The organism is Neobacillus sp. NPDC058068 (genome assembly GCF_042885335.1).
GTDB lineage: Bacteria > Bacillota > Bacilli > Bacillales > Cytobacillaceae > Neobacillus.
Map to the genome: position 1 here is coordinate 57672 of NZ_JBHVSI010000006.1, position 57267 is coordinate 114938.

Annotated in this window: 57 protein-coding genes (2 of these 57 running past the window's edge); 14 read left to right on the forward strand and 43 right to left on the reverse strand. The window is 45.0% G+C overall.

Translation table 11 applies throughout. The annotated features are described in order from the left end of the window. On the forward strand, positions 1-256 hold the 3' end of the coding sequence (locus tag ACFVSW_RS08755) for a DEAD/DEAH box helicase (protein ID WP_387314749.1). Its footprint begins 2822 nt before the window's first position; only the last 256 of its 3078 coding nucleotides appear in the window; its start codon lies beyond the left edge, outside the window; the stop codon is at positions 254-256. Positions 257-663: 407 nt separating this feature from the next. On the opposite strand, the gene ACFVSW_RS08760 is transcribed toward ACFVSW_RS08755, so the two are convergent. Then, complete coding sequence (locus tag ACFVSW_RS08760; protein WP_387314752.1) at positions 664-1800, reverse strand: 3D domain-containing protein; 1137 nt, start codon at positions 1798-1800, stop codon at positions 664-666. Between the two features lie 315 nt (positions 1801-2115). On the opposite strand from ACFVSW_RS08760, the gene ACFVSW_RS08765 reads away from it, so the two are divergent. Next, positions 2116-3102, forward strand: coding sequence for an NAD(P)-dependent alcohol dehydrogenase (locus ACFVSW_RS08765; RefSeq protein ID WP_387314753.1), 987 nt, complete (start codon positions 2116-2118; stop codon positions 3100-3102). A gap of 100 nt (positions 3103-3202) precedes the next feature. Here ACFVSW_RS08765 and ACFVSW_RS08770 read toward each other — a convergent pair whose 3' ends face one another. Further along, entirely contained in the window at positions 3203-3613 is a 411-nt protein-coding gene (locus ACFVSW_RS08770) for a hypothetical protein (RefSeq protein WP_387314755.1), read from the reverse strand. 455 nt (positions 3614-4068) lie between these two features. Between ACFVSW_RS08770 and ACFVSW_RS08775 the strand changes: the two genes are divergently transcribed. From ACFVSW_RS08775 to ACFVSW_RS08785, 3 genes are all read left to right on the forward strand, one after another. Then, positions 4069-4812, forward strand: coding sequence for a transporter substrate-binding domain-containing protein (locus tag ACFVSW_RS08775; protein WP_387315131.1), 744 nt, complete (start codon positions 4069-4071; stop codon positions 4810-4812). Between the two features lie 220 nt (positions 4813-5032). Further along, entirely contained in the window at positions 5033-5680 is a 648-nt protein-coding gene (locus tag ACFVSW_RS08780) for an amino acid ABC transporter permease (RefSeq protein ID WP_387314758.1), read from the forward strand. A gap of 39 nt (positions 5681-5719) precedes the next feature. Then, positions 5720-6457, forward strand: coding sequence for an amino acid ABC transporter ATP-binding protein (locus tag ACFVSW_RS08785; RefSeq protein WP_387314760.1), 738 nt, complete (start codon positions 5720-5722; stop codon positions 6455-6457). Positions 6458-6970: 513 nt separating this feature from the next. Here the strand turns inward: ACFVSW_RS08785 and ACFVSW_RS08790 are convergent. Next, positions 6971-7840: an RNA polymerase sigma-70 factor gene (locus ACFVSW_RS08790; RefSeq protein ID WP_387314762.1), complete on the reverse strand. Its 870-nt coding sequence runs from the start codon at positions 7838-7840 to the stop codon at positions 6971-6973. A 5-nt stretch (positions 7841-7845) separates the two neighbouring features. Then, the gene (locus ACFVSW_RS08795; protein WP_387314763.1) at positions 7846-9144 is read right to left on the reverse strand and encodes a phytoene desaturase family protein; all 1299 of its coding nucleotides are present in this window, start codon (positions 9142-9144) and stop codon (positions 7846-7848) included. Positions 9145-9464: 320 nt separating this feature from the next. Between ACFVSW_RS08795 and ACFVSW_RS08800 the strand changes: the two genes are divergently transcribed. Beyond that, a complete protein-coding gene (locus ACFVSW_RS08800; RefSeq protein ID WP_387314766.1) occupies positions 9465-9593 on the forward strand; it encodes a hypothetical protein in 129 nt (42 codons plus the stop codon). Positions 9594-9629: 36 nt separating this feature from the next. Here the strand turns inward: ACFVSW_RS08800 and ACFVSW_RS08805 are convergent, their stop codons facing one another. Next, positions 9630-9854, reverse strand: a complete 225-nt coding sequence (locus ACFVSW_RS08805; protein ID WP_387314768.1) for a hypothetical protein — start codon at positions 9852-9854, stop codon at positions 9630-9632. Beyond that, positions 9847-10215 (reverse strand): single-stranded DNA-binding protein, encoded by a 369-nt coding sequence (locus tag ACFVSW_RS08810; protein WP_387314770.1) that lies wholly within the window; start codon positions 10213-10215, stop codon positions 9847-9849. Before ACFVSW_RS08810 ends, ACFVSW_RS08805 begins: the two co-directional genes overlap by 8 nt. A 245-nt stretch (positions 10216-10460) precedes the next feature. On the opposite strand from ACFVSW_RS08810, the gene ACFVSW_RS08815 reads away from it, so the two are divergent. After that, entirely contained in the window at positions 10461-10892 is a 432-nt protein-coding gene (locus ACFVSW_RS08815; protein WP_387314772.1) for a YwpF-like family protein, read from the forward strand. 119 nt (positions 10893-11011) lie between these two features. On the opposite strand, the gene fabZ is transcribed toward ACFVSW_RS08815, so the two are convergent. From fabZ to spoIIID, 4 genes are all read right to left on the reverse strand, one after another. Further along, complete coding sequence (fabZ, locus tag ACFVSW_RS08820) at positions 11012-11446, reverse strand: 3-hydroxyacyl-ACP dehydratase FabZ (RefSeq protein ID WP_387314775.1); 435 nt, start codon at positions 11444-11446, stop codon at positions 11012-11014. 312 nt (positions 11447-11758) lie between these two features. Continuing rightward, on the reverse strand, positions 11759-12079 hold the full coding sequence (locus ACFVSW_RS08825) for a DNA-directed RNA polymerase subunit beta (RefSeq protein ID WP_387314778.1): 321 nt from the start codon (positions 12077-12079) through the stop codon (positions 11759-11761). Positions 12080-12450: 371 nt separating this feature from the next. After that, on the reverse strand, positions 12451-13452 hold the full coding sequence (gene mreB / locus ACFVSW_RS08830; RefSeq protein ID WP_387314780.1) for a rod shape-determining protein: 1002 nt from the start codon (positions 13450-13452) through the stop codon (positions 12451-12453). A gap of 320 nt (positions 13453-13772) precedes the next feature. After that, positions 13773-14045: a sporulation transcriptional regulator SpoIIID gene (gene spoIIID, locus ACFVSW_RS08835; RefSeq protein WP_199421232.1), complete on the reverse strand. Its 273-nt coding sequence runs from the start codon at positions 14043-14045 to the stop codon at positions 13773-13775. Positions 14046-14804: 759 nt separating this feature from the next. On the opposite strand from spoIIID, the gene ACFVSW_RS08840 reads away from it, so the two are divergent. Continuing rightward, positions 14805-15119 (forward strand): MGMT family protein, encoded by a 315-nt coding sequence (locus ACFVSW_RS08840; RefSeq protein ID WP_387314783.1) that lies wholly within the window; start codon positions 14805-14807, stop codon positions 15117-15119. Positions 15120-15254: 135 nt separating this feature from the next. Here ACFVSW_RS08840 and ACFVSW_RS08845 read toward each other — a convergent pair whose 3' ends face one another. From ACFVSW_RS08845 to ACFVSW_RS08875, 7 genes are all read right to left on the reverse strand, one after another. Beyond that, entirely contained in the window at positions 15255-17339 is a 2085-nt protein-coding gene (locus tag ACFVSW_RS08845) for a penicillin-binding transpeptidase domain-containing protein (RefSeq protein ID WP_387314785.1), read from the reverse strand. A gap of 213 nt (positions 17340-17552) precedes the next feature. Further along, positions 17553-18389: a stage II sporulation protein SpoIIQ gene (gene spoIIQ / locus ACFVSW_RS08850; protein WP_387314787.1), complete on the reverse strand. Its 837-nt coding sequence runs from the start codon at positions 18387-18389 to the stop codon at positions 17553-17555. Between the two features lie 463 nt (positions 18390-18852). Then, positions 18853-19899 (reverse strand): stage II sporulation protein D, encoded by a 1047-nt coding sequence (gene spoIID / locus ACFVSW_RS08855; protein WP_387314790.1) that lies wholly within the window; start codon positions 19897-19899, stop codon positions 18853-18855. Positions 19900-20215: 316 nt separating this feature from the next. Beyond that, a complete protein-coding gene (gene murA, locus ACFVSW_RS08860; RefSeq protein ID WP_387314792.1) occupies positions 20216-21526 on the reverse strand; it encodes a UDP-N-acetylglucosamine 1-carboxyvinyltransferase in 1311 nt (436 codons plus the stop codon). A 32-nt stretch (positions 21527-21558) separates the two neighbouring features. Beyond that, a complete protein-coding gene (locus ACFVSW_RS08865; RefSeq protein ID WP_387314795.1) occupies positions 21559-22350 on the reverse strand; it encodes a YwmB family TATA-box binding protein in 792 nt (263 codons plus the stop codon). Between the two features lie 204 nt (positions 22351-22554). Next, positions 22555-22791 carry a DUF1146 family protein gene (locus ACFVSW_RS08870; RefSeq protein WP_387314796.1) on the reverse strand — a complete coding sequence of 79 codons (237 nt, stop codon included), beginning with the start codon at positions 22789-22791 and terminating at the stop codon, positions 22555-22557. A 169-nt stretch (positions 22792-22960) separates the two neighbouring features. Beyond that, positions 22961-23287 (reverse strand): YflT domain-containing protein, encoded by a 327-nt coding sequence (locus ACFVSW_RS08875; RefSeq protein ID WP_387314798.1) that lies wholly within the window; start codon positions 23285-23287, stop codon positions 22961-22963. Between the two features lie 217 nt (positions 23288-23504). Here ACFVSW_RS08875 and ACFVSW_RS08880 point away from each other — a divergent pair, with 217 nt between their 5' ends. Both ACFVSW_RS08880 and ACFVSW_RS08885 read left to right on the forward strand, forming a co-directional pair. Then, positions 23505-23873 (forward strand): IDEAL domain-containing protein, encoded by a 369-nt coding sequence (locus tag ACFVSW_RS08880; RefSeq protein WP_387314800.1) that lies wholly within the window; start codon positions 23505-23507, stop codon positions 23871-23873. 72 nt (positions 23874-23945) lie between these two features. Further along, a complete protein-coding gene (locus tag ACFVSW_RS08885) occupies positions 23946-24200 on the forward strand; it encodes a GlsB/YeaQ/YmgE family stress response membrane protein (RefSeq protein ID WP_387314802.1) in 255 nt (84 codons plus the stop codon). Positions 24201-24268: 68 nt separating this feature from the next. Here the strand turns inward: ACFVSW_RS08885 and cls are convergent, their stop codons facing one another. The 3 genes from cls to ACFVSW_RS08900 all read right to left on the reverse strand — a co-directional run bounded on the left by cls (position 24269) and on the right by ACFVSW_RS08900 (position 29701). Next, positions 24269-25768: a cardiolipin synthase gene (gene cls, locus ACFVSW_RS08890; RefSeq protein ID WP_387314805.1), complete on the reverse strand. Its 1500-nt coding sequence runs from the start codon at positions 25766-25768 to the stop codon at positions 24269-24271. 169 nt (positions 25769-25937) lie between these two features. Next, positions 25938-26813 (reverse strand): CheR family methyltransferase, encoded by an 876-nt coding sequence (locus tag ACFVSW_RS08895; protein WP_387314807.1) that lies wholly within the window; start codon positions 26811-26813, stop codon positions 25938-25940. Continuing rightward, positions 26810-29701 carry a CHASE3 domain-containing protein gene (locus tag ACFVSW_RS08900; RefSeq protein WP_387314810.1) on the reverse strand — a complete coding sequence of 964 codons (2892 nt, stop codon included), beginning with the start codon at positions 29699-29701 and terminating at the stop codon, positions 26810-26812. Before ACFVSW_RS08900 ends, ACFVSW_RS08895 begins: the two co-directional genes overlap by 4 nt. A 297-nt stretch (positions 29702-29998) precedes the next feature. Between ACFVSW_RS08900 and ACFVSW_RS08905 the strand changes: the two genes are divergently transcribed. Next, a complete protein-coding gene (locus ACFVSW_RS08905) occupies positions 29999-30454 on the forward strand; it encodes a Dps family protein (RefSeq protein ID WP_387314812.1) in 456 nt (151 codons plus the stop codon). Between the two features lie 137 nt (positions 30455-30591). Here ACFVSW_RS08905 and ACFVSW_RS08910 read toward each other — a convergent pair whose 3' ends face one another. From ACFVSW_RS08910 to ACFVSW_RS08935, 6 genes are all read right to left on the reverse strand, one after another. Beyond that, a complete protein-coding gene (locus ACFVSW_RS08910; RefSeq protein ID WP_387315133.1) occupies positions 30592-31731 on the reverse strand; it encodes a PP2C family protein-serine/threonine phosphatase in 1140 nt (379 codons plus the stop codon). A gap of 44 nt (positions 31732-31775) precedes the next feature. Then, a complete protein-coding gene (sigB, locus tag ACFVSW_RS08915; RefSeq protein WP_387314815.1) occupies positions 31776-32564 on the reverse strand; it encodes an RNA polymerase sigma factor SigB in 789 nt (262 codons plus the stop codon). After that, complete coding sequence (rsbW, locus tag ACFVSW_RS08920; RefSeq protein ID WP_387314817.1) at positions 32530-33012, reverse strand: anti-sigma B factor RsbW; 483 nt, start codon at positions 33010-33012, stop codon at positions 32530-32532. Before rsbW ends, sigB begins: the two co-directional genes overlap by 35 nt. After that, the gene (locus ACFVSW_RS08925) at positions 33009-33341 is read right to left on the reverse strand and encodes an anti-sigma factor antagonist (protein WP_387314819.1); all 333 of its coding nucleotides are present in this window, start codon (positions 33339-33341) and stop codon (positions 33009-33011) included. Before ACFVSW_RS08925 ends, rsbW begins: the two co-directional genes overlap by 4 nt. A 383-nt stretch (positions 33342-33724) precedes the next feature. Next, positions 33725-34150, reverse strand: coding sequence for a hypothetical protein (locus tag ACFVSW_RS08930; RefSeq protein WP_387314821.1), 426 nt, complete (start codon positions 34148-34150; stop codon positions 33725-33727). 122 nt (positions 34151-34272) lie between these two features. Continuing rightward, positions 34273-35217 (reverse strand): magnesium transporter CorA family protein, encoded by a 945-nt coding sequence (locus ACFVSW_RS08935; protein WP_387314822.1) that lies wholly within the window; start codon positions 35215-35217, stop codon positions 34273-34275. 154 nt (positions 35218-35371) lie between these two features. Here ACFVSW_RS08935 and ACFVSW_RS08940 point away from each other — a divergent pair, with 154 nt between their 5' ends. Continuing rightward, positions 35372-35647: a hypothetical protein gene (locus tag ACFVSW_RS08940; RefSeq protein WP_387314824.1), complete on the forward strand. Its 276-nt coding sequence runs from the start codon at positions 35372-35374 to the stop codon at positions 35645-35647. Between the two features lie 695 nt (positions 35648-36342). Here ACFVSW_RS08940 and ACFVSW_RS08945 read toward each other — a convergent pair. Further along, on the reverse strand, positions 36343-37647 hold the full coding sequence (locus tag ACFVSW_RS08945) for a hemolysin family protein (RefSeq protein WP_387314827.1): 1305 nt from the start codon (positions 37645-37647) through the stop codon (positions 36343-36345). A 195-nt stretch (positions 37648-37842) separates the two neighbouring features. After that, positions 37843-39339 (reverse strand): mechanosensitive ion channel, encoded by a 1497-nt coding sequence (locus ACFVSW_RS08950; RefSeq protein WP_387314828.1) that lies wholly within the window; start codon positions 39337-39339, stop codon positions 37843-37845. A 395-nt stretch (positions 39340-39734) separates the two neighbouring features. Between ACFVSW_RS08950 and ACFVSW_RS08955 the strand changes: the two genes are divergently transcribed. After that, positions 39735-40019, forward strand: a complete 285-nt coding sequence (locus ACFVSW_RS08955) for a hypothetical protein (protein ID WP_387314829.1) — start codon at positions 39735-39737, stop codon at positions 40017-40019. Positions 40020-40082: 63 nt separating this feature from the next. Next, a complete protein-coding gene (locus ACFVSW_RS08960) occupies positions 40083-40271 on the forward strand; it encodes a CsbD family protein (RefSeq protein WP_387314832.1) in 189 nt (62 codons plus the stop codon). Between the two features lie 84 nt (positions 40272-40355). Here ACFVSW_RS08960 and nuoN read toward each other — a convergent pair whose 3' ends face one another. The 15 genes from nuoN to atpA all read right to left on the reverse strand — a co-directional run. Further along, on the reverse strand, positions 40356-41837 hold the full coding sequence (nuoN, locus tag ACFVSW_RS08965; protein WP_387314834.1) for an NADH-quinone oxidoreductase subunit NuoN: 1482 nt from the start codon (positions 41835-41837) through the stop codon (positions 40356-40358). A 6-nt stretch (positions 41838-41843) separates the two neighbouring features. Further along, entirely contained in the window at positions 41844-43355 is a 1512-nt protein-coding gene (locus ACFVSW_RS08970; protein WP_387314837.1) for an NADH-quinone oxidoreductase subunit M, read from the reverse strand. Then, the gene (gene nuoL, locus ACFVSW_RS08975; RefSeq protein ID WP_387314839.1) at positions 43352-45220 is read right to left on the reverse strand and encodes an NADH-quinone oxidoreductase subunit L; all 1869 of its coding nucleotides are present in this window, start codon (positions 45218-45220) and stop codon (positions 43352-43354) included. Before nuoL ends, ACFVSW_RS08970 begins: the two co-directional genes overlap by 4 nt. Before the next feature lie 201 nt (positions 45221-45421). Then, the gene (gene nuoK / locus ACFVSW_RS08980; protein ID WP_024029645.1) at positions 45422-45736 is read right to left on the reverse strand and encodes an NADH-quinone oxidoreductase subunit NuoK; all 315 of its coding nucleotides are present in this window, start codon (positions 45734-45736) and stop codon (positions 45422-45424) included. Then, on the reverse strand, positions 45733-46251 hold the full coding sequence (locus ACFVSW_RS08985) for an NADH-quinone oxidoreductase subunit J (RefSeq protein WP_387314841.1): 519 nt from the start codon (positions 46249-46251) through the stop codon (positions 45733-45735). Before ACFVSW_RS08985 ends, nuoK begins: the two co-directional genes overlap by 4 nt. Then, positions 46248-46667 (reverse strand): NADH-quinone oxidoreductase subunit NuoI, encoded by a 420-nt coding sequence (nuoI, locus tag ACFVSW_RS08990; protein ID WP_024029643.1) that lies wholly within the window; start codon positions 46665-46667, stop codon positions 46248-46250. Before nuoI ends, ACFVSW_RS08985 begins: the two co-directional genes overlap by 4 nt. A 135-nt stretch (positions 46668-46802) precedes the next feature. After that, the gene (nuoH, locus tag ACFVSW_RS08995) at positions 46803-47810 is read right to left on the reverse strand and encodes an NADH-quinone oxidoreductase subunit NuoH (protein ID WP_387314843.1); all 1008 of its coding nucleotides are present in this window, start codon (positions 47808-47810) and stop codon (positions 46803-46805) included. Then, complete coding sequence (locus tag ACFVSW_RS09000; protein ID WP_387314846.1) at positions 47810-48910, reverse strand: NADH-quinone oxidoreductase subunit D; 1101 nt, start codon at positions 48908-48910, stop codon at positions 47810-47812. The genes nuoH and ACFVSW_RS09000 overlap by 1 nt, the downstream gene beginning before the upstream one ends. Positions 48911-48913: 3 nt before the next feature. Continuing rightward, on the reverse strand, positions 48914-50239 hold the full coding sequence (locus ACFVSW_RS09005; protein WP_387314848.1) for an NADH-quinone oxidoreductase subunit C: 1326 nt from the start codon (positions 50237-50239) through the stop codon (positions 48914-48916). Between the two features lie 3 nt (positions 50240-50242). Further along, a complete protein-coding gene (locus tag ACFVSW_RS09010; RefSeq protein WP_024029639.1) occupies positions 50243-50755 on the reverse strand; it encodes a NuoB/complex I 20 kDa subunit family protein in 513 nt (170 codons plus the stop codon). After that, a complete protein-coding gene (locus ACFVSW_RS09015; protein ID WP_024029638.1) occupies positions 50746-51120 on the reverse strand; it encodes an NADH-quinone oxidoreductase subunit A in 375 nt (124 codons plus the stop codon). Before ACFVSW_RS09015 ends, ACFVSW_RS09010 begins: the two co-directional genes overlap by 10 nt. Before the next feature lie 1682 nt (positions 51121-52802). Beyond that, positions 52803-53213 carry a F0F1 ATP synthase subunit epsilon gene (locus ACFVSW_RS09020; protein ID WP_024027589.1) on the reverse strand — a complete coding sequence of 137 codons (411 nt, stop codon included), beginning with the start codon at positions 53211-53213 and terminating at the stop codon, positions 52803-52805. Between the two features lie 20 nt (positions 53214-53233). Next, a complete protein-coding gene (atpD, locus tag ACFVSW_RS09025) occupies positions 53234-54655 on the reverse strand; it encodes a F0F1 ATP synthase subunit beta (RefSeq protein WP_387314852.1) in 1422 nt (473 codons plus the stop codon). A gap of 171 nt (positions 54656-54826) precedes the next feature. Next, positions 54827-55684 (reverse strand): ATP synthase F1 subunit gamma, encoded by an 858-nt coding sequence (atpG, locus tag ACFVSW_RS09030; RefSeq protein WP_387314853.1) that lies wholly within the window; start codon positions 55682-55684, stop codon positions 54827-54829. 105 nt (positions 55685-55789) lie between these two features. Beyond that, positions 55790-57267 carry the 3' portion of a F0F1 ATP synthase subunit alpha gene (gene atpA, locus ACFVSW_RS09035; RefSeq protein WP_387314856.1) on the reverse strand. Its footprint extends 31 nt past the window's final position, so only the last 1478 of its 1509 coding nucleotides appear in the window; the start codon falls outside the window, past its right edge; it ends in the stop codon at positions 55790-55792.

Below are 57267 nucleotides of genomic sequence, written 5' to 3' on the forward strand. Positions count from 1 at the left end.
CGCGGCGAATCACGTCATCCACTACGACCGCTGGTGGAATCCGGCCGTCGAGAACCAAGCGACCGACCGCGCCTACAGGATTGGGCAATCCAGGTTCGTCCACGTGCACAAGCTGATTTGCACCGGAACGCTCGAAGAGAAAATCGATGCCATGCTCGAAAAGAAACAACACCTCAACGACCAAATCATCACCAGCGAAAACTGGATCACCGAACTTTCGACAGATGAGTTGAAGGATTTAGTTTATTTGGGGTGATGATGAGGGTGTCAATGAGGGTGTCACAATAGGGGTGTCAGGCACCACTCGTGGACATTTGTCCGCCTGGGGTGGACAGTTGGTGTCAGGCACTGTTGATGCTTCTTTGTTATTTGCGAATAGGTGCCCTTTATTTGCGAAATGTCCTGTTTTATTTGCGAATCATATTTTTTGCAGGACTTTTTGCAGGAAATGGTATGCAATAATCAAGAAAGCCTCCTTAACTTATTTTAATAGCGAATTGAAAAATTGATACATTATCGCTGGGATATTAACCGCGATAGATAATGCAAAAAAAGAGACCCTTCAGCATCAAGCCGGTGGGTCTCTTTTTTCATGTATTATTTTTTAAAGTTATTTCCTAAATCTTACTAGAAATGGCATTTTCGCAGCCTGCTCACAGACCACTATTCCAATACAACAATTTTCACTGTCTTTCTGCCCCATTGCAGTGCTTGTGCTGTCGTTGGCAGTAACACGTCGATTTTATGGCCCTTGATGGCTCCGCCGGTATCACCTGCAACAGCTACGCCGTAACCTTCTACCCAAACTTTACTTCCTAGTGGAATAACTCTTGGATCGACGGCAATTAATTTCATATTAGGGTTGGCTTTAATATCGTAGCCGGCCGCAGTAATATGATAGGAATCTTCAGGTGTGTACGCAGTAGCAGTTACGTACATTTCCTTGCCTTTTATTGCAACGCCCACATTGCTTTTGGACGAAGATGAAGATGAAGATGAAGATGAGGACGAGACTGAGGCTGTTCGCGCTTTTGCCTCTGCTTGTTCTCTAGCAATCTTTGCCTGGATATCTTTCATCTGCGACTCCATGCCTGCTTTTTCTTGTTCTGCAAGTGCTGCTTGCTGTGCGATTTGATTGTATTTATCCTGCATCGCTGTTAAAGCATCTTGTCTTTTTTGCAAATTTTGATCAAGCTCAGCTTGCTGTTTAGCAATCTCTTTTTGTTGATCTTCTAAAATCTGCTCTTGTTTATCAATCTCTTTTTTATCTTGTTCAATCTGTTGAAGGTCTTCCTTCTGTGCTGTTAAAATGCTTTTGTCCGCATCCATTAATTCCGATGCCGCACTGGCACGCTGGATGAAATCTGAAATACTATTAGACTCAAAGAATAGGTTAATCATAAGATTAACACTATTATTTTGCTGCATGGCCACTGCCCGCTGCTTCATAATCCCTTTACGGCCAAGGATTTTGTCTTCAAGCTCGACGATGTCTTCTTTTTTCTTTTCGATGAGTCTGTTCGTCTCGTCTATTTTTTCCTGAGTCGCTGCCATGGCTTCTTTGTTTTTTGTAATATAACTATATAGTGATTCTAATTCTTGCTGTATTTTTTGGATCTCTTTATTAACAACCTGTTTTTCTTGTTCCTTTTGCTCTACGATTCTTTGTTGGTCGTCAAGCGCCTGCTTGGCGTTATGTAGGGCTTCTTTACTTGTTTGTGCATATGTATTTGCAGTACCTGATACACATAACAGGGTTGTAAGTAACACGAGAATTATACGCTTTATATTCAATTGCATACGCTTTCCCCTTTCCTTAGTACTATAGTTATAACAGAACAATATGCCAGTTATGTTACAAAAATATTAAAAGAGTATCACATTTTGTCTTATAACAGAAGAAAGCGTCACTTCTGTGTCATATTTGTGTCATTTTCAAACTGAGGGTCGATCGCTTCGCGGGCACTTGAAATCGCACTGTTTTTAGTATTTTTAACAGTATTAATATTAGTAAAGAGCCTTATTGCTACCGAGGCAATTTTTTTACAGACGTTATTAGAAAGATTTTGCATGAATAGTATGTAATAACCTAAAAAATGTTAAGGAGAAACCTTGATGAAGGCGATTATCTATAATAAATACGGAACGGCTGAGGTTCTTAAACTCAAAGAAGTAGAAAAACCTACACCAAAGGACAACGAGGTACTAATAAAAGTTCAGGCTGTTTCTGTTAATTCTTGGGATTGGGAACTCCTAAGAGGCAAACCGTTCCTAGCCCGTCTTGGGGGGCTTCTTAAACCAAAGTACAAAATACTCGGCGCTGACATAGCGGGCCAGGTTGAAGCTATTGGTAAAGACGTAAAGCATTTATTACCTGGTGATGAGGTTTTCGGGGACATTTCTTGGTGTGGATGGGGTGGGTTTGCGGAATATGCATGTGCTCATGAAAATGCATTGTCGTTGAAACCAGCGAGTATGACATTCGAAGAAGCTGCGTCCATACCACAGGCGGCAGTCCTTGCCCTACAGGGACTTCGTGATAATGGAAAAATTAAGGAAGGACAAAAGGTTTTAATTAATGGTGCTGGCGGAGGTGTTGGCACGTTTGCCTTGCAGATTGCAAAATTATATGGAGCAAATGTGACATGTGTAGACAGGGCGGAGAAATTGAATATGCTTTTGTCTTTGGGGGCTGACCAAGTTATTGATTATGCCCAAGAGGATTTCACCCAAAAAGGACAATCTTATGAACTTATTCTCGATATTGTGGGAAATCGATCTATTTTCGATTTCAATCGTATATTAAATCCTAACGGCACTTATATTATGGTGGGAGGTCCCTTGCTCCGAATTTTACAATGCCTGATCACGGGACCTTTGTATTCTAAAACCTCGGGAAAGAAAATGTCTATCCTGGTCCATAAACCAAATAGAAATGACCAAAATTATTTAAAGCAGCTCTTTATGGCAGGCACAGTAGTACCTGTTATCGATAAACAATATCCGTTAAGTAAAGCTGCTGATGCTGTCCAGTATCTTGGAGAAGGACATGCCAAGGGAAAGGTAGTCATTCGTGTTGAGCATGAAAATGACCAATCTTAGAACTGGATATGTATCATGTGTACTTGTACTAGAGCATAAAACGGCACAATGCAAGAAAGATTGAAAAGTGCGTGATGTTTGTCAGAACTTCTTTTTATTTCTACTCGTCGTCCAGTTCCCTGCCCGCCATTAACACATGTACCTCCTTCTTTTTCCTTGGTATCGTATTTCGTTTCGGAATTACTTTTAAAAAAGTGACCTTGTTTCCTTCTTTAAAGGCAAAATTGCTACATATATCTAAAACTTTTTCATCGGCTAGATTCTTGTCGCCTGCTAAAACATGTAGTGACTTATTGTGGTACGTGAATTGGATGTTTTCATCACAGAAGTGGATAGAAAGATTTTTGCTGCCATCAACGGAGATGGACTGATAGGGAGTATTCTGAGTTGAGTGGGTTGAATGTTTTGAAAGACAGATTGCATCGCTAAAACCGGGTTTACTCGTAAGCTGTAATTCATTATTTCGCTTTTTTTTGCCGATAAATATTAATGAATGTTGATTTTCATCCATACAAATGGTCCTCCCAATATTACAAATAATGACATCATTATTTATTATTCGACGATAATTTCTATTTTCCTGCATTTGGGGTTTTTGAAAATTCATTTTTTCCTCGGGTTATTCGCCTGGTGTGCACCATTTACTCAATTACAATTGCTCATTTTATGCACATTTAGACCTCGGTGCTATTCATTATGCTGAGTTGGACTTTTTTTATCATATTTTAGCGAAAGGTAGGGAATTTGAAGCATATGGGACAAACTTAGCGAATTTATAAGCATTCGGGAGGCCATTTGCCCAGACGAATCGATAGCAGAGAAAGGCCCGCTTTTTTCGTTATGGATAATTTTGCGAATATTCAAAAATCCATGGTAAGCTTAAGTGTGTTACCTAAAATAAGGGAAAATAAGGGGGGAGTTTTTCAGGTGAAATTTCTGGCGAAAGGAATGTTAGTGCTGATTTTGATGTTTTCGCTTGCGGCCTGCGGGAGCGACAAAACATCGACGGATGGAATGAATTTGGTTGATGGCGGCAAGTTTACCTTTGCTGCTTCAGGTGAGTTCAAACCATTCAGTTATGTGGAAAAGGATGGCAACATGATTGGATTTGACATTGATGTTGCCGAGGCTGTTGCCAAGGAATTAGGGCTCAAGCCGGTCCAGAAGAAGTTTAAGTTCGGCGGGATTGTGGAAGGGGTTAAATCGGGGCGCTTTGATGCCGCCGTCGCCAGCCACACTATCACAGAGGAGCGTTTACAAGCGGTAAATTTCTCTACACCATACTACTACTCAGGACCACAGATCTTTGTCCGTCCCGACAGCTCATTTAAAACCCTCGATGACCTAAAAGGTAAAGAAATTGCCGTATCAAAAGGTTCCACCTATGCAGAAATAGCAGCAAAAATCACCGACAAGATTATTTTGCTCGACAGCGATGTCACCGCGCTCGAAGCCTTGAGCAAAGGAAAGCATGATGCCGTTATCACTGATTTCATCACAGGAAAAGAAGCGATTGGCGCCGGGATGAAAATTGCCGGAAAAGAGCTGCTCGGACGCAGTGAACAGGCGATTGCCGTTTCCAAGAAAAACGACAAGCTTCTGAAAGAAATTAATAAAGCGCTCGAAAAACTCCGCGAAAACGGGACGTTAACGGAAATCAGCAAAAAGTACATCGGCGAAGATATCACGAAAGATCCGGAAAAGGAATAATTGTTTCAATGGAGGACGCATGATATCCGAGGATCTTAGAGGAACTGCTTCATTGTAGGCAGCACAGTATCCGTGGTGCCAAGTGGGAATAACTGCGGCGGCGAATGCATGCAAGGTGCATTCGCCATCCTTTTTACCTCCCTGCAATCATTTTTTTCGGCGAATCCAAGATTCAAGTATAAACAAGATCCCCCTACGCCCTAGGAAAGGAGTGAAAGCCTTGGAGTGGCTCAATAAATTTATCGATTCCTATCCGGTCTTCCTAAAAGGAATGCTGCTGACGTTTGAACTGACAGCGGTCGCCATTTTTATCGGCATTTTTATCGGTTTATTTTTTGCCTTTTTAAAAATATCAAAAATCAAAATTCTCGAATGGATTGCCGATTTGTATATCTTTCTGATTCGCGGGACGCCGCTCATTGTCCAAATCTTCGTCTTCTACTATGGCTTAACTTCATTAAATATTTCGCAGTTTTCGGCGGTGGTGCTGGGGCTTGCCTTCCATAACGGGGCCTATATAGCTGAGATTTTCCGCGGCGCCATCCAATCGATCGACCGCGGGCAGATGGAAGCAGGCCGCTCATTGGGAATGAATTTGAAACTGACGTATAGAAGAATTATCCTGCCCCAGGCGCTCCGCCGGGCGATGGCGCCCCTCGGAAATCAGTTTATCATCGCCCTGAAGGACTCTTCGCTTGCCGCATTCATCGGCATGTACGAGCTCTTTAACGTCGCAACAACCTACGGCTCCAATTCGTTCGACTACATGACCTACCTATTGATTGTTGCCGTTTACTATCTAATTCTTGTGTTTATTTTTTCCATCCTTTCCCGTTACATCGAAAACCGCATGGCCATCAGCGACTAGACTTGTTAACAAGTACTTTTAAAAAAGGAGGGTGTCCCTATGGCTGATTCCATCATGGTAAAGGTTGAAACGCTCAATAAATCATTTGGTGATCTCCATGTATTAAAAAATATCGATTTGACCGTGCAGGATCGGGAGGTTGTTTGTTTAATCGGGGCCAGCGGATCGGGGAAAAGTACGCTCCTCCGCTGCCTGAATTTCCTCGAGGTTAAGGACAGCGGCACGATTTTTATTGGCGGTGAGAAAGTGGAGGAAGCTACCCATGACCTTAATCAGGTCCGGACAAGGGTCGGCATGGTGTTTCAGCACTTTCAGCTTTTTCCGCACATGACCGTCATCGAGAATATTATCGAGGCGCCTGTTCATGTGAAAAAAATCCCCAAAGACCAGGCGTATCAAGAGGCAAAAGAGCTGCTGGCGAAGGTCGGCCTCAGCGACAAGGAAAACGTCTATCCCGGCAAGCTGTCCGGAGGCCAAAAGCAGCGGGTTGCCATCGCCCGGGCGCTTGCAATGAAGCCTGATGTCATGCTGTTCGATGAGCCCACTTCCGCTCTTGACCCTGAGCTGGTCGGCGAGGTGCTTGCCACCATGAAAAAGCTCGCCTTAGAGGGGATGACAATGGTCGTCGTTACCCATGAAATGGGCTTTGCCAAGGAAGTTGCCGACTGGGTTGTCTATATGCACGATGGCCGAATTGTCGAGGCTGGGCCTCCCGACAAATTGTTTAGCAGCCCCACTGAGCAGCGGACAAAGGATTTTTTGGATTCTGTTTTGTAAATTTCCCTAGAAGACGAAACGGACAAAGGGTTTCCTGGATTCTGTTATGTAAATTGAAAGGTGAAAATCGAAGAAGCCGCTGACACGAGTTCAGCGGCTTCTATTTTTAGGCTCTGTTATAACTGAATGTTGATTTCACTGTGCTTGAATATAAACGGAAAAATTCCGTTTATATTGGGAAATACCCATATTTCCTTAAAAATAAAGGGAGTTTTTCCGTTTATATTATCCAAATCGTTGGATTTTGTCTTATTTTGAGCAGTTAATCGGAAAATCTCCGCTTATATCTGCTTCTTAAGCTTCCTCTATATACATTAGCCGGAAATTCTCCGCCTATGAATTCTCGTACCACACGAAAACCAACAATAAATAACAACAGAACCATTTTAAAAAAAAACAGGGGAATCTCCCCCTGCGTGTTAATTAAATATAACCAAAAAGTTCAACCTTTTTGTACTTCAACCGGCATTTTCAAAACCGTTTTGCTATTTGTCTTACAGCGATTTCTGTTTTCTATGCTCGTATTTGTAAGTGTCCAAGTTTATCAGGATTCGCCACCATAAAGATCCGAGCGATTTGGTTTGCCTGGAATTCAAATGAAAGCACATATGCAACGGTACCATTAATAGTTAAGATAACCCCAGGGCTGCCGTTTACATCTTTAAATTCTAGTTTATAGTCTTCAGGAAGCTTTTTTAGAATACTTGAGAATAAAGAGATGATACGTGCTGACGTGTATATCGGTTTCAGTGCAGCTGTTACTTTACCGCCACCATCAGAGATAAATACAGCATCTGTTCGTATTAATTCCAGCATTTTTTCAATATTGCCTTTTTGCAGTGCAAGTGTAAACTGCTCGATACTGGACTTCATGGATTGAAAATCAAGAGTGGAAGCTTTGGGACCGCTGGTGATGCTTTTTTTTGAGCGATGGTAGATCTGCCTGCAGTTGGTTGCGGATTTCTCAACGATATCTCCAATTTCTTCATAACTGTACTGAAATACTTCTCGTAAAAGAAAAACTGCACGTTCCACCTCAGATAACTGCTGCAAAAGCAAAAGATAGGCTGTTGAAATGGATTCCTTCATCAAATACAGATGAGTTGGGTCGTTTGCTTCTTCGACAATTGGTTCAGGCAGCCACTCGCCAACATAAACCTCGCGCTTACTAGCCGCAGAACGCAATTTGTCTATTGAGCTGTTCATAACCATCCTGCATAAATAAGCTTTTTCATTTTCAATCTTCTTTTCGTTATCCAAACGGCTAAAAGCAAGGAATGACTCATGGATAATATCCTCTGCGTCCATGACACTCCCTGTCATTCGATAAGCAATCGCAAACAATAAAGGTTTGTAAATTTGGTAGAGCTCAGCAGTTTCCAAAACGGTTACCCTTCTTTCACTAAGAACAGTTCGTTCGTTTTTAAAATCTGCAGCGCGGCCCGCTTCCCGCTGGCCACAGCAGCATCTGCTAATACTTCTTCATGTCCACCCCAATCCCCTGCTATATATATGCCTTTCATTTGCGGTATAGCCGGGCCTGGATTTTCACTTCGTTTCATATGAGGAAAATCATGAACTACGGAGATTTTTGGTAAAAATTGTTGTTCCACTACTTCTTTTCGCCAATCAGGATGAAGCAAGTCCATAGCAGCCTCTAATTGCTCTTTATCTGCGTGTGGATGAACGGATTGGTCTAGCGGGTTATGGTATTTAACCAGGCTTACAACAATTGTGCCATCTTCACTTAGTTTGGCTGCTCTCGATTGATTCGTGAAAAACAAAGATTGATCAAGTCCTAAGGCAAATTGATTATGAGGATTAGGTAATTTTTTCAACCCTAAATCCAAGCAGCTGGCTGTAACCGGAATTGCCTGTTCGGCCCATGTCCGTAGTGATGTGTAGTCTGACCCCTTGATCATTTTCAATGCTTCCTTCGGGGGCGCCGTTATGATGCAGTCAGGGACATTATATAACTCCCCATCTGAGCATCGTATGCTTTGAGACTGTTCATGATGTTCAATTTCTATTACATTTTTACTGTAGTTAAATTCCACTCCAGCCCCCAGCGCCTGTTTCTTTAGCTTTTGAATGATTGTTTCCCAACCTCCGTCCACGTATAAGACTCCGTTTAATCCGCGTTTCACCTGCTTCAAAACTGGTTTTGCGCTCTGGAGTGTTGGAGCGCTGATATAAGTGGTCAATCGACATAATGAATAAAAAATATGCCTTACCATTGGGTCACTAATTTCCGCTTCTGCCCAGTCACTCAAACTTACATCTGGAATGGAATCAATGTTGCCCTTCATAAGCTTCAACATTAATTTCGAAAACACGATTTTAGCTTTCCATGATAAAAGTGACGAGGACAAAATGGAAGAAAAATCAGTCGGAATTGTATAGACTGCATTTTTCCAAATTCCTTGAATTTGAACGGACTTTGCGGCATCTTTCCCCGATAGAGATATCCCTAGTTCTGTTAGAATCTTCATTGCCTTCCCTTCTAAATACAAGCCATGGGCTCCCAAATTCATCAAAACCCCATTTTTATTATTGGTCATCGCTCTTCCGCCGAGGCGGTTTGATTTTTCCAAAACCACTACCTTTTTTCCATCTCTCGCCAAAAAATTCGCTGCTGTCAATCCAGCAAGCCCGCCACCGATGATGGCAACATCAAAGTTATTCATAAAAAAATCCCCTCCTAATTTTCGTTCTGTAATCAAAACGAATGAGGCGGGGCTTTTGTGACATCAACGATAGATTTTTTTTAAAAAAAATCGAAGAAGCCGCTGAACATTTTGTCAGCGGCTTCTTTTTAAAAAAACAGGGGGGGTTTTTCTGTTAGTTTACCCCCTGCAGTGAATTTTAAACCTTTTCCAATAAAAAAAATTCCGGCAATTTTCTGCCGGAAAAATGAGGACGCCGCGGGGAGATGTTTGATTCTCTTTAACTACTAATTTTAAATTCGGAGGTGATTTTCCATAAAACTCGCCAGCAAGCGGCTCAAATGATGCAAAACAGAGGCGATTTTTTTGAATGGGACTGGCATTTACGAAATTTTCGAATGGCACAGGCAGTGGCGATTTTTTCGAATGGCACAAGCAGTGACGATTTGGCGGAAAACACATTTCACTGACATTGGCCATTCTCCCAATGAATCGGCCTTTCCAGTTTAAACATGAACGGGAATGTTTTCTCTAGTTTTGTGCGGATGTCTGGAGTAAATTCTGATGGGGCCTCTTTCCCTAAGTTCAAACTGCTGCTCCTTTATGATCGATTCCAGCTGGCTGACGCGTTTTTGCAGACTGTCGACATTTTGATTGGCTTTTCCGACCATCTTAATTAAACTTTCAAGCAGCTGCTCCAATTTGTAGGCATCGTCATCATGATTAACCAATCGGCACTTCCTCCCTTTTTTGCTCAGTGTTGGCGACAACCGGCTTGGCGCCCAAGAAGCGGATGGTTTCGGCGATCACCTCGGTGACGTACACCCTTTTCCCCTCTTTGTTTTCGTAATTCCGGGTTTGCAATCTGCCCGTGATTCCGACGACGGAACCCTTGCGGCAATATTGGTGCGTGTTTTCAGCGGCCCTGCGCCAAAGTGTGCACTGAACAAAATCGGCCTCAATCTCACCATTTTGGTTCCGGTAGTGGCGATTCACCGCTAGCGTAATGTTGGCGACCGACGTCCCTTCTGTCGTCTTTTTTAATTCCGGGTCCCTGGCCAATCGACCGACAAGTGTGACCTGATTGATCATGCATCCATCTCCTTTTCGCTTGATGGTTTTAGCATAGCTTCTTGGCTCCATGGTTGTAAAACCGCGAAAAAGTCCTTATCAAGGGGTGAATTTACTTGATAATCAGCTTATCAAGGGGGTTTTGGTCAAATGAGCAGGACTTTTGACTCACAACAGCTTTTATTCAAATTTCGACAAATATTTTTCGACATTTGCTTCTGCCTAACGTGTGTTATAATTTAGGGAAAAATAAACAGGAGGCCGCCATGAAATCTTTTAAGTTATACTCATTGGAAGTTGTCGAGGACGATAAGTCGGTGGAAGTTCCGTTAACCGATGGCTTAATTATTAATAAGGAAGACGACCGCTACACCTGGCTGCTTGAGACTTATACAGATTTGTCCCTCTATGATTATTTTAAAAAAATATCTGAGCAAGACCGCGACATCATCGTCGAAGCCGTTATTACCAAAAAGGAAAACGACCCGGCCTATTTTCAAACGAAAATTTGCTCATTGACGAAATTTGAAAATCATATCAGCGTTTTATTTGAGGGCCATCTGCGCCGTAATAAAAGTGACTACGCCGAGCTGTTGCTCGATGTGCTTCTTCAAAAAGGCCTCAATGGTCCCGAACTTCTCAACGAATTCCGTGAAAAGATGAAGAGCAAGCCGAAGATCAAAGTGAACAATCGCTAATGTTTGCAAAGCACAGGAGCTGGACAATTCTCAAAAAAATCGATTAAAAAAACAGGCCTCGTATTTTATTAAAAAATACGAGGCCTGCCTTTTCCCAGTTTCCACATTCGAAAGTTGGTTTATTCCTTTTTTCCGCCAAGTGCAAAGGTAATTTCCGCTTCGCAGGCGATCTCGCCGTCAACTGTTGCAACTGCTTTGCCCTTGCCAATCGGTCCGCGCAGGCGTACGATTTCCACTTCAAGTCGAAGCTGGTCGCCCGGCTTCACTTGGCGCTTAAATCGGCAATTGTCGATTCCGGCAAAAAACGCCAGCCGCCCGCGATTTTCCTCTTTTTTCAAAACAGCGACAGCCCCGACCTGCGCAAGTGCTTCGACGATTAAAACGCCAGGCATAACCGGATAATCAGGAAAATGCCCATTGAAAAACTCTTCATTCGCCGTAACATTTTTAATTCCAATCGCCCGTTTTCCTTCTTCCACTTCCAAAATTCGATCCACTAGCAAAAACGGATAACGGTGCGGGATAATTTCTTTAATTTGATCAATATCAAGCATGTGATTTAGTACCTCCTACTAAGAACAAGTATTTATTACCTATTCTACTATTAATGGTGCACAAAAGGGAAGGGCTTTCTCCCCCTTCCCTTTTATTAATTGGCTCTGTTAATAGTGAATGTTGATTTCCGTTCCAGGCGCGAGCGGTTCGCGGGGCGGGCGGTGAGCCTCCTCGGCGCTAAAGCGCCTGTGGGGTCTCACCTGTCCCGCTGCTCCCGCAGGAGTCTCGCGCCTTCCACTCCAATCAACAATGTGCTTTAACACAGCCTATTAATTATCCAAAAAGCCATCCTGATTGTGCCTATCCCACGCCTATTTCCCTTTATCCACTAAATCACGAATATGCGTCCAGGTTGACTCCTTAAATACATCTGCGACTTTCCCATTCCCAAGCACACCGTAGCCAACCACGGCTCCAGCTGTCAACCCGACGACGATGGATATCATTAATAGTAGAAGACGAAGCCAAATCGGAATCAGGCGGATGCGGACTCGTTTATTCTTTTGAGCTGCCGCTTTTTCTCCGCTTGCCTTCTTCTCATGGGCAGTTACCTTTTGCTGCGATTCATACTTTGCCTTTTTGTATTCTTCTCTCGTCTTCGCCTGTTCCTGGCTTATATTATTTACAGACATTTATTAATTCCCCTTTGGCAGAAATCCGTTCAAACGACGACACCGATCCCCAGTTTGTTCATGCATATAATAACTATTTCTATTTTTTATCTCTTTTTTTAAAAAAATTCCCATGTAATCATTCTATTATAAAATATTATTCCTAATTACAGATTAACTTTTTGCAGAAAAAAGTCAATCCCTGCAAAAAATGTGCAATATTTGCTGATTCCGCCATTTTTCCAGGAGGGAAAAGCCGATAAATTTGGGCAAAATAAAAAGCCCAATGATCTAGGCTTGTTCTGCCTGTTTCATTAGACTTTTTGCGCGATGAAACCTTGATGGCCGAAAGTCTTCGGCACGGTTCCTCGTTCTATTTTTAAAAAAAGCTCTTACCCTAACTTCCGGTTCGGAATGCGGTCAATATTATCAAGCATGATGCCTGTTCCGATTGCCACGCAGTCCATTGGATTTTCCGCCACAAGGACTGGAACCTTAAGCTCGTCAGCAAGGAGCATGTCAATGCCGTGGAGCAAAGCCCCACCACCGGTTAAAATCACGCCGCGGTCAATGATATCGGCAGAAAGCTCTGGCGGAGTGCGCTCAAGAACGCTTTTTGCAGCCTGAACGATAACGGCAACCGATTCGCGCAAGGCACCCTCGATTTCCTCAGAACGAACTGTAATCGTGCGCGGCAGACCGCTGACCATGTCACGGCCGCGAATTTCCATTTCTTCCGAGCGTGAACCCGGGAAGACGGTGCCGATATTGATTTTTATATTTTCAGATGTGCGTTCACCGATCAACAGCTTGTACTCGCGTTTGATGTAGTTGAGAATTTCCGTGTCAAACTTGTCGCCGGCCATTTTGATGGAAGAAGAAGTGACGATATCGCCCATTGAAAGAACCGCAACATCGGTCGTTCCTCCGCCGATGTCGACAACCATGTTCCCACTTGGCTGGAAGATGTCCATCCCGGCGCCAATTGCAGCCACTTTCGGCTCTTCTTCAAGATAAATCTTTTTGCCGCCGCTTTTTTCAGCAGCTTCTTTGATGGCCTTTTGCTCAACGCTGGTGATGTTCGTCGGGCAGCAAATCAAAATCCGCGGCTTCGATAAAAAGCCTTTCACGTTTAACTTATTAATAAAATGCTTCAGCATTGCTTCTGTTACGTCAAAGTCAGCGATGACGCCGTCTTTCAACGGGCGAATCGCGACAATATTCCCAGGTGTACGTCCGACCATGCGGCGGGCCTCTTCACCAACCGCTAGAACGCGGTTTGTATTTTTATCAATTGCTACGACAGAAGGCTCATTCAAGACAATTCCACGGCCCTTCACGTGAATCAACACGTTCGCCGTTCCCAAATCAATTCCAATATCCCTTGCAAACATTCTCTTTTCTTTCCTCCTCAAAGCGGAATTCCACATGCATTTCCTAATTGTTTATTGTATCATATTCAATAAAATTTCCATACTTTTAATGAAAAAAGTTGTAAATATTTGCAGAAAATTGTCGGAATAGTTGGGAAACGGACAAAACTTTTTCATTGTATAAAAAAAGCCAGTTTGAGTTGCCGCTATACTGGCAAATGATATCCGGATCAGCACAAAGTTTGCTTAAAAAAAAGCCAGTTCGAGTTGCCGAACCAGCTGCAGATTGAAACCCTTTTTAAATTGGATTCTTTCGATTCCTTCCTAAGAAGAGGCTTTGCTTATTTGACAGGCTCGCCTTCCTTTTCTTCTTTTTGGTATTTCATTTTGGTCGCCTCTCCACCCCGGAGGTGACGGATCGATTTATGATAATCTAAAATTTCTTTTACCTCGTTTGCCAGCTCTGGATTAATTTCAGGAAGTCTCTCGGTTAAATCCTTATGGACTGTACTTTTGGATACGCCAAACTCCTTCGCAATCACGCGAACCGTTTTCCTCGTCTCCACGATATACTTTCCAATCTTGATAGTTCTCTCTTTGATGTAATCGTGCACACTCTCGCCCTCCCTAATATGGATGTGAGAAGTGTGAAATAAGGGCCCGCTTATCACCTCGACCAATACTGCTCCGCACACTGTCCGCCCCACAACGTCCACCCCACGCGGACAAATGTCTTTTTGTGGTGCCTGACACCAATAACACTATTTACACCATTTACACTATGCGGCTGAAGGTATCTAACCTTCTGATTTACAATGAATAATCATGTCCCCGACTGGATACCCGCTAACTTCAAACGACTCCTCACCTCAAACACTCTCTTTGTAAAGGTTTGTAACCATTTTATTAGCTTGGATACGGGTTTATGCACAAAATCCACATTCTGGACAAGTCAATTCTAGAGTCTTCTGAAAATAGGACAATTTTACTTTTTTCGACATTCCGCTAAAAGCATGGGGCGCCTGCGATTTTCTAGGAAATACGCTGGTTGTCGCATTATTTCCTGAGAAATTTGTCGAGCGAAAAAATTATTCTAAATGCTGATGATGTGGGAATTTCTAATAAAACTGATTTGGCGTTCCATTTCTTTGCTTTCCTTAAAAATACATTTAAAAAGCACGACTAGTCTTTTAGGCAGGGGTGGACAAAGTTGGGCTCGACCTAATTTGTCTTCTGCCATAAATTGTTATTCCGATCTGTCTTACGGGCTCTATTCCTTTTCCAAATGAAATTTGTTTCATTTGCCATTATAATAAAATAGTTATGCGGTTCTTTCTGTGTAAGAACATAAACGATTGTGGGGGAAACTTACCGTGACACCATTTACCGAAAACGTCATTGAAATCATCCGCAGCATTCCCGAGGGTAAGGTGATGACCTACGGCCAGATTGCTGGGCTTGCTGGAAGCCCCCGTGCTGCCCGCCAGGTCGTCCGCATCCTGCATTCCATGAGCAGGGCACATCGCCTTCCCTGGCACCGCGTCATTAACGCTAAGGGGCAGATTGCGCTTCAAGATGATGAGTCTTACAACGAGCAGCTCCTATCGCTTGAGGCAGAGGGTGTGGAAGTAGGTTTGAACGGGTTGATTGATTTGGGGAAATACCAATGGAATCCTTATAATAAATAAAAAATAGATGCGGACAACATTTTTTTCAAAATAGTTGATCGCATCTATTTTTGTTGTTTGGAAATGCAGCCGAGACGCGGAGCCTGTAAACTGCCCCCCACATCCCACATCGGGTGCCTGACACTTTTTTCCAAATTATCTCAATTTCATGTAAATGTTTTTTACTTTTTCTACTGGTATTTGTGAACCGCCGCGTCCCTGGACATCTTCGACCATCATCGCGATCATTAGGCTTGGCACGTTTGTATTATAAGCGATGAACCAGCCGTTTTCCGTTCCGGTTTCGCCCTGCTTCTGCTTGATCTCCGCGGTGCCTGTTTTTCCTGCAAGCGGGTAGTCCGCCATTTCCGCGCGATGGGCCGTCCCGCCCGCATCCGCGACGACCTTCCGTAAATCAGCGGCAATCAGCGCGGCCTGTTCACTCGGAACTAGCGCCTCCTTCAATACCTGGGTCCGCTGCTCCGTATCCAGTAAAATTGGCTTAATCATATTGCCATTATTGACAAACGGTGTATAGGAAGATAACAAATGAACAATGCTCATTTGGATTTTTCCCTGACCATAACCTGAGTCAGCGAGCGCAATTTCGCTCCCCAGCTCGCCTATTGTCGATGTCGCAAGCGGGTATGGAAAGTCAAACTTCTCTTCAAAACCGAACTTCTTCAGTCCGTCCACAAATGCATCCTTCCCAATTTTCAGCGCCTTCTGTGCAAAATAAATATTATCGGAAAACACGAGTGCTTTTTCCAGATTTACCGGGTCGGTCCCCGCATGCACCCGCGTTACAAAGTAGCCGCCCCACGATTTATCCTTTTGCCATTTCGCCCCAAGGATGGCCTCTTGCTCTCCCGGATTGAGGGCACCGCTCTCAAGTCCCACCGCAGCCGTGATTGGTTTCATCACAGACCCCGGCGCATAACCTTGGGAAAAACGCGTGGTTAACGGCTGGCGTGCATCCTCCTGCAGCGCTTTCCACTCATCCGCTGAGAAGCCAAGCGACGCCTGGTTTGGATCAAATGACGGGCTGCTGACAAGCGCCAGCGTTTCCCCATTCACAGGGTTCATCGCTGCCGCAGTGCCTGCAGGTGCCCCTCCTGCTGCGTTCGCCGCTGGCGCCGTACCTTCAGGTGCTCCTCCTTCCGGATTCGCAGCACCAGCTCCGCCAATCTTCGCACTCAATTCCGCATAAATCACTTCCTGCAAATCGGCATCGATGGTCAGCTTGACGTCCTTTCCATCGACGACCGCCTTTTCCGCGAGCACTACATCAGCGTCGTCACCCTTCTTTTTAATGATGATCTTGACGCCGCTTTCGCCCTTCAGCTCCTCGTCCAACACTTGCTCAAGTCCTCTTTTTCCAATCACATCCTGGCTGGTGTAGCCCTTGTCCTTCCGCTTCGCCAGCTCGTCCGCCGTAATCGCACCGACATAGCCCACAAGCTGCGCCGACGCCTCCTTATAAGGGTAAATCCGCGCATCCACCTTCCGGGTCTGCACCGGTCCTAGCGCGACCAGCTGTGCAATCCGCTCCTTGTCATCCATTGACACCTTTTTCAGTGGCACAAATAGCTCCGGCTTCACCCAGGTCGCACTCAGCGCCTTGTTGATCTGCTCTGGGGTCATTTTTAACAGCGAAGCTAACGGCTCGATTTCAGCCGCCTCAAGCTTGCCGGCGACCACGCCTACCTCATACACCTGGCCATTCACCGCCAGCCCCGTGCCGTTGCGGTCGAGAATCTCGCCCCGTTTTGGCGTGATAGTGCTCAGACCAATCGTGTCCCCTTCCTGCAATTTTGGAAAAATATACTCGGTGTTCCAGTCTACATACCAATTCTTCTTATCGTCTCGTTCTTCCTTTTGCAGCTGGGCTTTCTGGGTGAATTGAATCGTTCCTGCGATGCTGTTCATTTTAGCGTTAAAAGAATAGCTTGCCTGTTCTAGATTCTTCTTTGTATCCTTTTTTGGCTTTTTGAAGTCAATCTTGAGGTCAGTAATCTGAAGATCTTCGTAGATTTTTTGATAGCGGCTTGTAAATTCTTCTTTGGTGATTTTCTCTTTTGCATCATTTGAAAGGTAATCATACATCTTAGCAAACTTTTGCTGATTCCATAGAGCTATGTACTCGGCGAATCGATCCTCCGGCGTAGGTTCCTTACTGCAGCCAGCAAACACAAAAACCAGCAGCAAAACCAAAACCAACACCCCCGCAAACTTCCTCACCCAAACCCCTCCTTTTAATACCATTCTAACATATATGCACGTACTAACAGTAGTAATACAACAAAGGGTGTCAGGCACCACAAAAAGACATTTGTCCGCGTGGGGTGGACACTGCCGGTGGAAGCTACCATTTTGCGGCGCTAAATTGAGGCTTTTTTCCTTTTGGGGATAAAAAAAAAGAGGAAAGTATTCCCCTTCCCCTTTGGTGCGATTTTATGAGTTTTTCTTTTCTGTCGTGTTTGTTTTTTCGTCTTGTCCGTCAGAGGACTGTTCGTCTTCTGCAGACTTTTCTAGGTCTTCAAGCTTTTGCTGTGTTTTTTGGCTTGGAGTCTCGATTGATTTTTTTTCATTCGAAGACTTGACTTCCTGTAACGCGCTCAACGATTTACCAAAATAGCTCGTTGGGTTTACGGCCACACCGTCTTTGCGGATTTCAAAATGTACATGTGTTCCAGCTTTTTCATTAAACAAGCTTTGCCCAGCCTTAGCAAGGACATCGCCTTGTTTTACTTGTTCGCCAGCCTTGACCTTTATGTCTTTAACCGATTGATATTGTGTGACAATCCCTTTGTCGTGTTCAATTTCAATAACATTCCCAAGAACAGGGTCATCCTCGACACGAGTGACAGTCCCGCTTAATGCTGCAACAACATCAAAGCTTTCGCCGTCTTTCACGGTAATGTCGATACCAGTGTTTGGCTGATACCTATTATTGTAAAATACTAACGCCGCTTCCTGGTCTTCTTCTTTACCATTGAACTCATAGAATTTCATCTTGACGACAGCATCATCAGCCTTAGCCACTGGCATTTTGAAGCTTTCTAATGGTTTGTTAACTTCAACAGCTTTCGGCGGGTTCTTTTTACCAGTGAGATCAGTAGACTTATAATTGTACTTGTCTGTGTTGCTGCTGCTCGCTTGATACCATAGAACCCCGGTTAAAATGATAGCTGCACTTGCGATATAAATAGCTGGAAATACCCAACGCTTTTTGAAAAAGCGCTTTACGCTGGAACTTTGAGAAGATCGTTTGTTTTCTTCCTCTCTCATTTTCATCACCTCAGCAATCATTCTGAACAGATAAGTAGAATTATATACACTAGTCAAAAAATTTTTTTAAAACTTATTTTTCGACAACGGCTATGTTTTTATGCATGAAGGTGAAAAAAATTTTTTCCTACCTAAAAGAGAAGCGATCCAATCGGTTCCGGCGACGGTGCTGGCCTGTATATCTCCGTCTGAAATCAGTCAGGTGTGCCCCCGAATCGATTTCCCGCCCCCCTCTCTTTAATAGAGTTAGTGGTTGTTTTTGCTAGTCTTGGCTTTCGGGTTACGGCTATTGGTTTTCTTTCCGTAGGTTCATTATAATTGCCTTTCTAAAGGACTTTATGATTTACTGTCCACTTTTGCCCAGTTAATTTCCACTTTTCCTCTTTTACTATCCACTTCCCAAAATCCACCCCCAAACAAGCAAAAAAGCCAGGCGATAAGCCTGGCTCAAGGTAACTTTCCACTATTTCTGCGCTGTAAGCGTCGCGAGCATTGTATCTGCTGAAGTAATTTCGACACCTTGATAATAGTGCTTCACAATTTTTTTATAATCCGCGCCTTCCGCTGCCATGCCGTTTGCTCCATACTGGCTCATGCCGACGCCGTGGCCGAAGCCTTTCGTGTTGATGACAATATTGTCACCCTTGCGCTCCCAGGAAAAGTCAGACGATCTCAAATCAAGTTTTTCCCGGATATCCTTTCCAGTCAGCACCTTCCCATTGAAGTCAACCTTCCCGACGCGTTTTCCGGTCGTTTTTTCCACAACCTTCCCGATTGTTCCACCAGAGCCAATTTTCACGCCCAGATTCTTTTCAAATTCCTTAATCGACAACACTTTTTGAAAATTAAACTTTGGCGAGCTTTTATCCCATGGACTTGAAACACTTCTTAAATAGGGGTAGGTTCCTGACCAGTAATCTTCTGAATTTTCCGTGTAACCGTTGCTTGTCGAGAAAAATTGCGCCGCTATTACCTCGCCCTTATAGGTTATCACTTGCCCGCTTGTTGCCCGGACTGCATCTAAAATCTTCTTCCTCTTCTCGTCGTACTTCGCTCCCCAATCCTTTTTCAATTGATCGTCACTCTTGTAGGCTTGGTGGATGGGGGTATCCGTAACCTGGGAGCCCTTTGGCGTTCCCAGCGTGTCCTTCGTTATTAATCTTTTTACGATATAGGTTCTCGCTGTTAGTGCCTGTGCCTTGAGTGCTTCTTCCTTAAACTCCACTGGCATCTCAGCCGCCACCACACCGACAAGATAATCTTCTAATGGGACATTTTCAATTTTCGATTTCGCGGAACGATAGACGGCGACTTCAACCGCTGGGTCTGCGGCCGACACGGCTGCCTGCGTTTCTTTTGCCGGGGGGCCAGCCTTTTTGATTATATCCTCTCCCAGTTTTCCGCTAGCACGGTGTTCCCCCGAAAACGGTAATACAAGCACTGCGGGAATAATCAAGGTCAAGGCAATGAGAAGCGATCCTAGTACGATGAGTGGTTTGATTTTTTTCATGAAAGTGCCTCCAGTTTGTTTTTTAAAGTTCACAGCCCGCACCTGCACCCGGACTGCATCTCCTTAAAACATATGGAAGCGGACAAGCATTTAGTACAGATTTTTTATCAAAAAATGCAATTGGTGTCAGGCACCCTGTTCCAGTAAAAGGAAAATGGTGTCAGGCACCAAATCCCATTAAGTGGAAAAAAACAACCCTACACCAACACCAAATCCCATTAAAAGGAAAACAGTGCCTGACACCATTACAACCACTAAACCCACACAAAAACAACAGGACCTAGCTTCTGCTAGGTCCTGTTGTTTATTTTGTTTGTTATGCGTTCATATCCGATACGTAGTTTTCCACTTCGATAAAGGTTTCTTCTTCTTCTTTCACGCGTTCGATGTCAGCGCCTAAGCCTGCTAGCTTGCCGTGGAAGTTCACGTAGCCGCGGTCTAAGTGTTTTAATTCGGTTACGCGGGTTACGCCTTCCGAAACCAAGCCGGTTAAAATTAACGCCGCTGCTGCCCGGAGGTCAGTTGCTGAAACTTCCGCGCCCTGCAAATTCGATAAGCCATTTAAAATGACGGAACGGCCTTCAATTTTAATATCGGCATTCATCCGCCGGAATTCTTCGACGTGCATGAAACGGTTCTCAAACACCGTTTCCGTAATCATGGATGTGCCCTCTGCACGAAGCAGTAATGCCATCATTTGCGATTGCATGTCAGTTGGGAAGCCTGGATGCGGCATCGTTTTAATGTCAACTGCCTTTAAGCGCTCAGGACCGATGACACGGATGCCATCCTCTTCCTCGATAATCTTAACTCCCATTTCCTCCATCTTGGCAATCAAGGAAGAAATGTGTTCAGGAACTGCGCCTTGTACCAATACATTTCCGCCAGTAATCGCCGCGGCTACCATGAAGGTACCTGCTTCGATTCGGTCAGGAATAATGTTATGTTCTGCGCCAAATAATACATCGACGCCTTCAATCTTTAATGTTCCAGTGCCAGCGCCGCGAACGCGTGCGCCCATTTTATTCAGGAAGTTTGCCAAATCAACGATTTCTGGTTCTTTTGCGACGTTTTCAATGATGGTCGTGCCCTGTGCAAGGGTCGCAGCCATCATAATGTTTTCTGTGGCACCAACACTTGGGAAATCCAAGTAAATTTTTGCTCCTTTTAAACGGCCGTCTACCTCCGCTTCGATAAAGCCATTTCCTACCTTCACCTTCGCACCCATTGCTTCAAAGCCTTTCAGGTGCTGATCAATAGGCCGGGATCCAATCGCACAGCCGCCTGGAAGAGCAACTCGTGCTCGGCCATTACGTGCCAGTAACGATCCCATGACAAGGACAGACGCGCGCATTTTTCGAACATATTCGAACGGCGCTTCATCTTTTAACTCTCTGGATGCATCAACTACAACTGTATTGTTTTCAAACACCACTTCAGCATGTAAGTTGCGTAAGACTTCATTAATTGTATATACATCGGAGAGTGTAGGTACATCACAAATTACACTTTTTCCATCACTTGCTAATAATGTTGCAGCGATAACAGGCAGGACGGCATTTTTTGCACCTTCAACTTTTACCGTTCCGTGAAGCCTTTGTCCGCCGCGGACGATGATCTTTTCCAAGAGTATTCCCCTCCGCGTCCATTTTCTCTATATTAATATTCAATCGTAATGATTGGTGTGCCAACTACGATAGTAGTCTTTGCGCCCAATCGTTCGTAGCGTAAGCCAATTTGTAAATTCATGTTATTTTTTCGATTATCTATGAAGCCTGTAAACATAGGCGATGTCGCCGAAACAGACATGAAAGTCTCCTCTTTTAACGCTTCGATTTCTGTTGCATCAAAGCCAGACAGCAACTTGCTTAAAGCCGCAGGTAAAGCCGAATCAATCTTATCACTGACGACGCCTTTCATACAAGAGAAAACTGTTGGTTTTCCTCGAAATATGTCGGTAAGCCTATTTTTAAATTGTTTGGTTGTGAAAAAGGTCTCAGACGACTTGTTCCACTCTTTTCCGTTGACACTATATACTATATACGCATTGACAGGTTGTTTTGTGTGGGTTGCCATAATTTGAAGCTTTTCGCTGTGGTGGTTAGCTGTTGGAGATACTGCTGTCGCTTCCCATTTCTGGCTGGTATTTGTTTCTGACCAATCCCAATCGGGAAACACTTGTTGAAGCTTTTTCGCGTATTCCTTCACTTCTTGCTCACTTTTCATGCCGGTTATATGCTCTCTTGCATAAAAAGTCCATTCATTGAGCAGAATATTCTCGGCTTGTAAAACTTTGCCGATTTTCGCCAAGTCATGATTGCTTTTTTGAAAAAATAAACCGTCGACGCCATTCGGGCCGCCCTTAGCTTCAATTGTCTGATTCCCAATAACAACCAGTATAAAACTTATCATTGAAATCATGCATAAAAGAATCTTACTATTTCTGTTCATCTCCGTACTCCCCCTTACTACCATTGTTACCAGGAAGGAGAACAGCATACTTGGGAAATGTCGTCACTTTTAGACAAATTTCAATTTTAAGACATACTTATCTTTCCACATAAAAAAGATTGTACTCAAAATATCCGCAAAAGGGAACATGTAAGAATACCTAAATTTTTTCCAGTTAAGTATGTACCTAGAGGCAGAGCCTACCTAATTAAACAGTATTGGCAGCTGCCGTGACCACTGGAGATAATCAAGGAAAAAGTTACTAACAGATGATCCAATGAAAATGGCTAACAATATATACAGCAATCGCCCCTGAAAGATGTGGTTTGCCTTTAGCAGCTTATCTAGGCGAATCGCCTGCAGCGCCCACCATGAAATCGCAATAAACAGTAAGTGCGACACAATGCTTAACAGCGCTAATTGGCCAAAGTCATTTATCATTCCGCTTCCTCCTTTTTACACACAATGATTATTCTACCATACTTGACGGATGAAAGCCGGAAAAGTTTCGTTTTAGGTCATATTTGGAAAATTGAAAAAGCTGGACATAGGAAACAGGCTCCGTGTCCCGCTCTTAGCGGAGACACGGAGCCTGCCCCCTCGTCCCACCCTAGTTCGCTTTTGAAGCGACAACAATGACTTTTCCTAGGTCCAATTCTTTTTCATATCGCTCGGCTTCGGCATCTGATGCTCCCAAGGACTCCAGCTTCGCGCGGAGTTCATCTCCCCTGGTCCGAAAGAAGTTGGCCACAGAATCAAACACACCTTGTTCGCCGACACCAATATCATTGATATCGAGGTTATCTGTTAGGTCTTCAGAGCGTTTTTTATCGTGAGCCAATAAATAAATCTCATCCTTCTTGTACCCCTGCTCGACGAAATGTTCAATTTCCTGTCTTGCTTCGACACCATTTTCGACTACTTTTACATTTTCCATTTTTATTCCTCCTTCGTATTTAAAACAGGGGTCTGACCCCCAGCGTGTTAACGCGGTAATGCAGCTGTGGTCTGGCCCCTGTTTCGTATTTAACCGTTTTTTGAAAAATTAAAACCACTTTCCGACAATCTTCTAATTTTTCCATTCAGGTTAGTAACCAATCCATCATGGGTATATAAGAAAATAATCGCTGGGATTATTAATGGAGGTGTTTAATATGAAGAAACTGTTATGTAAATATTGTGGGAATGCGGAATTTTATGTGGTAAATCTTCACGAAACGGTCTGCAAATGCGGTTTGCGCTTAACGAAGCTTAGTGATTATCGGCGGGAAGGAACGAAACCAGCGGAATATCCCAGCCAAAAACAGCAAGCCGATCTCATTTCAAAAATTAGCATTTTAAAACGGGAGATTGACAAATGTCTCGACGAACGGGAACAAGAAGGTTTTCACCAGTTGTCATTGGAATTAAAGGGCTGCGAGGAGGAACTTCTACAATTGGAGGATACAGCTGACCAAGATCATTTCGCGAAAAGCCTGAAAGACAACAAAGATTGGTCTAATGGCAGTGACATTATTTTCTAGGTTTATGTTTTTTAGCACCGGGGTACTTACTTACCGTGCTTGATTTTCAAATAAGGAGAGGAGAGATTTTTCATGGGATTTATTTGGTCATTAATTATCGGAGGCATCATCGGCTGGCTGGCCGGACTCATCCTTGGACGTGACGTACCAGGAGGTATTATCGGAAATATTATCGCCGGGTTTATCGGGGCATGGCTTGGTTCATTCCTATTAGGCGGCTGGGGACCAGTGATTGGCGGATTTTACTTCATTCCCGCACTCATCGGCGCAATCGTCCTAGTTTTCATCATAAGCCTCATCTTAAGAAATGTAAAACGACCTGCATAAAACCGATACAAAAAGAGACTGCATACAGCTGCAGTCTCTTTTTTTATTGTTGTTGCCTCTGACTCGCCTCATAATATACCCGAAAACAACTTAGCGAAGGATTCCTTCCATTTGACAGCCATGCCTCGTTTATAAAATTCAACGGGGCGGATCCGCCGGCTTTCCTTTAGATCTTCCTCAAATTGTGCCGTTAAATCATGGATGGAATCTGTGCCTGTTAAAAACAAATTCACTTCAAAATTCAATTGAAAACTGCGCATATCGACATTGGCCGTTCCAATTGAGGCAAGATCGCCATCGACAATGATTACTTTTTTATGCAGAAAGCCTTTTTGGTACGAATAGATTTCGATTCCAGCCCGGAGCAATTCAGGAAAATAGGACTGGGTGGCATATTGGGTGAGAAAGCCGTCATTGGTGTCAGGCACCATCAGCCGGACTTGAATGCCTTTACGAGCCGCGACTCTTAACGCGGTTTGGATGGCTTGATTGGGAATAAAGTACGGTGTTGCAATCCAAATCGATTCGGTTGCGCTCGTGATCAACGCAAAGTAATGATCACTCATGTCCCGCGTTTCGGGACCTGTAGCGACGACATGAACATGGCCGTCCCCCGCTGCCGGCACCGGCTTCATATAGCGTTCGTCAGCAAATAGCTTCTCCCCGCAAACATACTTCCAGTCTAATAAAAAAACAGCATGAAGGGTTTGCACCGCTTCACCTTCCAGGACGGCATGTGTATCACACCAAAAGCCAATCTTATCATCTTCGCCAAGGTATTCCACCCCGACATTCAGCCCGCCGATAAATCCAATTTTTCCATCAATGACAATGATTTTTCGATGATTGCGGAAGTTAAACCTTTGATTGAACCAGACTGGTTTGATTGGTAGAAACGGCTGGACTTTAATCCCGGCTTCCAACATTTTTTTACGATCGGCTCCTGAAAGACCGTGGCTCCCGACCGCATCGTACATCAACCGGACTTCGACGCCTTCCGAGACCTTTTCTGTTAAAATTTCAACCAGCTCCTGCCCTAGCCGATCATTTCGGAAAATATAATATTCCAGATGGATAAAGTCCTTCGCTGCCAGCAGCCGCTGTTTAATTTCCTGAAAGGTTTCTTCACCATTTCTTAAAATTCTTGTTTTAGTATTTCGGTTTTGATCGGTTAGGGTCACCCGTTCCAAATAACCGGCGAAACAACGCTGGTGGTCGTTTAGCTTTGACAAATCCAGCGGGCGCTGTTTTTTGCTGAGTGCTTCGAATAGTCGGCGGTCGCTCAGGCGCTTCGACTTAAATAGTTCTCCTTTGACTAATAATTGGCCGGAATACACGTAGAAGATATAGCCAAATACAGGTAATAACACTAATATGTATGTCCATAAAAGGGTGTTTTGCGCCGGGCGGTTTTCGAGCCATAAGGCCAGCACCGTACTTAAAATTATCACGCCGTAAAAGGTGATGCACAGTGCTTTCCACTTAAAGGGCAGTCCAGTAAACAAGACCACGCAGCCAAAAGCAATCATCACGAGAACAAAGAAAAATTCAAAGCGTCTATGTTTCATCACAGGCGTTCTCCCCACATCTTTTTCACAGTGAAATACCCTCTTTATCAAACAACAAAACAAGGGTCAGACCCCCAGCACGCAGTAACGCAGCGGAAGTCCAACCCCTAGTTTTTGGAAAAAGGTGCCTGACACCATTTTCCTATTTTTGGAAGATGGTGCCTGACACCTAAAGTTTTCTATAGATTCTTTCCTGTGAATGAAATTCTTTGTACTTCGTCCTATTTGGCATGAATAGGAGTGTTTCTTTACTTCCGAGTCCGATGAATCCTCCGTCAGCCAGGCTGTCATGGATCAAGCTATGGACTTGCTGCTGCAACTCGTTGTCAAAATAGATCAAGACATTTCGGCATAAGATCACATGGAACTCATTAAAGGAGCCGTCCGTCACCAAATTATGCTGGGCGAAAATGAAATTCTCGCCCAAGCTGGGATGAAAATAGGCAAACTGATGGTCTGTTGTATAGTACTCTGAAAAAGCCTTTTTTCCGCCGGCTTTCAAGTAATTTTTCGTATATTGCTGCATTTTCTTGAGTGGAAATGCTCCCTTTTGGGCAGCGGCAAGGGCCTTTTCATTCATATCCGTAGCATAAATGGTGGTCTTTTCCGCCAGTCCCTCTTCACACATGAGGATGGCCATCGAAAAGACCTCCTCCCCTGTCGCGCAGCCGGCGTGCCAAATCCGAATCTCGGGAAGTTCCCTTAATAGCGGCACCACTTCGTTACGAAAGGCGGCAAAGAAACTGGGATCGCGAAACATTTCCGTCATCCGGATGGATAGATCATTCAATAATCGCTCCAAATAGCCGGGTTCGTGGAGCACTTTTTCCAAGAGAGCCGTAATGGATGGAAGCCGTTCCGCCTTCATGCGGTTCAATATCCTTCTCTTCAAGGAAGCCCGTACATAGCCCCGGAAGTCATAGCCATACTTTTGAAAAAGGCCCTCAAGCAGCAAATTGATTTCTATCTCCTGTAGTTCATTAAGCTCCCTATCCTCTGTTTCTGTGAATAGACCAGAAGATTGGGAGATGGGTCTGTTGTTCAATCTCGTTCCACCTGTTCTGTCAGCCATACCCGCATCAACGAGAAGAGCTGGTCGATATTTAACGGCTTCATAATATAATCAGATGCGCCTGCCTCCAAACACTTGTCGCGTTCGCCTTTCATTGCCTTGGCCGTCAAGGCGATAATTGGCAGAGTTTGCAGCCCAAGGTCGTGACGGATGGCCTTCATCGCCTCATAGCCTCCCATCACCGGCATCATGATATCCATAAAAATCAAGTCAAAATCAGAGTATGCTTGCAGCATTTCGATGGCGCGTTTGCCGTTTTCTGCTACTTGAACGACGACACCTCTGCTCTCGAGAGCGGTAACGAGTGCATACACATTGCGGCCATCGTCCTCTACGAGAAGCACTTTCTTTCCTGTAAACAACTGTTTGTCCGACATTTCAACCTGGGTATATTCATCTGAATTTTCGGGCGCGGTTCGTTCATCCCAACAGACGACTGCGGTTCGTGCATCCGAATTTTCGCCCACAGTTCGTTTGCCCGAATTGTCTGCCCCGGTTCGTTTGCCCGAATTGTTCGCTCCAGTTCTTTCTCCTGAATTGTTCGCTCCAGTTCTTTCGCCCGAATTGCCTGCCGCTGTCCGTTCGTTCGCTGGCCAGTCTGCTTTTTCCTCTGTCCATTCTTGTTCCGAAGTAGTCCCGCTAGCGCTTGCCGCTGTTTCCTCGAGCGCCTGATGATGATTATGGCCCTGATACTCCGGCGCAAGCTTGCTCGGGATATATAAGGTAAACGTACTGCCCTTATCGACCTCGCTTTGAACATCAATGGCGCCGCCCAGCAAGCGGGTAAATTCGCGGCAAATTGATAACCCCAGCCCTGTCCCGCCATAAAGCCGGTTCGTGGTGCCGTCAACCTGTTGAAAGGCATTGAAGATAATTTCCTGCTTATCGCATGGTATGCCGATTCCGGTGTCAGTTACGGAGATTGCGAGCATCGCTTCTCCAGCTTGGACGCCGAGCATCGCTTCATCTGCTTTACCACCAAGCAATTCCGCCGCCTTTTCCGGATCGGCAAGTTCGATTCGTACCGTTACCCCGCCCTTTTCCGTAAATTTAAAGGCATTGGACAATAGATTTTTCAAAATTTGCTGCAATCTTTGTCCGTCCGTCGAAATGACTGCCGGAACATCCGGACCGGTCAACACCTCAAACGTCAAATTCTTTTTAACAGCAACGGGGTCAAAGGTATTTCTCAACAGCTGAGGAATTTCTGTCACATTGACTTCATCTGTTAAAATTTCAATTTTTCCCGCTTCCACTTTCGATAAATCGAGAATATCATCAATCAGCCGCAGCAAATCTCCGCCAGAGGTATTGACGACGCTGGCATATTCCTCCACTTCTGACCTGTCCATTTCCGCATTATTTTCCATCAGCATTTGCGAGAGAATGAGAATGCTGTTCAATGGCGTCCGCAGCTCATGCGACATATTCGCCAGAAAGTCGGTTTTATATTGCGAACTCTGCTTCAATTTCCGCGAATAACCTTCTAGTTCATCCTTCGCTTTCTTCAGTTCCAGTGCTCGTTGCTCGGCAAATTCGTTCTTCTCTTCCAAAAATTCATTGGTAATTCGCAGCTGCTCCTGCTGCATTTGCAATTCTTCTGATTGCGCTTGGAGCTCTTCCGATTGTGCCTGCAGTTCTTCGGTTAAAATTTGCGATTCTCCGAGCAGCCTTTCCACTTCCATCCTTCCCGCCACATTGGTAATTGCCGAACCAAACTTGTCCTGCAGCATGTCCAGTAAGGTCAGGTGCTGAGAGAGAAACGGCTGCAGTGCGGCGAACTCGACGACCGCTTCAACCCTGTCCTCTACCAAAATCGGCGCAATTAATAGACTGCGGGGGGAGGAAGCACCTAAGCCGGATGTCACTTTGAAATGCTCTTCCGGCAGCTTATCAATGAGAAATATTCGTTTATCAATGGCCGCTTGGCCGATTAACCCTTCTCCTAATCGGAAGCTTGCCGCGGCGTGTTCCTCACCTTCCAGCGCATAGCCGCCCGCTTTAACGTATTTCACCACCCCGTCTGCATCACTCCTGCGCAGATAAACCACCCCGTAAGTAGCTTGCAGTAACGGAGCAAGCTTCGTGATAAATGCTTGCGTCAATTCTTTAATATCGGTAATCCCTTGATACATCGTTGCTATCTCAGTCATGCTTTTCTGGATCCAGCTCTGTTTCTCGAGACTGCTCAGCAGCTTGTTCATCGCCTCAGCCAGCTCCTGGGTTTCATCACGGGTATTCACTTTAATCCTTGCGGTCAGGCCGACCTCTGAATCTGTGATACTCGTTATGGTTTTCACCACCTGTTTAATTGTCTTCACGATTGAATTAGACAAGATAATCGCTGTGGCGATAGTAATCACCGTTACCAAAAGGATAATCGCATACAAGGTTATTTTTAAGTTCATATTGCTCTGATTGAGCTCTTTCGTCCGTTCAGTCGTTATTTTCTTTTCATTGGCAAGAAAGGATTCCAACTGTGTGCGCAGCTGATCGGTTATTTTCTTTCCGGTATTTTCCGCAAAATGCTTGTCTATAGCAGCAGCGTTATTCGCCTTTTTTGAATTGATGACATAGTCGCCGGAATTCGCTACCCAGCTCAAAATCAGCGGTTTCATCTCCTCCAAACTCCGCTGCTGCCTGCTGTTATCGGTTAACAGCGAATGCAGTTTGTTGTAGTTGTCGAGCCAGCTGCGGCTCGCAAGATTATATGGCTGGAGATACTCCTCATTTCCCGTGATCACATACCCTCTCATCCCGCTTTCCATGTTGAGGACATTTTTTTGAATCTGATTTGCGAGATCGTGGACCTCAACATCGTGTTCGGAGACATAATCCACTTCTTTCTGCAAAACTGTCATCCTATTAATCACGATGAGCAGTGAGAAAACTAGGCAAATTAAAATGGTTAAATAGCCGGTAATAATTTTCGCGTGGATGTTGTAGTTTATTCCTTTTATGTCGACCGCCCCCCGGTATTGATCGTCAGTTGAATATCCCTTATTCTACCATAACCACCTGTCGGGTATCATTGAATTTGACCCACAGGTACCTAATTAAGGTCTTATTGCCCATTTTTTTCAAAAAATTTGTCTATGGTTTCAACAGATGTAGGAGCGGGTAAATAATAGGTATCCTACAAATGGAGGTATGTAAAAGTGGTAAAAACGAAGGATAAAAACGAAATTATTACAGAGACACTTAACAAGCAGGTAGCGAATTTCTCCGTTCTTTTTATGAAGACGCACCATTATCATTGGTTTGTAAAAGGGGAGAATTTTTTCACCTTGCATGTTAAATTTGAAGAATTGTATACGGAAGCAGCCTTACACCTTGATACAATCGCTGAACGAATGCTGGCGATAGGAGCTTCACCAACGGCAACACTAAAGGAGCAATTGAATATAGCTTCCATTGAAGAGGCGGCAGGCGACGAGAATGCGAGAGGGATGGTGCAAACTTTGGCGGATGATTTTAACACGATTTGCAGCGAGCTTACAGAGGGAATAACAGCTGCCGAAGACAACGATGATCAGCCGACCGCTGATATGTTCATTGCGATTCGCACTTCTCTAGAAAAGCACAAATGGATGCTGGAAGCGTATTTGGCGTAGTAAGAATGGGTTTTTGTGAAAAAAGCTTGGATGGGGGCACCCTTCCAAGCTTTTTTCACAGGCAAAGTCTATGCAGAACCTCCTTCTTACCGTGAGGGGGCTTTTTGCCCCTTTTCGCAAAATCCACGAACACCCCATCAGCTCGTCGCAATCATCACCAAACAAATATCATCCTTTTGGGGATTTGTGAGCTCGCAGCTTGGTTGCAGCCGCTGAAGCAGCGCCGCCGGATCAGTGCCGGCGCCTTCCTCTTGTAAACAGCTGATTAGCTTCACTACGGCATCCTCGTATTCTTCCTCCAGCCATTCCGACAACCCATCGGTAAACAGCAAGATCCGTGCGTCATCCTTGTACGAAATGACTCCTTTACTCACCTCTATTTCATCAAAAAAACCTAGAGCGGGGCAGCCTTTCTCCAGCAGCCTCACCTCACCATCGACAAGCGCAATCCCCGCCGGATGGCCGGCATTCACGTATTCTATCGACTGCTTTTCCGTATCGAGCACAAAGTAAATCGCTGTGAAATAATAGTTTATTAAACTATCATTGTGGAGCTGGTTCATGCGCCAGTTCAGTTCTTTCATGACGGCCTCCGGATCGCACAAACCGGTAATCGAATCCTTTAAGGCCGAATATATGTACATACACACGAGCGATGACGAGATGCCATGACCCATCATATCGAGCAAAATCACACCATAGCGATGCGGGCTAATCTGGTACCAGGCATACAAATCGCCGGCAAGCTCAAAGGAAGGCTTGTAGACCGCCGAAATCGTTACATCCTCTTTTTGAACCGGACCTGAAAGCATGCTGAGCTGCACCTGCTTGGCCAAATCCAACTCATATTGAATCCGCTTATCCCGTTCCTTACGCAAGTCCTTTTCAACCTTTAAGCGGAGGACGGAGCGAATCCGCGCCAGCAGCTCGACTTTATTGATTGGCTTCATTACATAATCAAGGGCGCCCGCGTCCATCGCCTCGGCCATTTTATTGGAGTCACCCATTGCCGTTACGAAAATAATCGGGAGATCGCGGAACCGCTCATTCCCAAGAATCCTACGGCAGGCCTCGATGCCATCAACCTCCGGCATCATTAAATCCATCAAAATTAAATCGATATCCTCTTCAGCGGGATTAGGCGCATCAAGCTGCAAATAGTCAAATAACTCTGTGGCAGATGACAGCAGCACCAAGCGTCTATAGCCAGCCTTCTGGAGGATTTTTTCAACAATCATCAGATTCGTTTTATTATCATCGACAATGATAATTTTCATCGCCATCCTTGGCCGCCTCCTTTGGGGTCAGAGCCCCTCCTGTATTAACGCGTTAAAGCGTCAGGGGTCTTCCCCAGAGCTTTACGCAATTTTTCAAGCGCCTTTTTCTGCAAGCGAGATACATGCATCTGCGAAATCCCCAAATACTCTCCTGTTTCCTTTTGACTTTTATTGGCGATAAAAGTGCATTCGAGGATTTGTCTTTCTCTTTCTGATAAAACGTGAAGGGCACTTTCGAGAAACAGCTTTTGGTCAACTTTTTCGAAGCCTTCCTCTACAGTTCCGACCATATCGAGTGTCGTAATTGTGCTGCCCTCGGAACCCGTTTCAATCGATTGATCGACAGAAGCGGCTTGATAACTCTTGCCCATCTCCATCGCTTCTAAGACTTCCTCTTCGGAAATCTCCATAAACGCGGCAATTTCGTCAATCGTTGGCGAGCGTTGATATTGATTCGTCAGCTCGTCCACTACATTTTTAATTTTCGGCCACGTTTCTTTGATGCGCCGCGGTACATGGACACTCCACGTTTTATCCCTTAAAAACCGTTTAATTTCGCCAATAACAGTAGGAATTAAATACGATTCAAACGATCTCCCCACACCTGAATCATAGCGTCTGATGGCAGACAATAAACCAATCATCCCTACCTGCATGATATCCTCATGCAAATATCTTCCCTTTGAATATTTCCGCGCAAGGCTCCCGACCAAGGCAGTGTAATGTTCCACCAAGACGGTTTGAGCCTCATCACTCTCGTTCTGTTGAAACTCTAAGATTAGGGCATCAATTTCTTCCTTAGTTCGTCTCATGGGTTGAGATGGTTGTGTCATGATTATCACGCTCCCCACTTCGGTTCTTCACCATGAATACCGTTACTCCGGAATGATTCAGTATCCGGACTTCATCCATAAGCGTTTCAATCAAAAATAGCCCTAACCCTCCTTCTGCCAGCTGCTCCACTGTACTTGATTCTGTGTATGGGCCGAGTTCGCTTTTTGTTTGTAAAAAATTAAAGCTCCTTCCGCTGTCGGCGACGACGATTTCCAATTTATCATCGTAAATTCCGAAGCCGACGATGACTTCCCCGCCCTCGTCCTTGTTGTAAGCATGCTGGACTGCGTTGGTACTAGCTTCACTGACAGCAATTTTCATATCCTCAATTTCCTCATATGTATAGCCCATCCGGCTGGAAATTCCTGATAACGTCAATCTGACAACACCAATATATTCCGGTTTCGCCGGAATCTTCATTTCGATATAATCCATCACTTCGCTCATCTTCCTCCTCCCTCTGAATGTGCCGAAATATCCATTATGTTACTCAAGCCGGTAATTTCGAAGAGCCTTATTAGTCGATCCGATAACTCAATCAACCTTAATTCGCCGTCCTTTTGCTTTAGCTGCTTAAATAAGCCAACAAAGACACCAAGTCCGGTACTATCCAAATAAGAGACATCCTTTAGATTAATGGTAATTGATTTATTTTCCCCTTCAGCCAGCGGCAATATTTCCTCCCGCAACTTCGGTGCCGTAAACGCATCAATTTCCCCGCCAACCAGCACCACTATTCCCTCATCCTGCTGATGTTTATTTATAGTAATATTCATATTCTCACACCTTCAAGGTTTTATTTTGTATGTACCCGATTATTAGACTTGTAAACTTCTTTTTTTGGAAGCATGGGTGGAAGCATGGGGACGGTTCTTTTGCTTCATTTCTGCTAAGCACAAGAACCGTCCCTCTGCTTCTTTTTTTGTATTATACCAAAATATTCTAGTTGGCCGAATAGAGCATATGTCCCAGTTGAAATTTTTTTGAAAGCTGCTCCGTTCACTTTACCAAAAGCCAAAAGCCAGGCTTCTTTAGCCTGGCTAAGTTATTGTATTTTTTCCCTTATTCCTTTATAAGGATTAATCGTTATCTCAAGTTGTTTTTGGAAACCTGCTTTTTACCTCATCTGCCGCTGCAGTAAGAGCTGATTCGTTATCGTTCAGTTACTATATCGCTGATGCTCGTGTGATTCTTGCTCGCCGTCCTCTTCTGGCAGTTCAGCACTAGCATTCATCGGAGGGAGCTCGTCCTCGTCATCCCGATGTCCATATTTTTTCTGCAAGTCATCATCATCATCGTCATCATCATGATTTGCGTCAGTGTCATCTTCGGACCTTTGCAATTTCTTCTGCTGGTCCGCTATATCCCCTTGCATCGATGTGCCGTCCCTGTACCTTTGCTGGAGTTCACGGTCATCCTGCATGGAAGGATTGTCACTGTGTCTTTGCTCGTTCTGTTGCTGAACTTCTTTATCATCATTCGTGGAAGTGCCATCACTGCAGGATTGCCCGTCTTCTTTTTCGTTCTTCTTCGAAAATGGTGCTTCCCTTTTAATTTTTTCTTCTTCCACATCTTGCTTAGCCATGTCCGTTTCCTCCTTTTAGATTGCTGTTCTTCATCCCAAAGGGTTTACCGAACCTTGCAACCACATATTTAAACCACCGTCCTTATAATAGTGTTGTACCACCGAAGCGTGATTCCAAAACCCTATTTAAAAAACGACCCATTGTTTTTCCCTTTTAATAGGTCGCCGGTCCAGCCTTTAATTTTTAAATAACCATACAGCAGAACCGTGGAAATAATGATAAGTAGAATTGAAAAAATGTAGCCAAACCGCCACTTAAGCTCAGGCATATTGGTGAAGTTCATGCCCCATAACGCCCCGAAGGCCATAATCGGGGTAAAAATGGTTGTAATCACCGTTAAGGTTTTCATAATTTCGTTTCCCCGGTGCGAGGAGATAACTTCCTCTAATTTAATAATCGAATCAAGTTCATGTTCATACTCGTGCAACAGCGAGAATGCCCGCTCAATTCGTTTCGCTGTACAATGAAAAATCGCCTGATTGCCGCCATGATGAAGGGCAATTTCCTCGATCGCCATTTTCAGTTCCCGGATTGGAATCAATAGACTTTTCCATACTAACAGCTCATGCCTACGCATGTAGACAAGTTCGAGGATGCTCGTTTCATTCTTTATTCGGATACTCCAAATCAGGCTCTTGAGCTCCGCTTCAAACCCATCAATCTCCACTAACATTTCATTCATCAATTCTCCGAGAAAAAGTAAAAAACCGTCGACTGCGGTTTCAGTCTGGCCGATTTTTCGTAAAAGTCCTTTTGAATCGATGTGTTTCAGTACTGACAACTCCAGGTCGACCGAAATCCATTGATCTTTCGTCACATAAAAATGAAAGAGCTGATAATCTGTTTCCTGCTTAAAACTATGTTTATAAATGAGCGAGCCATTGACGACCTTTTCGCCAGTTTCCAGGATGCTTACTCGCAGGCAATTTGTCCTGTTTTCACGGACTTGCTCGAACCAGTCTTTGCATCCGTAACTTTCATTTTCGATGAGCGATTTTATCCTATCAATCTCGGTTTCGCTAAATTGAAACCACTTCCACTTGGCAGGACCGATATATTTTTCCATAGTTTCTCCTTTTTATAATGATAAGTCCCCGCTTTTTTACAAAATGAAACTTATAAAATAGGTTTGTTAACAATATTAATAGGGTATTCATAGTTTAAATTAGGATTGGAGCTGCTACACGGGCTCCACATGAAATCCAAAGGAGGGTTTTGTTTTGAAACGAGGCTTAGGCGTAACATCACTAATGGTTGTAGGAATCGGAGCATCTGCATCTGCGGCGGTATGGTTATCATCTAAACCGAATCGCATCAAAACAGAAAATTTGCTTCGAAAGTGGAAACGGAAAATCAAACCGACTGTGTTTGAGAAAAGCGAACAGCTCCCGATTGAAAAAGGCGGCCATCCTCATCCACAAGATCTCGAGGATAACAATATGGTCAGCGAGGGTGCGATGTATTCCGTAAAATTTTATAATGAGAAAATTCAATAACTGAAATACAGTTGGGGCACCTTGCCCCAACTGTTTTTATTTAGAGGGGAAATTGGAAAAAGAGTTATGTAGGGCTTCCGGGTACTTCTATTGGTGACCACTTCCGGGCTCCAATTAAAGAAGGACAAATCTTCTTGGCTTTGACCGCGAAATGTCCTTCATCGACCTTATGAAGGACAAATCTTCCTGGCTTTGACCGCGAAATGTCCTTCATCGACCTTATGAAGGACAAATCTTCCTGGTTTTGGACGCGAAATGTCCTTCATCGACCTTATGAAGGACAAATCTTCCTGGTTTTGACCACGAAATGTCCTTCATCGACCTCATGAAGGACAAATCTTCCTGGTTTTGACCGCGAAATGTCCTTCATCGACCTGATGAAGGACAAATCTTCTTTGTTTTGACCGCGAAATGTCCTTCATCAACCTCATGAAGGACAAATCTTCTTAGTTTTGACCGCGAAATGTCCTTCATCGACCTTATGAAGGACAATTCTTCTTGGTTTTGGACGCGAAATGTCCTTCATCGACCTTATGAAGGACAAATCTTCCTGGTTTTGACCGCGAAGTGTCCTTCATCGACCTTATGAAGGACAAATCTTCCCAGTTTTGACCGCGAAATGTCCTCCAACAGACCTTATTGGTAACCACTTTCTCTTTTTTCCACAAAGAAAAAAGCCCCACCTGAGGCCTCAATTATCGCTTTATCACTTCCAAATACATGATGTGGTAGCCATCCGCTTCGTGGACTTTGAACGCATACTCTTCCTCGTCCACTACTGCGCCCGCACCTAATTGAGCGGTGGGGTTTTGTGTCAGGAACCAGCCGCCAATTGTATCCACTTCCTCACCGGTTAAGTGGGTGCCGAGAAGCTGGTTTACTTCGCGAATGGTGACTTTGGCATCAATAATATAGTGGTTATCCGCCTCGATCGTACGAATTTCCGACACTTCGTCTCCATCAAATTCATCCCTTACCTCGCCAACGATTTCCTCGATGATATCCTCGACTGTCACTAAACCTGAGGTCCCGCCATATTCATCCAGCAGAATCGCCATATGGGTTCGTTCCATCTGCATCTTGATCAATAAGTCATGAATTGGGATGGTTTCGATGACGCGAATCACGGGTTGGATATAGGATCTAATTTTCCAATTTTGATATTGACCTTGATTCATGACTTTAGCGGTTATAAACATTTTCACGTTCATCACACCAATAATATGATCTTTATCCCCCTCGATAACGGGATAACGGGTAAATTTTTCCGCCTTCATCGTTTGCACGACGTCCCCAATCGTATCTTCTACTGAGAGACAGCTCATTTCTGTCCGCGGCACCATGATCTCCTTGGCGATCCGCTCATCAAATTCAAAAATATTGTTAACATATTTCCATTCATTTTGGTTGATTTTCCCGCTTTGATAGCTTTCTGACAGGAGTATCCGCAGTTCTTCTTCGGAGTGCGCTAATTCATGTTCGGCTGCCGGCTTTAAACCAAACAAGCCGACGAGCAGCCGGGCGGAATTATTTAACGCCCAAATAAACGGATACATGATTTTGTAAAAAAGGATGATCGGTTTGGCGAACAGCAGCGTAATCGCTTCGGCTTTTTGGATGGCCACTGTTTTTGGCGCCAATTCCCCTGCGACCACGTGGATAAAGGTAACGACGGCAAACGCCAGCGCAAAGGAGACGATATGGGTCACAGCATCATTCATCTTGAGCGCCGCCAGCAATGGATGAAACAGCTTTTCTACCGTCGGTTCTCCCAGCCACCCGAGTCCTAATGCCGTCACCGTGATTCCAAGCTGGCAGGCCGATAAATATTCATCAAGACGGGTCACGACCTGCTTCGCGGCAACAGCGCTCTTCTTCCCTTCCATGATCAATTGGTCAATCCGCGATGTCCGAACCTTGACGATAGCAAATTCAACCGCGACGAAGAAACCAGTTAAGACAATGAGCAGTGCAATCGCTAATATACTTATCATCAGCATACCCTGCACCTCCCTTTTTTTAAAAATAACAATCCGAAATCAGATGGGGATTTCGGATTGATTTGTTTATAAATTCCCCCTAGCCAAGGGGCTCCAGATTGATTTGTCTCATCCAAGGGTGTTCCCGAATTGTACCAGTTCAAGTTTATAAATTTTCCTTCTTCCAAGGGTGTTCCGGATTGTTCCCGTTCTAAGTTATAAATTTTCCTCTTCCAGTTTATTGTCTAGTTTCCGTAAATATTTGCGGGCAAACTCTGTTCCGCCAAGGCCGAATGCAAGTCCAAATGCCAGCGCCAAACCGCCTAAAACAAGAATAAAGGCAGAATTGACAATGGAATGGGCTACACCCAGTTGATCTAACGCCATAAACAGCGTGATCGTAAAGATCGCATATTTTGCAACAGCGGCAAGGGTGCGGGAGTAGCGCTGTTTTAAGACATTTTGTAGCACCCGCTCGACTAAATAGCCTAAATATAAGCCGACCCCTAAGATTACTAATGCCGCTATTAGCATTGGTAAATAGGCAATTACCCCTGTTGCTAACGTAACTAAGAAATTTAAATGAACAATTTGTAAGGCTTCTGCGGTAAATAATATCACCACCACAATTTTCGCCAGCAAACCAACGAGCTGCGACAGCGTGTACTTCGACTGGCCATCCGGTGTCAACGAGCCGATTCCCATATGGTGGAAAATATTATCAAACCGTAAGCGCCAGAGCATTTGCTCGACCATTTTTTCAACCCATTTTCCAAGCCATATTCCAAATAAAATTAACATGATGGCCGCAGCAATGTTTGGAATCAGGGTCATAATTTGCTGGAGCATCGCCATTGCCGGCTCTGAAATTCCTTTTAAATCCAATTTTTCCAAAGCCGTAATAATTGTTGGGATGAGGATGAGGATGAACACGATATTTCCGATAATGGTTGAAAGATTAGCGCCTTCAAGTCCAAACCGCTGTCCGAGTCGTTCCGTCCCAATGCTTTTTAAAAAATTAGTTAATATATCACGAACAAGTTTTGCAATCAGCCAGCCGATAAAAACAATTAGGGCTGCCGCAAATAATTTTGGAATAATGGCCAGTAAGGTCGAAAGGACGTGTGCGAAAGGTTCAGAAATCCCATCCAGCTGCAATGCGCCTAATACGCCTGGTAAAAATAGCAAAAGAACAAAATAGAAGAGTGCCTTTGCGATACTGTTCACTTTGGTGCTGGCATCTAGTTGGTTTTTTGCCATCTTCCATTTTACTAGATGGCCTTCTACACGGAACATCGCTGCTCCTCTTTTAAATAGCAGTTTTAGCACGGTCGCGACCGCCCAGGCAAATAGGAGAATCAGTGCTGCTTTTAATAGATTAGGAATCGCTGCTGTGATTGTCGATAACATGTTAACGAGCGGCGTTGCGATTAGACTTAAGTTCAGGATATTAAAAAAGATTGTCCACACAAACACCAGTAAAAGATAGTAAACTATTTTTCCAATCATCATTTCTGATGAATATTTTTTTGGTTTTTCCACGTTGGAAAACAAATTATCATCAAAGCTTGTTTTCTTAAGCGCAGCCTCTACACCCCTGCCAATCCCTTTAGCAGCCAGCCAGCCAATTAAGAGGACAAGCAGTGCCAGTAATAAGTTTGGAAGCTGGTCGGTGTATGTGTACCATCCGGCTGTCATATTTTGTAACGTCATGTAACATCTCTCCTTTTTTCTACTTTTGATTGGTAACTGTAATACCCCAACACCCTTTCTTCAAACATGCGATATTGTCTCGATGATTTTTTAAAAAAGGCTCTGTTAAAAGTGAATGTTGATTTCCGTTCCAGGCGCTTCGCTTTCCGCGGGGCGGGCGGTGAGCCTCCTCGGCGAATTCCGCGCCTGCGGGGTCTCACCTGTCCCGCTGCTCCCGCAGGAGTCTCGCTGTATCCACGTCCAATCAACATTGTGCTCAAATCAACAATGTGCTTTAACACAGCCTAAAAAAATGCCTTTAATGAAGGTAAAGAATTTGGATGAATTAGGGGTTTTGAAATTTTTTTAAGGGGAAATATACTCACCAGCTAGATGAATTTAGAGGAGGAATACACATGATTACTGCTAAGAGGAAAAAATTACTAGTGGGCGGATTTGCTGTTTTACTAACATTTGGATTAGCCGGATGCGGCGATGGTGTCGACCAAGATAATGGCATTAATGATGGCGAGCAAAAAGATGCGCTTGATAACGACACAAAGCAGGAATCAAATGATTCCTATCAGGAAGCAAAGGACAATTTAAACGATATCAAGAACGATGTTGAGAATAAAATAAAAGAAGAGGAAACCGGTGATGGCGTCGACGACGGGGAAAAGGTTGATGAAAATAATAACTAGAGTTTCCTGGACTTTCTCATAGGGTAATAGAAACAAAAAACTTTAGCCAAGGAGGAACTAACAATGAATAAAGAACAAATAAAAGGTAAGCTAGACCAGGTGAAGGGTGAAGGAAAAGAACAATGGGGTAAATTAACCGACGATCACTCAAAGGAAGCAGAAGGAAAAATGGACAAGGTAAAGGGTAAACTAAAAGAAGGTTACGGGGATGTAAAGGAAAAATTATCGGAAAAAGATGATAAAGTAGAATAATTTGCGCAAAAAAGAAGAGGCCCCCCAGCCTCTTCTTTTTGTATGAATACCCCTTTAATTTGACCCATTGTTTGTGTTACTTTTTTACATATTGTTCAAGAAATCGAGGGCGATGTTAGGCGCTACCCCGAATAATACGGAACCGACGACTGCGACGATGAGGACAACGATGATGCCGAACGGCAGGATGAACTTGCTTTCGTCGCGAGCCGGGCGGAAGAACATTTGCGTCATCACGCCGAAATAATAGAAATACGAGATGACGGTGGCCGCAATCATGATTGAAGCCAGTACATAATGCGGCTCGCCGTAAAAGGCGCCGACAAAGATGTTTAACTTGCCAATGAATCCGGCTGTGCCCGGGAAACCTGCCAGGGAAACGAGTAAAATTCCCATTGTGACAGCGAGAACCGGTGAACGACGGTACAGCCCGGCGAAATCAGCAATCTCAGCTGAACCTGTTTTTTCGGTAACGACTTGGATGACCGCAAACGCGCCAAGGTTCATTAACATGTAGGCGAGCAGGTAAAACCAAACGGAAAAGAGCAAATTCGCGCTCAGCGTCGTTAAGGCGACAAGCAGATAGCCGGCGTGGGCGATGCTGGAATAAGCAAACATCCGTTTAATATTCGTTTGTTTCAATGCGACGACGTTACCGATGATCATCGTTGCCGCGGCAAGGAAGGCAAGGTAATCGTGCATTTTGAACAGGATACTGCTTCCGTCCCCAGATGGAGCGGCATTGAAAAACACGGAAATCAGAATCCGTATGACGATCACAAACCCAGCCGTTTTCGAAACGACACTCAGGAAGGCCGTAACAGGTGTCGGCGCCCCTTGATAAACGTCCGGCGCCCACATGTGGAACGGTGCCGAAGCCAGTTTAAACGATAGACCGACGAAAATCATTAAGAAGGCAAGGCCGAGCAAGTAGGCATGCTGGCCATCGACCACTGCGGACAACGTATTGGCGATTTCCGCTAAATTGGTTGAGCCGGTTAAACCGTACACATAACTCATCCCGAACAGCGTGATTGCCGTTGCAATCGAGCCATTGATAACGTACTTCATGGCAGATTCGTTGGACTTCAGGTTGTGCTTCTTGATGCCTGCTAATATATAGGAAGAAATCGATAGCAATTCCAATCCGATAAACAAGGTAATTAAGTCGCCGCTCGATGTCATGAACATCGCACCGAGCAAGGCCGTTAAGAACAAGTAGTAAAACTCGCCGCGGTAGTCTTCCATACCGTCTTTAGCGTTATAGCTGACCGCCAAAAACATAACGAGACCAGCACCGGCAAGCAGCAGTAATTTAAACGACTTGCCAAACGTATCAAGCGTAAATGTATCATACAGAATCGAGGTTGGCTCTGTGCCAAGTAAGCTGAAGAGCACAGCTATTGCGGCAATAATACCGGCAATGCTCAGCCAGCCAAGAATTCTACGGTCAATACGCTTCGGCATAAATAAATCTAGTAATGTCAGCAATGCGATGACGCCAAGGATGATGAACTCTGGTGTCATAACACTCCAATTAAACTCGCTCAATGTCTCTAGACTCATCCTTCATCACCCTCCTAACCCAAGCATGATTGTTTCCAGTGTTGTTTGCAGCGGTGAGCTTAACACACTTGGGAAAACGCCGATTAACACGATAAGTATCATCAAAACCCCGACTGGGATTAATTCCACCCCTCTAAGGTCAAGGACGCCGATAAATTCACGGTGCGCCTTGCCGTACGTCATGCCAAGGACTGCGCGCAGCAAGTACGCCGCCGTCATGATAATGCCGATGGTTCCAACAGCAGCAATCCACGGCAATTCTTTGAACAGCCCTAGGAAGGCCATAAATTCGCTGACGAACCCGGACATGCCCGGCAAGCCGAGTGACGCCATTGCACCGGCAAGCAAGAAGCCTGCGGCAATCGGCATCCCTTTGGCGATACCGCCGAGATTTTCGATCAGCGACGTGTCGGTCCGCTCGTACAAGACACCAACCAAGAAGAACAATAGCGCGGAAATCAAGCCGTGCGAAATCACTTGGAAAATCGCCCCTTGCACTCCGGCCTCGTTCATGGCAGCCAGTCCGATTAACACAATGCCCATATGTGAAATCGAGGAATACGCTAACACCATTTTAAAGTCTGTTTGAATGAATGCTAGAAACGCCCCGTAGAGCAGGTTGATCACTCCAAGAATGGCAATCAGCGTCGCAAGGGTCTTAAACTGCTCGGGAAAAATGCCTATTCCAAAACGAATTAAGCCGTACGCACCAATTTTGAGCAGGATCCCCGAGTGGATCATTACAACCGATGGCGGCGCTTGGACGTGAACCTTAAGCATCCAGCTGTGCAGCGGGAAAATCGGCAATTTGACACCGAAAGCAATCAACAGCGAGATTAATAGACCGAGCTTCAAGTCGCCGGACAGCGGCGCGCTTGGGTCGGCAATGATTTTCGTCAGCATCTCAATATTGGTTGTGCCTGTTTTTCCAAACAGAATCATAATGACGATTAGCAGGACAGCGGAACCTAAGCCGTTATAGATTAAGAAGCTGTATGCTGCTTTTTCTTTTTCAAAATAACCCCATTTTCCGATTAAGAAGAACGTTGGTATCAGCGTGATTTCGAAAAAGATAAAGAATAGAATTAAGTTTTCTGCGGTAAAGACGCCGAGCATGCCGATTTCTAGTAAAAGGAACAGCATGAAGTAGCCTTTCCACTCTTTCTTGACAAACTTGGCTGCCGCTAGCGCTGAAAGTGTTGCGACGACGGCTGTAAGCACAACAAGTACGAGCTGAAAGCCGCTTAGCGCGAGCTCATAATTCACAGAGAAAAATGGTTCTGGGACACTGCCCATGCCGCGGAATTGAATCCACGCTTTCGAGACAGCAAAATCAGCTAAATCCTTGCCCCACTGAAAGTGTAAGTAAGCGGCAAGTGCGATTAATAAAGCGGGAATCGTCGCTAAAAAGCCGACCAGTTTAATGAGTTTTTCCGATTGTTTCGGCAAAAACGCTAAAACGATGATTCCTAGTAAAGGGGAGAATACTAGGATTGAAAGCATCGATTGTAAATTCATCGTAAGTACCCCCCTGTTAACGCAAAGATGACGACGAGCAGTGCAAGGCTGATAAAGGCAACAGCCCCATACGTCTGTACCTGTCCGGTCTGCATTTTCGAACCGGTTTTTCCAAGGCCTTGGACAATTCCGACAACGCCTTTGACGAGTCCTTCCACGATGAAGACATCAATAAAGCGGAGGAAATAGCTTAAGCCTTTTGTAAACGCGACGACTGTGAGTTGATAGAATTCGTCAACGTAATATTTGTTCAGCAAAATCGTGTGCAAGGTGTCCCCCGTGCCGCTGATGGTGTTGCGGGCGATGGAACGCTTGTAGTACATCATGTAGGCAAAGTAGATTCCCGCTAAGGAAACAACAGTTGCCGCAATCATGATCCAAATTGGACCTTCAATATGACCATGACCGAGTGCCGGGTTGCCGTCAACGAGCCAGTCGCCAAGGAACGAGCCGAACCATGGTGTGTTCACATACCCAGCGATGATCGCCAAGACGCCAAGGAGGATCATCGGGTAGGTCATGTTGTTTGGCGATTCATGAACATGCTTCTGGTCGCTGCGAGCCTCACCGGTGAAGACCATGAAGAACAAGCGGAACATATAGAATGCCGTCATGAAGGCTGCAATTAACGCCAATAGGAAAAGGATTGGATGTCCGCCTTCCCATGCAGCAATTAAAATTTCATCTTTACTGAAGAAGCCGGAAAATAACGGCACACCGCTGATGGCGAGTGTTCCAATTAAGAATAACGGTCCGGTCAGCTTTAATTTTTTCCAAAGTCCGCCCATTTCCTCGATGTTCTGCGTATGCACAGCGTGAATCACGGAGCCGGCTGCAAGGAATAGGAGCGCCTTGAAGAACGCGTGTGTCATCAGGTGGAAGACACCGGCGACATAACCGGCAGAGCCGAGCGCCAGCATCATGTAGCCTAATTGGCTCACGGTTGAGTAGGCAAGGACTCTCTTGATATCAGTTTGGACAAGTCCGATGCTTGCCGCAAATATCGCTGTAAACGCGCCGATGACGGCAATCGTTAACAATGCTGTTTTGCTTGCTGCGAACAGCGGGAATAGGGCAGCTACTAAGTAAACCCCGGCCGCAACCATTGTTGCCGCGTGGATGAGGGCCGAAACAGGTGTCGGACCTTCCATCGCATCCGGAAGCCACGTATGCAGCGGGAACTGACCCGATTTGCCGACCGCCCCGATAAAAATCAGGATCGCGGTTAGCGTGATCATGGTGCCTGACACCGCGCCGGCATCGACTGCTGCGAAAATTTCGCTGTATTCAAAGCTTTTTGTTTCCCAGAAGAGCAGGATCATCCCGATGAAGAGTCCAACGTCCCCAATCCGGGTCATGATGAACGCCTTTTTCGCGGCGGCCTTTGCTTCTTCTTTGTAATAATAAAAGCCAATTAATAGGAAGGAACCGACACCAACAAGCTCCCAGAAAATATAAGTTTGCAGCAGGTTCGGCGAGATGACGAGCCCGAGCATTGCAAACGTAAATAGTCCTAAATAGGCATAGAATACTGGAAACCGCTCATCCCCGTTCATGTACCCTTTCGAGTAGGTATGTACTAAGAAACTTACGAGCGATACGATAAACAGCATCAATGCATTCAATTGATTCACTTCAAAACCCGCTGTTAGATGAAGATCTCCGATCGTGAGCCAGTCAAATTTCGTGCTATAGGTTGGCTCTGAAAAGCGCTCGAATAATACGAGAATCGAGAAGACCAGCGATGCCAGCGTGAGAAGAATCCCCACATAGGCACTCGCCTCCTTCAGGCGCTTACCGAATAGAAGAAGGATCAAAAACGATAATAGCGGGAAAAGCGGTATGAGCCATGCATTCTCCATCATTATCACTATCCCCTTTTCGGGCGTGCGTGCGGCACGGAACGGTGCCTGTCACCACCCGAATTTTGTCGAAATTGTCTCGTGCCACATTGCGGTGCCTTTAGTGGCGCCATTTGTGGTGCATCTTTTGTAGTGCCTTTTTGCGATGCTACTACGCGGTGCCTGACACCCTTTTCCAGTTAAAGGGAAAGGGTGCCTGACACCCTAGTTTTTCATTGTGTCCATTTCGTCGATGTTGACGGTTTTCCTTGTGCGGTATAGCGAGATTAAGATTGCTAGTCCGACTGCGGCTTCGGCGGCCGCGACGCTGATAGCGAACAGGGCAAATACTTGGCCTGTAATCGACGGTGCTATCCCGTATTTGCTGAAGGTGACAAGGTTAATGTTCACGGCATTCAGCATTAATTCAATCGAAATTAACACGATAACGGTATTTCTCTTTGTAAGCGCACCGTATAAGCCGATGCAAAATAAAATCAAGGCCAGTGCCAGGAAGGCTGAAGCGGGAACTGAACTCATTCGTCATCCGCCTCCTTCTTCTCATTCTTCGCTAAAATAATTGAACCAACTAAAGCCGCTAATAGTAACACAGAGGTTAACTCAAATGGAATGATGTATTTTGAGTAAAGTGCTTTACCGATTTGCATCGTGTTGTTTTCATGCAGCGCGGTTGGAACTTGCTCAATATTGAAATTGTAGATCCCAATATATACGGCAAAGGCAAAACCGACAACCCCCAAAAACACGAGAAGTTTGCGCCATTTGCCTGTTTTAGGTTCATTTTCATCATCATGCTTCGTTAACATGATGCCAAAAAGCATGATAATCGTAATCGCACCAGAATAGATTAAAACTTGCACGGATGCGACAAATTCTGCAGAAAGCAGCACGTAAATGCCGGCGATTGCTACAAAGGTAAAGATAAGGGCAACGACCATATGAACAACCTTGGTAAGGTTCAACAGAAGCACGCCGCCGATGAGCGCAACAAGTGCAAGGCCCATAAAAGCGAGGAATTCGCCTGAAAATGTCATGCTTTATTCACCTGCCGTATGTTTTCGTCGTTTTCATCCAGCCATTCTAGATTTTTAAATAACATGTCACGGCTGTATTCAGCAAGCTCGAAGTTATTGGTCATAATAATGGCTTCCGTCGGGCAAACCTCCGTACATAGGTCACAAAGGATGCAAATCTCGAAGTTAATGTCGTATGTGTCGATAATTTTCCCCTTTTTCGCCGGGTCCGGATGTTTTTTGCCCGTTAATTGAATACAATCGGTCGGGCAAATGTTGGCGCATTGATTACAGACAATACACTTCTCCGGATAAAACTTCTGAATCCCGCGGAACCGGTCCGGCAGCGGCAGCGGCTTATTCGGATAATCATAAGTAACCTTTTCGCGCGTTAAGTTCTTTAGGGTATATTTCAAGCCTTTAGCAAATCCAAGCACGTTTTTCACCCCTTTTACGTTTTAAAGATGGTTTTCGGTGGTATTTAATAGTGTCAGGCACCCTTTTACAGAAAATGGTAAATGGTGTCGGGCACCACTTTACAGAAAATAACATTTGGTGTCAGGCACCGCGCCTTAGAAAAATAGTGATTTGAGTAAGGCGGTTAGGAATATGTTTGCTAGTGCGATTGGCAGGAGTACTTTCCAGCCAAATTCCATGAGTCTGTCGGCGCGGAAACGCGGTAACGTTGCGCGGAGCCAGATGTAGATGAAAACGACGACACTGAATTTAAGTGCAAACCAAACGGCACCTGGAATAAAGTTAAGGAAGCTGAATGGCGCAAGCCAACCGCCAAGAAAGACAACGGTAATGAGTGCAGACATTGCGAATAAATAGACATATTCAGCGAGCATAAAGAACGCCCAGCGGAATCCTGTATATTCAACATGATATCCTGCAACAAGTTCGTTTTCCGACTCTGGCAAATCAAATGGTGTCCGGTTTAGTTCGGCAATCGATGCAATAAAAAAGACGATGAAGCCGATTGGCTGTGATGCAATAAACCACCAGCCATGCGATTGCTGTGCAACAATATCATTTAAATTCAAGCTTCCTGTTAAAAGGATGACACCAAGGACAGACATTACGAGCGGGATTTCGTATGAAATCATCTGGGCCGCTGCACGCATGCCTCCTAAAAGGGCATACTTGTTATTGGATGCCCAGCCGCCTAGCACCATTCCAAAAACGGTTAATCCGGATACGGCTATGTAATAAAGCAGGCCGACCCCGATATCCGCAAATTGAAATTTGTCGGTGAAAGGCATCGTCGCCAGGACCATGAAGGATGGCGCGAAGGCAATCGCTGGTGCGATGATAAATAATGGCTTGTCGGCAGCTTTTGGGATAATGTCCTCTTTTAGTAACAGCTTAAGGACGTCAGCGACGGTTTGCAACAGTCCCCATTTACCGCCGACCTGGTTTGGACCATGGCGCAGCTGCATATAACCTAAGACTTTCCGCTCTGCTAAAATCCCGTAGGTTACGAAGCCTAAGACAATTAAAAGCAAGACAGCACCGAGTAAAAAGAAAATTCCAAAGTTAGCCCAACCGGGACTTGACTGGAGCAATTCTTCTATCATTAGCCGTCAACCTCCCCAAGGACAATGTCAATTGCCCCTAAAATAGCAATCATGTTTGCGATATTTTCGCCTTTTAATAGTTTTGGGAGAATTTGCAGATTATAGAAGGACGGCCTTCTAAACTTTAATCGGTACGGTTCTTTTTTGCCGTCACTCGCAATATAGCAGCCAATTTCTCCGCGCGGTGATTCAATTCTGACAAAGGCTTCCCCTTTAGGCGCCTTAATAATCTTCGGCACTTTGGCCATGATTTCGCCTTCCTCTGGGAATTGCGCCACTGCTTGTTCAAGGATGTTCAACGACTGCTCAATCTCAGCAAGACGCAGATGGTAGCGTGCCAAGCAATCGCCTTCCTCAGATGTCGGAACATCAAATTCAAAGCGGTTATAAATCGAATAGGGTTCATCTTTACGAAGATCCCACTTCACGCCGGTACAGCGAAGATTTGGCCCGCTGAGTGAATAATGGAGGGCGTCCTCTTTCGTATACTTGCCAATCCCTTTTACCCGATCGAGAAAAATTTCATTTCCTGAAACAAGGTCATGGAAGCCCTTTAGCTGTCCGCGCATATATGGAACAAAATCTCTTACTTTTTCAATCCAGCCCTCAGGAGCATCCCACTTTACACCGCCAACTCGCATATAGTTGAAAGTCAAGCGTGCCCCCGACAGCTCGTTCAGCATATTGATAATCATTTCGCGATCACGGAACGCATAAATGAAGGGACTCGTCGCTCCAAGGTCAAGAATGTAGGTCCCCCAAGCGACAAGGTGACTCGCAACCCGGTTCAGCTCCATTGCAATCACACGCAGGAAGTCGGCACGCTCAGGAACCTGAATCCCCATCATTGTTTCGACCGCATGACAGAGGATATAATTATTGGTCATCGATGACAAATAATCCATTCGGTCTGTATAAGGAATAATCTGTGTATATTGCAGGTCCTCAGCCAATTTTTCCGTCCCGCGGTGTAAATAACCGATGACCGGCTTTGCCTCGGTAATGATTTCCCCATCAATTTTTACGACCAGCCGGAAAACACCGTGCGTACTTGGATGCTGAGGACCAACGTTTAGTATCATTTCTTCTGTTCTGATCACTCTCTACACCTCCACATCGTACGGCTCATAATCTTTTCGCAGTGGATAGCCGACCCAATCTTCGCCGAGGAAGATGCGGCGCAAGTCCGGATGCCCGGTAAACTTTATCCCGAGTAAATCATACGCTTCACATTCGGGCCACTCCGCTCCAGCCCAAAGCGGCACGAGCGACTCAAGTACTGGTTCCCCGCGGTCAATCTTCACTTTTAACGCGACTGATTGACGATTTTTGTATGAGTAGAAGTGAACATACACTTCCATATACGTTTCGAAGTCTGTTCCATGAAGCTCTGATAAATAATCAAACCCTAAGAGCTCATTATATTTTAAAAATTGAGCGATCTTAAAATAAGTATCACGCTTCGCCACGAGTGTTGGAACATCCTTAGACAGTTTATTAATATAAGAATCTTCTAAAACATCAGATCCTAGATTTTCCTCAATTACCTTGACGTACTTATCTAAATATGGCTGGTTGGCTGATGGCTTTGCTTCTGCCGCCGGAGCGTCCATACTGCCAGCTTTTCCTCCAGCTGCTGCTTTTGCTTTCGCTGCCGCAGCGGCCTTTGCCTTAGCTTTCGCAGCTGCAATCGCTTTCGCCTTCTCATCATCGCCGCCTGCAGCATCAGCTGCTGCGTCTCCTGCTCCAGCTGCTTTCGCCTTGGCCTTCGCCGCTGCTGCAGCTTTCGCCTTCGCTACCGCTGCTGCCTTTTTCTTTGCGAGGTCATCTGCATCTCCACCTGAGGCCGCTTCACTTCCGGTTTCCTCTGCCGGCGCTTCACCCATCGCTTTTCGCTTCGCCGCTGCCGCTGCTTTCGCCTTTGCAACCGCCGCTGCTTTTTTCTTCGCGAGGTCATCTGCATCTCCACCTGAGGTCGCTTCGCTTGCGGTCTCCTCTGCCGGCTCTTCACCCATCGCTTTTCGCTTTGCCGCTGCCGCTGCTTTCGCCTTCGCTACCGCTGCTGCTTTTTTCTTCGCGAGATCATCCGCGTCTCCACCTGAGGTCGCTTCACTTGCGGTTTCCTCTGCCGGCGCTTCACCCATCGCTTTTCGCTTCGCCGCTGCCGCTGCTTTCGCCTTCGCTACCGCTGTTGCTTTTTTCTTCGCGAGATCGTCCGCATCGTTGACCGGCGCTGCTGCTTCAGCTGGTGGTGCCACTGGTTCTTCAGCCTTTACCAACTCAACAGGTTTTGCTTCCTGCTTCGGTTCCGTTTCCTTCTTCGGTTCCGCCGTGCCGGCTGCTTTGGCCGCCCGTTTCGCTGCCGCTGCTGCTTTCGCTTTTGCAACAGCCTCTTTCTTTAACTGCTCGAGATCCTTTTCCCCACTCATTGGTTAGATCACCTTCTTCCCAGTCTTCGCTTCATAGCGAATCTTTTCCTTTAACTTATTGATACCATAAATTAAAGCGGCTGGGTTTGGAGGGCATCCTGGTATGTATACATCAACAGGAACGATTTGATCGACTCCCTTAACAACAGAATATGACTTTACATACGGCCCGCCAGCTGTTGCACAAGAACCCATCGCAATCACCCATTTTGGCTCAGGCATTTGGTCATACAATCTTCGTAAAATCGGTGCCATCTTCTTCGTCACCGTTCCAGACACAATCATACAATCCGACTGGCGTGGTGACGTACGGAAAAACGAACCAGAACGGTCCAAATCATAGTTGGCCCCGCCAACACCCATCATTTCAATCGCACAACAAGCCAGACCAAATGTCATCGGGTAGATCGAACTGCTTCGCGCCCATGCCTTAATTTGCTCCAGCGTAGTCATAAATACATTTCTCTGTAACTCTTCCATTTCTCGAGGTGAAATGTTGTCTAATTTTAGATCCATCGTAGCACCTTCTTTTTCCAAGCATAGATTAAGCCGATTAAAAGCATGGCAACGAAAATCAACATTTCAACCAATGCAAAAATCCCCAGCTTATCATAGGCCACAGCCCATGGATATAAAAATACCGTTTCCACATCAAAAATAACAAACATCAGGGCAAAAATATAATAGCGGACATTGAACTGTACACGGGAATCGTGAAATGGCTCAATACCGCTCTCATATGTGGTATACTTCGCATCACTCGGAACATGCGGACGCAAAAGCTTACCTAAATATAATGCCACCACCGGCAGCAGTACCCCCAGACATAAGAACGCAAAAACTATCAGATAATTATTCTGATATACATTTAAAAGTTCCATGCCCATCCCCTCCAATGTTGAAATAATTTAAACAAACACAAAATTGCAACCGAATACATTATAGCATTCTTACAAACCCATGTCGACAAGCCATCTTCACAAAATTGGAATTCTATCGCCGCGAAATTCCCGATTTAAAGGCACTTGAGAGCTCGCTCTCAAAAGAGCCTTTAAATCGGGAATTTTGCAAGCCGCAGCGACAGCGGAGGCGCAATGTGCGTCAGCACATGGCGATATAATTCCAATTTCACACCCAAACTGGTCCGTCGACATGGGTCCCCACCCCCTGAGCGTTTGCGTGATCTCGCAGAAATACTTCTTGAATACACTTCAGAGATGACGCAAAAGCGAATTGACAAACTGGTCAAAGGAGGAAGGTCTTAGCGCACGTGATCTGGAGCGTAAGCGGAAGATGACGTGCATTGAAAAGGGTTCGCAAGAACCCAAAAAATGCTCAAAAAATTCGACAACAACTCTTATTTAATACCAAAAAACGACCATTGTCAGTGAGGTTTGTCATTAACTGTTAACCATCTATTACACTTTTTTTAGTTAATTAATATTCCTCACTACATTACCTTCACCATGTTCCCCCTACCATCATATTCTTAAGTGGACAATTCATTCGATATTTACAAAATCCAGTACATCCTTACCATACGCAATACTAGATTACCTCTAAAATGCCAAATATCCAGTCGCAAGACTGGCTCAGGCTAACTTTCCCACCATCCCCTAATGTTAGACTCTTTTTTTCGCGTACTTCTTCTCTTAAAATCATTTAAATGACCTTTTTTGAAGGACCTTTTTCATTTACTCACCACTTTTGACAGTTTACTGTCCGGTTCAGGGTATTTACTCTCCACTTCCTAAATTCCACCCTCAAACACCCAAAAAGCCAGTCGCAAGACTGGCACGCTCACGAAGGACAATTCCCCTTTACTTTTCTCTCGATTTGTTCTTCGGCACTCTCTCGAGGGACAATTCCCCCTTACTTTTCTCTCAATTTGTTCTTCGGCACGCTCACGAAGGACAATTCCCCCTTACTTTTCTCTCGATTTGTTCTTCGGCACTCTCTCGAAGGACAATTCCCCTTTACTTTTCTCTCAATTTGTCCTTCGGCACCCTCTCGAAGGACAACTCCCCCTCACTTTTCTCTCAATTTGTCCTTCGGCACCCTCTCGAAGGACAACTCCCCTTTACTTTTCTCTCAATTTGTCCTTCGGCACCCTCTCGAAGGACAATTCCCCCTTACTTTTCTCTCAATTTGTCCTTCGGCACCCTCTCGAAGGACAATTCCCCCTTACTTTTCACTCGATTTGTCCTTCGGCTCGCTCACGAAGGACAATTCCCCCCTACTTTTCGGGAACCCAACTAAATGACCTTTTTCGAAGAACCTTTTTCATTTACTCTCCACTTTAGACATTTTACTGTCCGGTTCTGAGAGTTTACTGTCCACTTTTCCTCATTTACTCTCCACTTCCGGCCATTTACTGTCCGCTTCTCCCCTTTTACTCTCCACTTCCTAAATTCAACCCTCAAACCTACTCAAATAGCCAGGCATCATGCCTGGCTCATCTAACTTAAGTATCATGAATTTGCTAAAAACCCACACAAGACAAAAACCCCCTTCAATCAGGACAATAAATGTCTTGATTAAGGGGGTTAATTTTTTAAAAAAACTATAACATTCGTCTTTCCGATACGGCGAGGCGATTGATGGCGCGCTGCAATGCCAGCTCAGCACGGCGGAAGTCGATATGCTCGGCCTTCTGATCGCGCATCCGCTGCTCTGCACGTTCCTTCGCTCTTAAGGCACGTTCTACATCAATTTCAGAAGCTGTTTCCGCTGATTGCGCAAGAATCGTCACCTGATCAGGACGAACCTCTAAAAATCCGCCGCTGACCGCGATAAATTCCATATTGCCCTCTTTTTTAAGACGGACAGCACCAATTTGAAGCGGCGCAACCATCGGAATGTGTCCAGGTAAAATACCGAGCTCACCACTTTGAGCCTTCGTACTCACCATTTCTACATCTGACTCATACACCGGGCCATCGGGAGTAACAACACTGACTTTAATCGTCTTCATTTTTTACCCTCCTGGCGTACTTAGGCTTCTACACCCATGCGTTTTCCGGCCTCAACCACTTCTTCAATACGGCCAACAAGTCGGAATGCATCTTCCGGAAGGTGGTCATATTTGCCGTCAAGGATTTCTTTGAAACCTTTAACCGTTTCTTTTACAGGCACATAAGATCCCTTCTGACCAGTGAACTGTTCAGCCACGTGGAAATTTTGCGATAAGAAGTTTTGGATACGACGTGCGCGGAGCACAACTAGCTTATCATCATCAGAAAGTTCATCCATACCAAGAATGGCAATGATATCCTGTAACTCACGATATTTTTGTAACGTAGATTGTACTTGACGTGCAACCTCATAGTGTTCCTCGCCAACGATATCCGGTGACAAAGCACGAGAAGTCGATGCCAATGGATCCACCGCAGGGTAGATACCCATTTCAGAAAGTTTACGTTCAAGGTTTGTTGTTGCATCTAAGTGAGCGAAAGTTGTTGCCGGAGCCGGATCCGTATAGTCATCGGCTGGAACGTAAATCGCTTGGATCGAAGTAACAGAACCTTTATTTGTAGACGTAATCCGCTCTTCCAATTTACCCATTTCTGTAGCAAGCGTTGGCTGGTAACCTACCGCAGATGGCATACGGCCAAGAAGGGCAGAAACCTCAGAACCTGCTTGTGTGAAACGGAAGATATTATCAATGAACAATAACACGTCTTGTCCTTGCTCATCACGGAAATATTCAGCCATTGTCAAACCAGTCAATGCCACACGCATACGTGCACCAGGCGGCTCATTCATTTGTCCGAATACCATCGCTGTTTGCTTAATAACGCCAGAGTCTGTCATTTCATGGTAAAGGTCATTACCTTCACGGGTACGTTCACCAACACCAGCGAAAACAGAAATACCGCTATGCTCTTGAGCAATGTTATTAATTAATTCCTGGATTAAAACGGTTTTACCAACACCGGCACCACCGAATAAACCAATCTTACCACCCTTAATATATGGGGCAAGCAAGTCTACTACCTTAATACCAGTTTCAAGAATTTCTACCTCAGTAGAAAGCTCTTCAAACGTTGGTGCTTCGCGGTGAATCGAATCACGGCGTGCACTTACCGGTACATCCTCTTTCAAGTCAATCGCTTCACCTAAAACGTTAAATACACGGCCAAGCGTTGCATCCCCAACCGGAACAGAAATAGGCTTACCAGTATCTTCAACTTCCACACCACGAGTTAACCCATCAGTTGTCGACATCGCAATCGTACGAACCGTGTCATCACCTAAATGAAGGGCTACTTCAAGAGTTAAGTTGATATCAACTTCTGATTGATTATGCGCTTTACTGACAACTTTTAATGCATTATAGATTGCAGGCAGATTGCCGCCGTCAAACTTAACGTCAACCACCGGACCCATAATCTGAAGAACGCGTCCTTTGTTCATCGTTTTCCCTCCTAACTTACTCTTTCAAACAAATCCAAGCCTCGGGGCTCTTCTAATTTTTTTATAAAACATAGCAGAATCAAAGGCAGCACAGCCTTCGACCCCGTTTATTGAATATGAATGGTGTCAGGCACCACATTAAAATCATTCTTATCTAGCGCTTGCGCTTTTCTATTCTAGTGCTGCCGCACCGCCGACGATTTCGGCGATTTCTTGGGTAATCGCTGCCTGGCGGGCACGGTTGTAGATTAGAGAATAAGATTTGATCATTTCTTTGGCATTATCGGTTGCATTTCTCATCGCAGTCATCCGAGCGGCATGCTCGCTGGCTTTACTATCTAATAACGCTCCATAAATCAAGCTTTCCGCATATTGCGGCAGGAGAACTTCTAAAATTTCTTCTGCGGACGGCTCAAATTCGTAGCTTATGAGCTTATGCGAACTAGATAAATCGGACAGCGGCAGGAGCTTCTTCTCGGTCACTTCCTGCGAAATCGCACTGTGATAATGGTTGTAATAAATATATAGTTCATCAAATGTTTCGTCTGTAAACATACCGACCGTCGCGCTCGTAATGTCTTTAATGCTTTCAAAGTTAGGCTGGTCTGAAACCCCGACGATTTCAAGGATCACATTCATGCCCCGCTTCACAAAAAAGTCACGTGCCACTCGGCCGATGGCAATGATAGCAAACTCATCATTCGACTTATGACGGCTTTGAATTGTTTGATGGACACGGCGAATCACGTTACTGTTAAACGCACCAGCAAGACCACGGTCCGAAGTCATGACAATATAACCGGTTTTCTTAACAGGACGAGACGTTAGCATTGGGTGATTCACACCACCTGAGCCAATCGCAATCGACGCCGTCACTTCCTGGATTTTTTCCATATATGGAACGAATGCCTTTGCATTCATTACACCGCGGTTCCATTTCGCGGCTGAGGTCATTTCCATTGCTTTGGTAATCTGACTCATTTTTTTCGTAGAATTAATACTATTTTTTATATCGCGTAATGATGCCATTAGGTTCTCACCACCCTCATTCAAAGAATGTCTGGCCTGGCTGCGGCACCATGTGAAAAATTCACATGGTGCCTGACACCAGACCTTACTAAATGTCAGACCCTATTATTCGGAAACTGCAAACGTCTTTTTGAAGTCGTTGATTGCAGAAGCCATATCGTCATCAGAAGGAAGTTCCTTCGTGGTTGCAATATGGTCTAACAACTCTTTGCGGTTGTGGTCTAACCAGTTATGGAATTCAGATTCAAAACGACGGATATCCTCTAATGGAATGTCATCAAGGAAGCCGCGTGTTAAGGCATATAGAATCGCTACTTGCTTCGCAACGGGAAGCGGTTTGTGAAGGTCCTGCTTTAGCACCTCTACTGTACGCGCTCCGCGGGCAAGCTTTGCTTGTGTTGCTTTATCAAGGTCAGAACCGAACTGCGCAAATGCTTCTAGCTCACGGTAAGAAGCAAGGTCAAGACGGAGTGTACCGGCAACCTTCCTCATCGCTTTGATTTGCGCCGATCCCCCTACACGGGATACGGAAAGACCTGCGTTGATCGCTGGACGTACACCGGAGAAGAATAGGTCTGATTGTAAGAAAATTTGTCCATCAGTGATGGAGATAACGTTTGTTGGGATATAAGCAGAAACGTCACCTGCTTGTGTTTCAATAAATGGCAATGCCGTGATCGAACCAGCACCAAGTGTGTCGTTTAATTTTGCGGCACGCTCAAGTAAGCGTGAGTGCAAGTAGAATACATCCCCTGGATAGGCTTCACGACCTGGAGGACGACGAAGCAGCAAGGAAAGCTCACGGTATGCAGCCGCTTGTTTAGAAAGATCATCGTATACAATTAATACGTGCTTGCCTGCGTACATAAACTCTTCCGCCATCGCAACACCCGCATATGGAGCTAGGAATAGCATTGGAGCCGGCTGTGAAGCCGATGCAGATACAACGATCGAATAGTCTAATGCACCGCTCTTACGAAGTGTTTCAACAGCACCACGTACAGTTGATTCTTTTTGTCCGATGGCGACATAGATACAAATCATGTCTTGATCTTTTTGGTTGATGATTGTATCGATGGCAACAGATGTTTTACCTGTTTGACGGTCACCGATAATTAATTCACGTTGACCGCGTCCGATTGGAACGAGCGCGTCAATCGCTTTAATACCCGTTTGCAATGGCTCATGAACGGATTTACGAGCCATAACGCCAGAAGCAACCGCTTCTACTGGGCGAGTTTTTGTTGTGTTAATTGGACCCATTCCATCGATTGGTTGTCCTAATGAGTTAACTACACGGCCGATTAGTCCCTCACCAACTGGAACCTCCATGATGCGGCCTGTACGGCGTACTTCGTCGCCTTCACGGATTTCCGTGAAAGGTCCAAGGATGATAATACCGACGTTATTTTCTTCCAGGTTTTGTGCCATACCCATAACGCCGTTCGAAAATTCAACAAGTTCTCCAGCCATGACATTGTCGAGGCCATGAACACGTGCGATACCGTCACCTACGGAGATAACTGTACCGACATCCGTCACTTGAATTTCTGCCTGATAGTTTTCAATCTGCTTTTTTATCA

Excerpts from the sequence above, each read along its gene's own strand:
- ACFVSW_RS08760 (WP_387314752.1), bottom strand. The coding sequence starts at position 1,800 with ATGCAATTGAATATAAAGCGTATAATTCTCGTGTTACTTACAACCCTG.
- ACFVSW_RS08765 (WP_387314753.1), top strand. The coding sequence starts at position 2,116 with ATGAAGGCGATTATCTATAATAAATACGGAACGGCTGAGGTTCTTAAA.
- ACFVSW_RS08770 (WP_387314755.1), bottom strand. The coding sequence starts at position 3,613 with ATGGATGAAAATCAACATTCATTAATATTTATCGGCAAAAAAAAGCGA.
- ACFVSW_RS08775 (WP_387315131.1), top strand. The coding sequence starts at position 4,069 with ATGTTTTCGCTTGCGGCCTGCGGGAGCGACAAAACATCGACGGATGGA.
- ACFVSW_RS08785 (WP_387314760.1), top strand. The coding sequence starts at position 5,720 with ATGGCTGATTCCATCATGGTAAAGGTTGAAACGCTCAATAAATCATTT.
- ACFVSW_RS08795 (WP_387314763.1), bottom strand. The coding sequence starts at position 9,144 with ATGAATAACTTTGATGTTGCCATCATCGGTGGCGGGCTTGCTGGATTG.
- ACFVSW_RS08800 (WP_387314766.1), top strand. The coding sequence starts at position 9,465 with ATGATGCAAAACAGAGGCGATTTTTTTGAATGGGACTGGCATTTACGA.
- ACFVSW_RS08810 (WP_387314770.1), bottom strand. The coding sequence starts at position 10,215 with ATGATCAATCAGGTCACACTTGTCGGTCGATTGGCCAGGGACCCGGAA.
- ACFVSW_RS08815 (WP_387314772.1), top strand. The coding sequence starts at position 10,461 with ATGAAATCTTTTAAGTTATACTCATTGGAAGTTGTCGAGGACGATAAG.
- fabZ (WP_387314775.1), bottom strand. The coding sequence starts at position 11,446 with ATGCTTGATATTGATCAAATTAAAGAAATTATCCCGCACCGTTATCCG.
- ACFVSW_RS08825 (WP_387314778.1), bottom strand. The coding sequence starts at position 12,079 with ATGTCTGTAAATAATATAAGCCAGGAACAGGCGAAGACGAGAGAAGAA.
- mreB (WP_387314780.1), bottom strand. The coding sequence starts at position 13,452 with ATGTTTGCAAGGGATATTGGAATTGATTTGGGAACGGCGAACGTGTTG.
- spoIIQ (WP_387314787.1), bottom strand. The coding sequence starts at position 18,389 with ATGAGAGAGGAAGAAAACAAACGATCTTCTCAAAGTTCCAGCGTAAAG.
- spoIID (WP_387314790.1), bottom strand. The coding sequence starts at position 19,899 with ATGAAAAAAATCAAACCACTCATCGTACTAGGATCGCTTCTCATTGCC.
- ACFVSW_RS08865 (WP_387314795.1), bottom strand. The coding sequence starts at position 22,350 with ATGAACAGAAATAGTAAGATTCTTTTATGCATGATTTCAATGATAAGT.
- ACFVSW_RS08870 (WP_387314796.1), bottom strand. The coding sequence starts at position 22,791 with ATGATAAATGACTTTGGCCAATTAGCGCTGTTAAGCATTGTGTCGCAC.
- ACFVSW_RS08875 (WP_387314798.1), bottom strand. The coding sequence starts at position 23,287 with ATGGAAAATGTAAAAGTAGTCGAAAATGGTGTCGAAGCAAGACAGGAA.
- ACFVSW_RS08880 (WP_387314800.1), top strand. The coding sequence starts at position 23,505 with ATGAAGAAACTGTTATGTAAATATTGTGGGAATGCGGAATTTTATGTG.
- ACFVSW_RS08885 (WP_387314802.1), top strand. The coding sequence starts at position 23,946 with ATGGGATTTATTTGGTCATTAATTATCGGAGGCATCATCGGCTGGCTG.
- cls (WP_387314805.1), bottom strand. The coding sequence starts at position 25,768 with ATGAAACATAGACGCTTTGAATTTTTCTTTGTTCTCGTGATGATTGCT.
- ACFVSW_RS08900 (WP_387314810.1), bottom strand. The coding sequence starts at position 29,701 with ATGACAGTTTTGCAGAAAGAAGTGGATTATGTCTCCGAACACGATGTT.
- ACFVSW_RS08910 (WP_387315133.1), bottom strand. The coding sequence starts at position 31,731 with ATGAAAATTATCATTGTCGATGATAATAAAACGAATCTGATGATTGTT.
- sigB (WP_387314815.1), bottom strand. The coding sequence starts at position 32,564 with ATGACACAACCATCTCAACCCATGAGACGAACTAAGGAAGAAATTGAT.
- rsbW (WP_387314817.1), bottom strand. The coding sequence starts at position 33,012 with ATGAGCGAAGTGATGGATTATATCGAAATGAAGATTCCGGCGAAACCG.
- ACFVSW_RS08925 (WP_387314819.1), bottom strand. The coding sequence starts at position 33,341 with ATGAATATTACTATAAATAAACATCAGCAGGATGAGGGAATAGTGGTG.
- ACFVSW_RS08930 (WP_387314821.1), bottom strand. The coding sequence starts at position 34,150 with ATGGCTAAGCAAGATGTGGAAGAAGAAAAAATTAAAAGGGAAGCACCA.
- ACFVSW_RS08935 (WP_387314822.1), bottom strand. The coding sequence starts at position 35,217 with ATGGAAAAATATATCGGTCCTGCCAAGTGGAAGTGGTTTCAATTTAGC.
- ACFVSW_RS08945 (WP_387314827.1), bottom strand. The coding sequence starts at position 37,647 with ATGCTGATGATAAGTATATTAGCGATTGCACTGCTCATTGTCTTAACT.
- ACFVSW_RS08950 (WP_387314828.1), bottom strand. The coding sequence starts at position 39,339 with ATGACGTTACAAAATATGACAGCCGGATGGTACACATACACCGACCAG.
- ACFVSW_RS08955 (WP_387314829.1), top strand. The coding sequence starts at position 39,735 with ATGATTACTGCTAAGAGGAAAAAATTACTAGTGGGCGGATTTGCTGTT.
- ACFVSW_RS08960 (WP_387314832.1), top strand. The coding sequence starts at position 40,083 with ATGAATAAAGAACAAATAAAAGGTAAGCTAGACCAGGTGAAGGGTGAA.
- nuoN (WP_387314834.1), bottom strand. The coding sequence starts at position 41,837 with ATGAGTCTAGAGACATTGAGCGAGTTTAATTGGAGTGTTATGACACCA.
- ACFVSW_RS08970 (WP_387314837.1), bottom strand. The coding sequence starts at position 43,355 with ATGAATTTACAATCGATGCTTTCAATCCTAGTATTCTCCCCTTTACTA.
- nuoL (WP_387314839.1), bottom strand. The coding sequence starts at position 45,220 with ATGATGGAGAATGCATGGCTCATACCGCTTTTCCCGCTATTATCGTTT.
- nuoK (WP_024029645.1), bottom strand. The coding sequence starts at position 45,736 with ATGAGTTCAGTTCCCGCTTCAGCCTTCCTGGCACTGGCCTTGATTTTA.
- ACFVSW_RS08985 (WP_387314841.1), bottom strand. The coding sequence starts at position 46,251 with ATGACATTTTCAGGCGAATTCCTCGCTTTTATGGGCCTTGCACTTGTT.
- nuoH (WP_387314843.1), bottom strand. The coding sequence starts at position 47,810 with ATGATAGAAGAATTGCTCCAGTCAAGTCCCGGTTGGGCTAACTTTGGA.
- ACFVSW_RS09005 (WP_387314848.1), bottom strand. The coding sequence starts at position 50,239 with ATGAGTGGGGAAAAGGATCTCGAGCAGTTAAAGAAAGAGGCTGTTGCA.
- ACFVSW_RS09010 (WP_024029639.1), bottom strand. The coding sequence starts at position 50,755 with ATGGATCTAAAATTAGACAACATTTCACCTCGAGAAATGGAAGAGTTA.
- ACFVSW_RS09015 (WP_024029638.1), bottom strand. The coding sequence starts at position 51,120 with ATGGAACTTTTAAATGTATATCAGAATAATTATCTGATAGTTTTTGCG.
- ACFVSW_RS09020 (WP_024027589.1), bottom strand. The coding sequence starts at position 53,213 with ATGAAGACGATTAAAGTCAGTGTTGTTACTCCCGATGGCCCGGTGTAT.
- atpD (WP_387314852.1), bottom strand. The coding sequence starts at position 54,655 with ATGAACAAAGGACGCGTTCTTCAGATTATGGGTCCGGTGGTTGACGTT.
- atpG (WP_387314853.1), bottom strand. The coding sequence starts at position 55,684 with ATGGCATCATTACGCGATATAAAAAATAGTATTAATTCTACGAAAAAA.